This is a genomic window from Thalassospira sp., from assembly GCF_030690045.1.
Classification (GTDB): domain Bacteria; phylum Pseudomonadota; class Alphaproteobacteria; order Rhodospirillales; family Thalassospiraceae; genus Thalassospira.
On the sequence record NZ_JAUYHK010000009.1, the window covers coordinates 170,064 to 219,944 of the forward strand.

The 49,881-nt window shown below is 56.2% G+C and carries 44 protein-coding genes (1 of these 44 cut by a window edge); 18 read left to right on the forward strand and 26 right to left on the reverse strand.

What is annotated here, in order from left to right; genetic code table 11:
• The 12 genes from Q8O73_RS04350 to Q8O73_RS04405 all read right to left on the reverse strand — a co-directional run.
• Positions 1–194: the start of a Na+/H+ antiporter subunit E gene (locus tag Q8O73_RS04350; RefSeq protein WP_305555517.1), read on the reverse strand. Its footprint begins 298 nt before the window's first position; the window shows 194 of its 492 coding nt (coding positions 1–194); its start codon is at positions 192–194; its stop codon lies off the left edge, out of view.
• 23 nt (positions 195–217) lie between these two features.
• Complete coding sequence (locus tag Q8O73_RS04355; protein ID WP_305555520.1) at positions 218–1,822, reverse strand: monovalent cation/H+ antiporter subunit D; 1,605 nt, start codon at positions 1,820–1,822, stop codon at positions 218–220.
• Positions 1,822–2,175 (reverse strand): Na+/H+ antiporter subunit C, encoded by a 354-nt coding sequence (locus Q8O73_RS04360; RefSeq protein ID WP_305555523.1) that lies wholly within the window; start codon positions 2,173–2,175, stop codon positions 1,822–1,824. Before Q8O73_RS04360 ends, Q8O73_RS04355 begins: the two co-directional genes overlap by 1 nt.
• Positions 2,176–2,179: 4 nt before the next feature.
• The gene (locus tag Q8O73_RS04365; protein WP_305555526.1) at positions 2,180–5,038 is read right to left on the reverse strand and encodes a monovalent cation/H+ antiporter subunit A; all 2,859 of its coding nucleotides are present in this window, start codon (positions 5,036–5,038) and stop codon (positions 2,180–2,182) included.
• Positions 5,039–5,207: 169 nt separating this feature from the next.
• Positions 5,208–6,416: an MFS transporter gene (locus tag Q8O73_RS04370; RefSeq protein ID WP_305555529.1), complete on the reverse strand. Its 1,209-nt coding sequence runs from the start codon at positions 6,414–6,416 to the stop codon at positions 5,208–5,210.
• 115 nt (positions 6,417–6,531) lie between these two features.
• Positions 6,532–7,770: a phenylacetate--CoA ligase family protein gene (locus Q8O73_RS04375; protein ID WP_305555532.1), complete on the reverse strand. Its 1,239-nt coding sequence runs from the start codon at positions 7,768–7,770 to the stop codon at positions 6,532–6,534.
• Between the two features lie 41 nt (positions 7,771–7,811).
• Entirely contained in the window at positions 7,812–8,633 is an 822-nt protein-coding gene (locus Q8O73_RS04380) for an ABC transporter ATP-binding protein (protein WP_305555535.1), read from the reverse strand.
• A 116-nt stretch (positions 8,634–8,749) separates the two neighbouring features.
• On the reverse strand, positions 8,750–9,991 hold the full coding sequence (locus tag Q8O73_RS04385; RefSeq protein WP_305555538.1) for an ABC transporter substrate-binding protein: 1,242 nt from the start codon (positions 9,989–9,991) through the stop codon (positions 8,750–8,752).
• Between the two features lie 102 nt (positions 9,992–10,093).
• Positions 10,094–11,167: a branched-chain amino acid ABC transporter permease gene (locus Q8O73_RS04390; protein ID WP_305555541.1), complete on the reverse strand. Its 1,074-nt coding sequence runs from the start codon at positions 11,165–11,167 to the stop codon at positions 10,094–10,096.
• A 21-nt stretch (positions 11,168–11,188) separates the two neighbouring features.
• Positions 11,189–12,082, reverse strand: coding sequence for a branched-chain amino acid ABC transporter permease (locus Q8O73_RS04395; protein ID WP_305555544.1), 894 nt, complete (start codon positions 12,080–12,082; stop codon positions 11,189–11,191).
• Positions 12,083–12,141: 59 nt separating this feature from the next.
• A complete protein-coding gene (locus tag Q8O73_RS04400) occupies positions 12,142–14,091 on the reverse strand; it encodes a long-chain fatty acid--CoA ligase (RefSeq protein ID WP_305555546.1) in 1,950 nt (649 codons plus the stop codon).
• 2 nt (positions 14,092–14,093) lie between these two features.
• A complete protein-coding gene (locus Q8O73_RS04405) occupies positions 14,094–14,906 on the reverse strand; it encodes an ABC transporter ATP-binding protein (protein WP_305555549.1) in 813 nt (270 codons plus the stop codon).
• A gap of 781 nt (positions 14,907–15,687) precedes the next feature.
• Here Q8O73_RS04405 and acnA point away from each other — a divergent pair.
• Together acnA and Q8O73_RS04415 are read left to right on the forward strand one after the other, a co-directional pair.
• The gene (gene acnA, locus Q8O73_RS04410) at positions 15,688–18,375 is read left to right on the forward strand and encodes an aconitate hydratase AcnA (RefSeq protein ID WP_305555552.1); all 2,688 of its coding nucleotides are present in this window, start codon (positions 15,688–15,690) and stop codon (positions 18,373–18,375) included.
• Between the two features lie 267 nt (positions 18,376–18,642).
• Complete coding sequence (locus tag Q8O73_RS04415; protein WP_305555554.1) at positions 18,643–21,213, forward strand: EAL domain-containing protein; 2,571 nt, start codon at positions 18,643–18,645, stop codon at positions 21,211–21,213.
• Between the two features lie 46 nt (positions 21,214–21,259).
• Here the strand turns inward: Q8O73_RS04415 and Q8O73_RS04420 are convergent, their stop codons facing one another.
• Positions 21,260–22,597, reverse strand: coding sequence for a sodium-dependent transporter (locus tag Q8O73_RS04420; RefSeq protein ID WP_305555557.1), 1,338 nt, complete (start codon positions 22,595–22,597; stop codon positions 21,260–21,262).
• Between the two features lie 221 nt (positions 22,598–22,818).
• Here Q8O73_RS04420 and Q8O73_RS04425 point away from each other — a divergent pair, with 221 nt between their 5' ends.
• The 10 genes from Q8O73_RS04425 (at position 22,819) to Q8O73_RS04470 (ending at position 30,592) form a co-directional block, all read left to right on the forward strand.
• Entirely contained in the window at positions 22,819–23,568 is a 750-nt protein-coding gene (locus Q8O73_RS04425; RefSeq protein WP_305555560.1) for a thioredoxin family protein, read from the forward strand.
• A 167-nt stretch (positions 23,569–23,735) separates the two neighbouring features.
• Entirely contained in the window at positions 23,736–24,458 is a 723-nt protein-coding gene (gene ccmA / locus Q8O73_RS04430; protein WP_305555563.1) for a heme ABC exporter ATP-binding protein CcmA, read from the forward strand.
• Positions 24,455–25,120: a heme exporter protein CcmB gene (gene ccmB / locus Q8O73_RS04435; protein ID WP_305555565.1), complete on the forward strand. Its 666-nt coding sequence runs from the start codon at positions 24,455–24,457 to the stop codon at positions 25,118–25,120. The genes ccmA and ccmB overlap by 4 nt, the downstream gene beginning before the upstream one ends.
• A 79-nt stretch (positions 25,121–25,199) precedes the next feature.
• Positions 25,200–25,985, forward strand: coding sequence for a heme ABC transporter permease (locus tag Q8O73_RS04440; RefSeq protein ID WP_305555568.1), 786 nt, complete (start codon positions 25,200–25,202; stop codon positions 25,983–25,985).
• On the forward strand, positions 25,982–26,179 hold the full coding sequence (gene ccmD, locus Q8O73_RS04445; RefSeq protein WP_305555571.1) for a heme exporter protein CcmD: 198 nt from the start codon (positions 25,982–25,984) through the stop codon (positions 26,177–26,179). Before Q8O73_RS04440 ends, ccmD begins: the two co-directional genes overlap by 4 nt.
• Before the next feature lie 15 nt (positions 26,180–26,194).
• Positions 26,195–26,683, forward strand: a complete 489-nt coding sequence (gene ccmE, locus Q8O73_RS04450) for a cytochrome c maturation protein CcmE (RefSeq protein WP_305555574.1) — start codon at positions 26,195–26,197, stop codon at positions 26,681–26,683.
• A 133-nt stretch (positions 26,684–26,816) separates the two neighbouring features.
• The gene (locus Q8O73_RS04455) at positions 26,817–28,868 is read left to right on the forward strand and encodes a heme lyase CcmF/NrfE family subunit (RefSeq protein ID WP_305555577.1); all 2,052 of its coding nucleotides are present in this window, start codon (positions 26,817–26,819) and stop codon (positions 28,866–28,868) included.
• Entirely contained in the window at positions 28,865–29,401 is a 537-nt protein-coding gene (locus Q8O73_RS04460) for a DsbE family thiol:disulfide interchange protein (protein ID WP_305555580.1), read from the forward strand. The genes Q8O73_RS04455 and Q8O73_RS04460 overlap by 4 nt, the downstream gene beginning before the upstream one ends.
• Positions 29,398–29,883, forward strand: coding sequence for a cytochrome c-type biogenesis protein (locus tag Q8O73_RS04465; RefSeq protein WP_305555583.1), 486 nt, complete (start codon positions 29,398–29,400; stop codon positions 29,881–29,883). The genes Q8O73_RS04460 and Q8O73_RS04465 overlap by 4 nt, the downstream gene beginning before the upstream one ends.
• 7 nt (positions 29,884–29,890) lie before the next feature.
• Positions 29,891–30,592 (forward strand): cytochrome C biogenesis protein CcmI, encoded by a 702-nt coding sequence (locus Q8O73_RS04470; protein ID WP_305555653.1) that lies wholly within the window; start codon positions 29,891–29,893, stop codon positions 30,590–30,592.
• 10 nt (positions 30,593–30,602) lie between these two features.
• On the opposite strand, the gene Q8O73_RS04475 is transcribed toward Q8O73_RS04470, so the two are convergent.
• From Q8O73_RS04475 to Q8O73_RS04520, 10 genes are all read right to left on the reverse strand, one after another.
• Positions 30,603–30,866, reverse strand: a complete 264-nt coding sequence (locus Q8O73_RS04475; RefSeq protein ID WP_305555586.1) for a hypothetical protein — start codon at positions 30,864–30,866, stop codon at positions 30,603–30,605.
• Positions 30,866–32,656, reverse strand: a complete 1,791-nt coding sequence (locus Q8O73_RS04480; protein ID WP_305555589.1) for a lytic transglycosylase domain-containing protein — start codon at positions 32,654–32,656, stop codon at positions 30,866–30,868. The genes Q8O73_RS04475 and Q8O73_RS04480 overlap by 1 nt, the downstream gene beginning before the upstream one ends.
• A gap of 290 nt (positions 32,657–32,946) precedes the next feature.
• Complete coding sequence (locus tag Q8O73_RS04485) at positions 32,947–34,221, reverse strand: amidase (RefSeq protein ID WP_305555592.1); 1,275 nt, start codon at positions 34,219–34,221, stop codon at positions 32,947–32,949.
• 45 nt (positions 34,222–34,266) lie between these two features.
• Positions 34,267–34,947 carry a DUF2848 domain-containing protein gene (locus Q8O73_RS04490; RefSeq protein WP_305555595.1) on the reverse strand — a complete coding sequence of 227 codons (681 nt, stop codon included), beginning with the start codon at positions 34,945–34,947 and terminating at the stop codon, positions 34,267–34,269.
• A 123-nt stretch (positions 34,948–35,070) separates the two neighbouring features.
• Entirely contained in the window at positions 35,071–36,351 is a 1,281-nt protein-coding gene (locus Q8O73_RS04495; RefSeq protein ID WP_305555598.1) for a TRAP transporter large permease, read from the reverse strand.
• The gene (locus Q8O73_RS04500; protein ID WP_305555601.1) at positions 36,348–36,896 is read right to left on the reverse strand and encodes a TRAP transporter small permease subunit; all 549 of its coding nucleotides are present in this window, start codon (positions 36,894–36,896) and stop codon (positions 36,348–36,350) included. The genes Q8O73_RS04495 and Q8O73_RS04500 overlap by 4 nt, the downstream gene beginning before the upstream one ends.
• 62 nt (positions 36,897–36,958) lie before the next feature.
• Positions 36,959–38,008, reverse strand: coding sequence for a TRAP transporter substrate-binding protein (locus Q8O73_RS04505; RefSeq protein ID WP_305555603.1), 1,050 nt, complete (start codon positions 38,006–38,008; stop codon positions 36,959–36,961).
• Between the two features lie 35 nt (positions 38,009–38,043).
• On the reverse strand, positions 38,044–38,892 hold the full coding sequence (locus Q8O73_RS04510) for a putative hydro-lyase (RefSeq protein WP_305555605.1): 849 nt from the start codon (positions 38,890–38,892) through the stop codon (positions 38,044–38,046).
• Between the two features lie 90 nt (positions 38,893–38,982).
• Positions 38,983–39,876, reverse strand: coding sequence for a LysR family transcriptional regulator (locus tag Q8O73_RS04515; protein WP_305555608.1), 894 nt, complete (start codon positions 39,874–39,876; stop codon positions 38,983–38,985).
• Between the two features lie 14 nt (positions 39,877–39,890).
• Entirely contained in the window at positions 39,891–40,799 is a 909-nt protein-coding gene (locus Q8O73_RS04520; protein ID WP_305555611.1) for a uracil-DNA glycosylase family protein, read from the reverse strand.
• 238 nt (positions 40,800–41,037) lie between these two features.
• Between Q8O73_RS04520 and Q8O73_RS04525 the strand changes: the two genes are divergently transcribed.
• Positions 41,038–42,675: an electron transfer flavoprotein-ubiquinone oxidoreductase gene (locus tag Q8O73_RS04525; RefSeq protein ID WP_305555614.1), complete on the forward strand. Its 1,638-nt coding sequence runs from the start codon at positions 41,038–41,040 to the stop codon at positions 42,673–42,675.
• A gap of 63 nt (positions 42,676–42,738) precedes the next feature.
• Here the strand turns inward: Q8O73_RS04525 and Q8O73_RS04530 are convergent, their stop codons facing one another.
• Together Q8O73_RS04530 and Q8O73_RS04535 are read right to left on the reverse strand one after the other, a co-directional pair.
• Entirely contained in the window at positions 42,739–44,286 is a 1,548-nt protein-coding gene (locus tag Q8O73_RS04530; RefSeq protein WP_305555618.1) for an aldehyde dehydrogenase family protein, read from the reverse strand.
• Positions 44,283–45,143 carry an NAD(P)-dependent oxidoreductase gene (locus tag Q8O73_RS04535; RefSeq protein WP_305555621.1) on the reverse strand — a complete coding sequence of 287 codons (861 nt, stop codon included), beginning with the start codon at positions 45,141–45,143 and terminating at the stop codon, positions 44,283–44,285. The genes Q8O73_RS04530 and Q8O73_RS04535 overlap by 4 nt, the downstream gene beginning before the upstream one ends.
• On the opposite strand from Q8O73_RS04535, the gene Q8O73_RS04540 reads away from it, so the two are divergent.
• The 5 genes from Q8O73_RS04540 to Q8O73_RS04560 all read left to right on the forward strand — a co-directional run bounded on the left by Q8O73_RS04540 (position 45,136) and on the right by Q8O73_RS04560 (position 49,152).
• The gene (locus tag Q8O73_RS04540) at positions 45,136–45,369 is read left to right on the forward strand and encodes a hypothetical protein (RefSeq protein WP_305555624.1); all 234 of its coding nucleotides are present in this window, start codon (positions 45,136–45,138) and stop codon (positions 45,367–45,369) included. The genes Q8O73_RS04535 and Q8O73_RS04540 overlap by 8 nt on opposite strands.
• Positions 45,366–46,295 (forward strand): LysR family transcriptional regulator, encoded by a 930-nt coding sequence (locus Q8O73_RS04545; protein WP_305555627.1) that lies wholly within the window; start codon positions 45,366–45,368, stop codon positions 46,293–46,295. The genes Q8O73_RS04540 and Q8O73_RS04545 overlap by 4 nt, the downstream gene beginning before the upstream one ends.
• 246 nt (positions 46,296–46,541) lie before the next feature.
• Positions 46,542–47,372, forward strand: a complete 831-nt coding sequence (locus Q8O73_RS04550) for a DUF3100 domain-containing protein (protein WP_305555629.1) — start codon at positions 46,542–46,544, stop codon at positions 47,370–47,372.
• A gap of 2 nt (positions 47,373–47,374) precedes the next feature.
• A complete protein-coding gene (locus Q8O73_RS04555) occupies positions 47,375–47,863 on the forward strand; it encodes a hypothetical protein (protein WP_305555631.1) in 489 nt (162 codons plus the stop codon).
• A gap of 98 nt (positions 47,864–47,961) precedes the next feature.
• Positions 47,962–49,152: a M20 aminoacylase family protein gene (locus Q8O73_RS04560; RefSeq protein WP_305555634.1), complete on the forward strand. Its 1,191-nt coding sequence runs from the start codon at positions 47,962–47,964 to the stop codon at positions 49,150–49,152.
• Between the two features lie 135 nt (positions 49,153–49,287).
• Here the strand turns inward: Q8O73_RS04560 and Q8O73_RS04565 are convergent, their stop codons facing one another.
• Positions 49,288–49,446: a hypothetical protein gene (locus Q8O73_RS04565; protein ID WP_305555637.1), complete on the reverse strand. Its 159-nt coding sequence runs from the start codon at positions 49,444–49,446 to the stop codon at positions 49,288–49,290.
• Positions 49,447–49,881: the final 435 nt, after the last annotated feature.

Below are 49,881 nucleotides of genomic sequence, written 5' to 3' on the forward strand. Positions count from 1 at the left end.
ATATATTCCACAACCCCGCGATAATTGGTGATTTTCGGACGTCCCGGCCAAAAGGCGCTGGTGATGACCGGAATGACAATCCCCAGCAACAACCCGAAAACAAGCGCACCCATCGAAAAACTGTTGATCAGCAGCATCCAGACGGCTGTCAGAACCAGGGTCAGTAACGGGTGAGGAAGATAACGCTTCAACATCTCTATTGTCCTTTCATCTACCCTTATTGCCCGCTACCGGCGGCAGCTTCGCTGGTGTCCGTCTCGGCTTCAACCCCGGTCATTTCCGAAATCGACAAACCATCCGATGCCGTCACCGCATCCGGGCCCAGAACCGCACCGATATAGCCCGATGTGTCAAATATCTGGGCCGCTGTTGCATCGAGATAACCGACAATCGGGGCGGCAAAAACCGTCAGGGCGACCATCGCCGCCACCATGCCGCCTGCGGCAACAATTGGCAAAACTGGCCACTCGGTTTCCCCGGTTTCGATCTGTCCTTCGACCGACGCACTTTTCCAGAACAAAACACTGCCCGCCCGCCCAAATCCGACGATGCACATCAACGAGGTGACAAGGATCACCGACCAGATCCACACCGCCAGATCGCTTTCGCGTGCCGCATCAAGGATCAGCAATTTGCCGACAAAACCGCTCAGCGGCGGCATCCCGGCCATGGCAATGGCGGCACCAAAAAACAGTACCGCCAACAGACCCGATTGATGAAATCCCGGTGCGGTGCGCAAATGATCGCCCTGTTCGCCCCGCCGCGCCATAATCAGATCGCCAATCAAAAACAGCGCCGCCCCGGCAAAGGTAGAATGCAGCAAGTAATAAAGCCCGGCCGACATCGCGTCTGGCGTAAACAGCGAAATCGCAATCAGCAAGGTGCCCATCGAACCGATCACCGCAAAGGCAATCAACCCGTTCAGCCGTTTGGCCGCCAGAACCCCGGTCATGCCAAGCGCCAGCGTCACAAGGGCCGCCGGCATCAGATAAGGCGCCGCCAGCCACGCCATATCGCCCGCCCCCTCGCCAAAGGCCAGCGAATAAACCCGCAAGATCGAATAGGCCCCGACCTTGGTCATAATGGCAAACAGGGCCGCAACCGGGGCCGGCGCATTGGCATAAGTCCCCGGCAACCAGAAATGAATCGGCACCAGGGCCGCCTTGACGGCAAAAACCAGCAACAGGATCAGTGCCCCTGCCCGCAACAAGGCCTGATCGCCTTCGGTGACCAGCGGCACCTTGACCGCCAGATCGGCCATGTTAAGCGTCCCGGTCACCCCGTAAATCAGGCCAACCCCGATCAGAAACAGCGCCGATCCGGTCAGATTGACCACAACATATTGCACACCGGCCTTAAGACGTTCGGCCCCGGCCCCATGCAACATCAGACCATAAGAAGCAATCAGCAGGACTTCAAAAAACACAAACAGGTTGAACACGTCACCAGTCAGAAACGCGCCATTGATCCCCATCAGCTGAAACTGAAACAGGGCATGGAAATGCTTGCCGCGTTTGTCCCACTGACTGGACGCATAAACCACCACGCCAAGGCCCAAAACAGACGTCAGCAGCACCATCATCGCCGACAGACGATCCAGCACCAGCACAATACCAAAGGGGGCAGGCCAGGCACCCAGCGCATACATTTCCGGGCCGTGACCCGATGCATACACCACCAGGGCAACCGCCACCGCCACCATCGCAACCGTGGCGGCAATCGAAAACACCCGCTGCAAAACAATATCATGGCGCACCGCCAGAACGATCAGGGCTGCCATAATGGCCGGCAGCACGATCGGAACGATCATCCAGTGACCCATCAGTTTTTATCTCCGGATTCCGGTGTCCTGTCCGGCAGGCCATCAATATGGTCATTGCCGATTTCAAGATAGGTGCGCAAGGCCAGCACAACGACAAGGGCCGTCATGCCAAATGAAATCACAATCGCGGTCAACACCAGCGCCTGGGGCAACGGATCGGTATAGGCCGTTGCATCGGGCGACAGGATCGGCGGCAAATCAATCGCCAGACGCCCCATTGCCAGCAAAAAAACATTGACCGCATAAGTCAGCAACGCCAACCCGACCACCACCGGAAAAGTACGCCCGCGCAACATCAGATACACACCGCTGGCGCACAGGATTCCGATGCTGCTTGCTACCAGAAATTCCATTGGATCAGGCCTCTTTGCTGGGGGACGGGGCCGCTGCCGACGGATCATGATCCATCGGTTCGACATTGATTTCGACATGTCCGGCCATGCGTTCAACCTGCGACAATTTCGCCAGCGCCAGCATCACCGCGCCAACCACCGTCAGAAACACGCCCAGATCAAAACCCATGGCACTGGCCAGTTCAAAGGTGCCGACAATGGGCCAGGTAACATATCCATAATCGCTGGTCAGGAACGGAAAACCGCCCACAACCGCCGCAAGCCCGGTAATCCCGGCGGCGAGAACGCCCAGCGCGATCATACCATGATAATTGGCCTTCAGCCGATTTTGCGCCCAGCCAAACCCCGACGCCATATATTGCATGATCAGGGCAATCGAAACGACCAGACCGGCGATAAAACCACCGCCCGGTTCCCCGTGACCGCGCAGGAAGATATAGGCTCCGACCATCAGCGCCAGTGGCAACATCACACGGGTCGCCACCACCGTCATCAGGGGATGGCGATCCTTTGACCGGCGTGCCTGCACGACCCAACCGGCCAGACGTTTGGCTGCCTCGCCCTGGGTCACGGTTTCAATCAGGGCAAAAATCGCAAGGGCGGCAATGCCCAGAACGATGATTTCGCCAAATGTATCAAAACCACGGAAATCAACGAGGATCACATTCACCACGTTATTGCCACCCCCCCCGACATAGGATTGCGCCAGATGATAATCCGAAATCGAGGCATAATCGCGGGTCATCACCGCCCATACCGCCCCGCCCATGCCCAGACCGGCAATCGAGGCAATCAGGCCATCGCGGAATTTGCGGCTGGTGGTACTTTCTTTCGGGCTTTCCTTGGGCAGGATATTAAGCGCCAGCAACATCAGGATGACCGTCACCACCTCGACCGAAATCTGGGTCAGGGCAAGATCCGGGGCCGAAAAATACACAAAACCCAGCGACACAATCAGGCCAACCACCCCGGACAACAGCAGACAGTACAACCGGTTATGATGGGTAAAGACAACGGCGATACAACTGACCACCAGCAACACCCAACCGATCAGGGCGGGCAAGGTCACCGGCAAGATGGCACGGGTGCCTGCCAAATGATCGGCCTGGGCATAAAAGCCCGATGCGCCAATCGCCACCGCCGCCACAATCATCACCGACAGATACCGTTGCAACGATCCGTCATGCAGATTATCGGAAATCAGGCGCGACAGGCCGACGATCCGGGCAATCACGATATCAAACATTGCCTTGGCATCGGGCCGTGACATGTTTTCCATCGCCGATGACAGGCCACCATGCCGCCACAACAGCAACAACCCGCCAATAATCGCGGCAATACTCATGCCCAGCGCCGGATTGACCCCGTGCCACAACGCCAGATGATAATCGGGCAAAGCCCCGCCAATCACCGCCGCCGATGTCACCGCCACCAAAGGCCCGGCAACAACCGCCGGAAACAGACCGATCAGAACGACCAGCACCACCAGAAAAGCGGGCGGCGCCCACATGCCAAAGGGTGGATCATGCGGGTGGGCCGGATAATCATCGCGGCGCGGTCCGAAAAACACATGCACCACAAACCGGAAGGAATAGGCCACCGAAAACAGCGCCCCGATGGTCGCCAGCAACGGCACCAGCCAGTTCAGATCGAACCATGTGGTTTCCCATGCTTCCTGCAACATCATTTCCTTGGACAGGAAACCGTTTAACGGGGCGACACCGGCCATCGACAGGGCGGCAACAATCCCGATGGTGGCCGCCACCGGCATCAGATGCATCAACCCGCCCAGACGGCGGATGCTGCGCGTACCGGTTTCATGGTCGATAATGCCTGCGGTCATAAACAATGCGGCCTTGAAAGTCGCATGGTTGATGATGTGAAACACCCCGGCCACCGCCGCCATCGGGGTGCCAAACCCAAACAGCATGGTGACAAGGCCCAGATGACTGACGGTGGAATAGGCCAGCAATCCCTTGAGATCATCCTTGAACAGCGCAATCCATGCGCCCATCACCATCGTAATCAGACCGGCGGTCGCGACGATATAAAACCATTCCGGCGTACCCGACAAAACCGGCCACATCCGTGCCATCAGGAAAATACCCGCCTTGACCATGGTTGCCGAATGCAGATAGGCGGAAACCGGCGTCGGGGCGGCCATTGCATGCGGCAACCAGAAATGAAACGGGAATTGCGCCGACTTGGTAAAACAGCCCAACAAGATCAAAATCAGGGCCGGAACATACAGCGGCGAGGCCTGGATCAGATCGGTGTTTTGCAAGATCACGCTCAGATCATAAGACCCGACGATATTGCCCAGAATCAGCATCCCGGCAATCATCGCAAGCCCGCCTGCCCCGGTCACGGTCAGCGCCATGCGCGCGCCCTGTCGGCCTTCGGGCAGGTGTTTCCAGTATCCGATCAGCAGGAACGAACTCAAACTGGTCAGTTCCCAGAAAATCAGCAGCAACAGAATGTTGTCCGACAGCACGATTCCCACCATCGCGCCCTGAAACAACAGCAAAAACACATAAAACCGCCCCATCGGATCGTCTTTCGACAGATAGAACCGGGCGTAAATAATGATCAGAAGACCAATGCCAAGGATCAGGCTCGCAAACAGAAAACCCAGACCATCCAGAAAGAAGGTGACATTCAGGCCCAACCCGGTCAGCCAGTCATAGCGGACGGAAATCACCTCGCCGCTGAAAACCGCCGGGGCCTGAACGGCCAGCAAAATCAGGGCCAGCAGCGTGACAGAACCGGTCGCAGTGGCGCATGCATTGCGCCCCGCCCTGATCATAATCGCGGGCAAAACCGCGCCAATGAAGGGAAGCAAGACAATGAGGGTGAGACTCATGAAAGGCCCTTATGGTTGGATGTGCGGCACGCCCCGACGTGTCACAGCAAGAAAATTCTGGCAAAACCTAATATCTGCTTTGAAATTGGTCAAGAAAACCCGACATGTGCACGATTATTGCCACTCAGAGTCAAGTGATCCATATCACCCCTTGGCCGGTATGGCACGATTATCGCCGCCCTCCGGCCAGTTTGACTGCCTCGGGCATGGCGCGCAAACGCATCATCGCCCATACTCCCAGAAACGGCCCAACCGACAACATCGCAAACGCCGCCCACCACCCCAGATGACCGGCCATTACCGGCACCAGATGGATTGATGCCAGCGAAATGATAAACCCAATGGCATTTTGCAGTGTCAGGGCCGTACCGACCTGATGGGGTTCGGCCAGTTCAATCACGCAGGATGAAAATTGCGCGGAATCCGCCACCACCGAAATCCCCCAGATCAGGCACAGGATGATCAACATCCAAAGCGGTGCCGCCGTCATCGCCCCGATGATCAGGGCGCACAGCCCGCTGATTGTCATGGCGGCAATGGTGACTGTGGTGCGCCCGAACCGGTCGGCCCATAATCCGCCGATCAAACTGCCGACCGCCCCAATCCCGACAATGGCAAAGGTGCCAAGGGCCGCCCACATGCCCGGATTATCCATGCCTTGCCCGTCAAAGGCCTGAAACAGAAACAGCCCGGCCCAGCCCCACATGGCATACAATTCCCACATATGGCCGAAATAGCCATAACAGGCATGGCGCAAGGGCCGGTTGGCGATGATATGCCCCAATGCCCGTGGATCAAATCGCGGCGACCGCCCCGGTGTGCCGCCCAGTGCCACGAACAAAATCACCCCGGCAGCAAGCCACGCCGACAGGCTGGTCGCGACAATCACCCAGCGCCAGTCGAATGGCACCGCCACCACGAACAGATGCGGCAGGGCCGACCCCAATGTCAGCGCCCCGACCAGCAAACCAACCAGAAAACCCGTATCGCCGCGCGACCATGTTGCCACCATCTTCATGCCCACCGGATAAATCCCGGCCATGCAAATCCCGGTGATCAGACGCAAAACAATCACAATCGCGCCATCCATCGGCACCGTCAGGATCAGGATATTGGCGATCCCGGCCAATACTGCCGATCCGGCAAAAAATCGCCTTGGATCGATCCGGTCCGCCAGCCCGAAAATCGCACTGGTTACCGTCCCGATGACAAACCCCAAAACAACCGAACTGGTAAATAACGAGGATTGCACCGCGCCAAGGCCAAATTCCGACCGCAATTGCGGCAGCACCGCCGTTGCCGAAAACCATAGCGCCAGCGCCAGAAGCTGGCACAGCGTCATGGTCGTTACGGCACGTATTTTCCCCGGAATATGCATAGAGATTTCTATCTCATGGTTTTAGGATCTGGCCCAGTTCTAAAAAAGCACCGCCCGGTCAAACCGTGCGGCGCAAGTCTCCCGAGCGGGAATCAGGGACGTTCATCAGAAAGGATCAGCTATAATCACGCCGGTCATCAATCACCTTGCCATCATTGGGCAGGCTACCAGGGGCCAGAATTTCAACGATGCCGCGCAGCTTGCACACCGCTTGTAACGTCTGACCAATAACTGCCACATCACAGGCTGCATCCGGGCTTTCGCAGGCCAGTGTCATCACATCAATATCCTTGTCGCGGGTGACCGTCAGGCGGGCCTTGAGGATCGCGTCATGACGGCGGACCACCTCGGCGATCTGATGGGGATGCACAAACATGCCCTTGATCTTGGTGGTTTGATCGGCCCGCCCCATCCAGCCCTTGATACGGCGGTTGGTGCGCCCGCACGGGCTTGACCCCGGCAGGAATGCCGACAAATCCCCCGTGGCAAACCGGATCAGCGGATAATCCATATTCAGGGTGGTCACCACGACCTCGCCCACCTCGCCCTCATCCACCGGGTCGCCGGTGCCGGGTCGCACGATTTCAAGGATGATATCCTCGGCCACAACCATGCCGCTGCGCGCGTTGCTTTCATACGCAATCAGGCCCAGATCGGCACTGGCATAACATTGCAGCATGGCAATATGACGATCAGCAAACCAGTCGCGCAAGGATTCCGGCAAGGCTTCGCCCGATACCAGTGCACGGGTGATTGATGATGTATCAATGCCCGCCTCGTCCGCCTTTTCCAAAAGGATCTTTAAAAAGGACGGTGTGCCGGCATAGCCGGTCGGGCGGATATCGGCAATCGCGGCCAGTTGTGCCTCGGTCTGGGCGGTCCCCGCCGGGACCACGACACAGCCACAGGCCCGCGCTCCGCTGTCAAACATAAAACCGCCCGGTGTCAGATGATAGGACAGGCAATTATGAATGATATCGCCGGGCCGGAACCCGGCCGCAAAAAAGGCCCGCCCCATCCGCCACCAGTCATCCCCCTTGCCTTCGGGATCATAAATCGGGCCGGGGCTTTGATAAATGCGGCCCAATGCGCCCAACGGCGTAGCATTCAGCCCGGCAAAGGGTGGCTGGGCGGGTTGCAATGTGACCAGATCGGATTTGCGCGTGACCGGCAGGGTCGCAAGGGCGGCCCGGCTGGTGATCGCGCCCGGATTGATCCCGGCCAGAATGTGACCAAAACCCGACGCATGGGTTTGCGCATGATGGATCACCCGCGGCAAGGCCGTCAGCAATCCGGTTTCGCGATCCTTGGGATTGCGGGTTTCTTTTTCATCGAAACGGGTTTGCAGGGGCATGATCAGGTCCGTGGGTTATGCGGTTTGCAGAAAAAGTGGTCCTAAAGCCAGCGTTTGCGGCGTTTGTAGGATTTGATGTTCTTGAAGCTTTTGCGTTCTTCCGAACCACCGCCCAGATAGAATTCCTTGACGTCTTCGTTATTCAAAAGCTCGTCGCGGGTGCCGTCAAGCACCACCTTGCCGCTTTCCATAATATATCCGTAATCGGCGACCTTAAGGGCGAAATTGGCGTTTTGTTCGACAATCAGCATGGTGATGCCCTGATCGCGGTTGATCTTTTCAATGATCCCGAACACCTCGCGCACCAGCAAGGGCGACAGGCCCATCGACGGTTCATCAAGCAAAATCATTTTCGGACGCGCCATCAAAGACCGGCCAATCGCCAGCATTTGTTGTTCACCCCCGGACAGATACCCGGCAAGGCCAGTGCGTTCTTTCAGGCGCGGGAAATACTCAAACACCATATCGATATCGTCTTTGACACCCTTGTCCTTGCGGGTATAGGCCCCCAGACGCAAATTTTCGATACAGGTCATATCTTCGATAATGCGGCGGCCTTCCATCACCTGAAAAATGCCGGACCGCACGATATCTTCGGGGAATTTGTTGGAAATCGGTTGCCCCATAAAGGTGACTTCGCCACGGGTCACCTCGCCGTCCTCGGTTTTCAAAAGACCGGAAATCGCCTTGAGCGTCGTTGATTTCCCGGCCCCGTTCGGGCCAAGCAAGGTCACGATCTTGCCTTCGGGCACATCCAGAGACACCCCGCGCAGGACAAGAATCACATCGTCATAAACGACTTCAATATTGTTGACCGACAATAACGGCGGGGCCGTTTCGATTTTGCGGGCGGGTTCTGCCATGCGTCACCTTTATTGAATGGGCCGTATCTTGATGGAGATATTCGCCGCAATGCCGAAACCGGGGGAAGACGATTGAACCGGTTCCGGCACCAGGCGGGAGACATCAGCCGGATCGATTAATAACCGAGCCAGTCATCACGGCGCGGCAGCGTTACGGTATTGGCCTTGGTCACGGTAGGCACACCGTTTTTGGCCGATCCGATATAAACGCTGACCGTGTTGATGCCGCGATGGTCTTCTGCCGTCCATGACGCGGGCAGGCAAACCCCGTCCAGACCTTCGGGCACCCAGTCGGTGCGGGCATACATGCCCTGTTTGATGTTGGCACCGGTAATGCCGCCATTATCCTTGGCCCATTCCATGGCTTCTTTCATGTAATAGACCGAACAAATGCCGCGAATATAATGATGGGTGCGGAACTGTTCGCCCGACGGGTCGGATACCTTGGAAATTTCGCGTACCAGATCCATGCCCGGAACGCCTTCGTCGGTCCAGAAACTGGTCATGGCCGGAAAGACGTAATTTTCAACATCGCCAATGGTTTTCAGGGTCTCGTAATCCCCGGCCCAGATATTGGCGAGCCATTTCAGTTCGGTGCCGACCGTGCCACAGGATTTGACCAGCGACACCACCGACGGGCCCAGATTGCCAAGATAGCCGTAATTGGTGCCGGATTCTTTCAGGGTCAGGCATTGTGCCTTGAAATCGCCCGGTGCCATCGACACCGTCACCGCCGGGGTCACGCGAAAGCCAAGTTCGGTCGCATATTCCGCGCAGGCTTCTTTCGGGGCATTGGGATAGGGATGGTTGTCGCCGATATGGGTAAAGACCGGTTCGCCTTCCCCACCCGATGCTTTCCAGTCTTCTGCCGCCCACTGTGCCAAGGCACGGCAGGCATCGGAATAAGACGCCCCATAGAAGAAATTATAGGGGGCCGGTTTGGCGGTTTTCGGGTTTTTGCCGGTCGGGTCGGTCAGATGGCCGGAATAGGACGCTGAATAAACCGGTACTTGATCCTGGGCAACGAAGGAAATCAGGGCTTCGGTATCGCCCGTACCCCACCCCTGCATGGCAATCATATTGTTGCGCGACCGCCATTTTTTATAGTTCGCAATCGCTTGCGGCACCTTATAGGCATAATCAACCGATTCAAAATCCATGGTGGTTCCCTGGATCCCGCCATGGGTGTTGACATAAGACAACGCATCACGCACCCCGTCGGCATAAAACTTGCCGATAAAGCCGGTCGCACCGGTAATATCCATCAGATGGCCGACAAACACAGTTTCATCAGCCTTCGCCGTTGCCATCGACAAACCGGTGGCAACAATTGCAGTCGCAGCAATTAGCTTCTTCATCACGACGTCTCCCGTTGGACGTTTCATTGAACACATAGCCTCCCGGTCTGCCCCCTTTTGCTGTCGTTGCCGTTTATCTGGCAAAGACCGGGGGTCTTTTGGTCAGTACGAGAAGGGATAAAGCTTCCAGTACGCCCTGATTTGCTGCCAGCGGTGCGCAAGCCCGTCCGGTTCAAAAATCAGGAACAGGATGATGGCCAGACCGATCGCCATCTCCTTGATATAAGCCAGCCCGTCGGTAACGGCGGTGGTCCGCGCCCAGTCAAATACGCTCATGACACTGACCCCGGCTTCCATTACCTCGGGCAGAAGAACCATGAAAACAGTCCCCATCAATGTGCCTTTGACCGATCCAAGGCCGCCAATAATGATCATGCCCAGAAACTGGATCGACAGCAGGATGGTAAACCCTTCGGCCGACACAAAACCCAGATAATGCCCGTACAGCGCCCCGCCAATCCCGGCATAAAAGGATGAAATTGCAAAGCTCATCAGCCGGTATTTGGTCAGATTGATGCCCATGATTTCAGCCGACAGATAATGATCACGCACCGCCACAAAGGCCCGGCCATCGCGTGACCGCATCAGATTGGCACCCAGCACATACATCACCACCAGAAAGAACAGACAGACATAAAAGAAACTGAAATCATCATAGATTTCATAACCAAAGACATTGACCGGATTGGCTGCCGCCCCCGACGATCCACCGGTAAACCAGTTGGCCCGGGAAAAGAAATCCTCAAGAATAAACTGGGCGGCCAGTGTCGCAATCGCCAGATACAATCCTTTGATCCGCGCCGCAGGCACGCCAAACAGCAACCCGACCGCCGCCGTCATCAAACCGGCCAGCGGAATCGACAGCAAAACCGGAATACCGGTGGTATTGTTGATCCAGGCCGATGCAAACGCCCCAAATCCGAAAAAGGCGGCATGGCCCAGCGAAATCTGCCCGGTAAAACCAACCAGAATATTCAGACCAAGGGCGGCAATCGCAAAATAGGAAATCTGGATGAACAGATTGACATAATAACCATCCAAAACAAACGGGATCAGCGCGGTGGCAACAATCCCCAAAAGGGCGGCATTGCGCACAAAAACCGTATCGAAAATCCGCGTATCCTGACGATAGGTGGTGCGAAAATCACCGCAGGGACGCATTGAAAATCCAGCCATTTTTCTTTCTCCGCCCCGTCCCTAAATACGTTCGATGTTTTTGGTGCCAAACAGGCCGTATGGCTTGATGAACAGGATGATGATCAACACATAAAACGGCGCTATCGAATACAGATTGCCCCAATGCAGATACTGCCCATCGACAAATTCGGCGGTATTTTCCAAAAGGCCGATAATCACACCGCCGACAATCGCGCCGATGATCGAATCAAGCCCCCCCAGAATGACCGCCGGAAACACCTTGATGCCAATGATCGACAAGGCCGACGACACGCCATTGACCATGCCAATTACAATCCCGGCCACGCCCGATACCAGGGCGGAAATCGCCCACGACATGGCAAAAACGGTTTTAACGGAAATGCCAAGGCTTTGCGCGACCTGCTGATCAAACGCGGTGGCGCGCATTGCAAGGCCCAGCTTGGAATATTTGAAGAACCAGTAAAACGCCGCCATGATCACCAGCGAGATCACGAAACTCATGACATAGGCGGTTTCGATCATCATCCCGCCGATACGGATCGACTGGGTTTCAAAAACCCTCGGATAACTTGCGGTGGTCGCCCCAAAAATCCATTTGGTCGCCGCCTGAAAAAAGATCGACAGGCCAATCGTCACCATAATCACCGAAATGACCGGTTCGCCGATCATCGGACGCAACACAACCAGTTGCAAAAGGACACCAAACGCCATCATGAACAGCAAGGTAAAGATAAAGCCCATCCAGAACGGCATCTGCATTTCGACCAGAAAGGCGTAACAGACCCACGCCCCGATCAACAGAAACTCCCCCTGGGCGAAATTGATCACCTGGGTCGATTTGTAAATCAGCACAAAACACATGGCGACCACGCCATACAACGTGCCGACAATCAGACCATTCAGCAAAAGCTGGAACAAAAGTTCAAAATTCATGGTGCCATCCCTGTCATGGCGGGAATGCGATGATTCCCGGTACCGTTCTTTGCGCCGATTTATTCTGCGGCTTTGGGCGTCGTCCGGGCGACGGGATGATCGTCAAGATCAACCACGCGCACGCTGGTTTGAATGCGGGTTTTGGTACCGTCCTGAAAGGTGATCATGGTGTCGATATCAACCTTGTCGGTGCCGGAATAAACCGCATCAATAATGTCGGCATATTTTTCGGCCACCACCCCGCGCCGGACCTTGCGGGTGCGGGTCAGTTCGCCATCATCGGCATCCAGTTCCTTGTACAGCAACAGGAAACGCCGGATGCGCTGGGCCTCGGGCAGGGTTTTGTTGACCTGCCGGACCTCGTTGCAAATCATGTCATAGACATCGGGCTGTGCCGACAGATTGGTATAGTTGGTAAAGGAAATGCCGCGCTGTTCCGCCCATTTTGCCATGATCGAATATCGGATGCAGATCATGGTGGAAAGAAACGGCAATTCCTTGCCCAGAATCACTGCCTCGGCGATAAAGGGCGAGAATTTAAGTTTGTTTTCAATAAACTGCGGTGAATAGCGCACACCGGTAGATGTTTCCGCCAGATCCTTCATACGGTCAATCACCACCAGATGATTGTTTTCCTGTTTGAAATACCCGGCATCGCCGGTATGCATCCAGCCATCGTGCACATCATCGTCATAGGCCGACTGGTTTTTATAATAACCGGTGAACATCCCCGATGTGCGGGCAACAATTTCGCCAACCCCGTTTTCATCGGCATTGATGATTTTGATGTCGGAATTGTCAAAGGCAACCCCGACCGTATCAAAATCAATGTCACCGGGTTGATGGATGGTATAGGCACCGCATAACTCGGTTTGACCATAAAGCTGGCGCAGGGGCACACCCATCGCATGGAAAAACCGGAAAGTATCGGGGCCAATCGCCGCCCCGCCGGTTGCCGCAGACCGCAAATTGGAAAAACCCAGCCGGTCTTTCAGCGCCGATGTCAGAACCAGACGGGCCAGCCCCGATGTTTCCCCACGATCCAGCGCGTCATGCGCCAGTTTCATGCCGAAATCATACATTTTCTGTTTGAATGGCGTTGAATCCATCATCCGGGCACGAACATCGGCCGAAATCGCCTCCCAGACACGTGGGGCCAACAACACGAAATTCGGGCCGATCTCGCGCAGATCGGCCATCATGGTTTCCTGTTCCTCGACAAAATTGACGATCTGGCGGCTGATCAGGGACTGTCCGACGACATAAACCTGTTCCATGATCCACGGCAGCGGCAGGACCGACACATAATTATCGCCCGGAAATTTCGGATCGGCACGCAGATAGGCCGCACAATGATCCAGAAAATCTCCGGCATTGAGCATCGCCATTTTCGGTTTGGAGGTGGTACCCGATGTGGTGCACAAAATCGCGCATTCATCGCCGCGTGTGTCAGCAATCAGGCGGTCATAGGCCGACGGGTCGGCAGCATCGATCTTGCGGCCATAGTCGTAAATCTTTTCAACATCGACCAAGCGATTGTCATCATATTTGCGCATGCCACGCGGGTCGCAATAAACGATGTGTTTAACCGTCGGGATGCTGTCGCCCAGTTCCAGCAATTTGTCGCATTGCTCCTCGTCCTCGGCGATCAGGACCTTGGCCTCGGAATAGGTGATCAGATAGGCGACTTCTTCGCCCAGACTGTCCTGATACAGGCCAACCGACCGCGCCCGCAGCGCATGGGCGGCAATTTCGCCCCACACCCACTCCGGGCGGTTTTCACCAATCAGGCCGACAACATCGCCCGCGCCAACGCCCAGTTCTCGCAGGCCCAGCGCCAGCCATTTCACCCGGTCATTGTAATCCTTCCAGGTGAATTCCTGCCAAATGCCGAATTCCTTTTCGCGCATCGCAATTTCTTGCGGAAAATTACGCGCATTATGGGCCAGCAGCCTAGGAAACGTATTGTGCAGCTTGACGTCGGCGTAATCGGGGATCGTGCTGCTCATACTCAGGCTACCTTCTCGTCTGTATCATCTGCGCCGTCGCTGTCTTCACCCAGATAGGCCTTGCGGACATGGGCATTCGCCATCACCTGGTCGGGTGTCCCTTCGGCAATTTTCCGGCCAAAATCCAAAACCATGACCCGGTTGGAAATATCCATCACCACCCCCATGTCATGTTCGATCATCACCACCGTCATCCCCCATTCTTCATTGAGATCGATGATGAAGCGCGCCATGTCTTCCTTTTCTTCAAGGTTCATGCCCGCCATCGGTTCATCCAGCAGGATCAGGTCGGGTCGCAAGGCAACGGCACGCGCCAGTTCCACCCGTTTACGCAAACCATAGGACAGGGTGCCTGCGGTCGCCTTGCGGATATGGGAAATTTCCAGAAAATCGATCACATCCTCGCAAAAGCGGCGATGTTCCAGTTCCTCTTTCTGCGCGCCAGAAAACCAATAGAGCGCGCCGGTCAGGAAATTGTTTTTCAACAGGTGATGGCGTCCGACCATAATATTATCGAGCACACTCATATGCCCAAACAGCGCCAGATTTTGAAAGGTGCGGCCAATACCCAGTTCGGCGCGGTCATTGGGTTTGAGGCCCGTCACATCCTGCCCCTTGAAATGCACCGACCCCGATGTCGGGTGATACCGGCCCGAAATGCAGTTCAACATCGATGTCTTGCCCGCACCATTCGGCCCGATGATCGAAAACAGTTCACCGGGATGCACGGCAAAATTAACCTCGGTCAGGGCGCGCACGCCACCAAACACAAGCGATACATCGCTGATCTGCAAAATAGGGTCGTGTGACGTCATCGCGTCGATATCCTCCCTGACCTGGGCCGCTTTGGATGCCTCACCCGTCCTCAGACGGGGTGGTTCACCCAACGAACCGCTTTCAGCATTCCCTGTATCTGTGTCTTTTTGTTTCGCACCGGCAATTGCCGAAATACGCCCGACACCATTAATAAGTATTTGAGTACCAAATTCACGGAATAGCGTCAACGTGTTGCACAGCAACGCATTGATCCTTTTTCAAAATTCGCAGCGCACCATTTTTTTGACGGCAAAACCCCGTCGTGATCAGCCGTTCATTCCGTAGCGTCGGATGTTGGAAATTGACAAATTCTACAAACAGGGATGTTGCGTTGCAAAAACATAAACCAACGCCCGTAAAAATAAACAAGCCGGTTTTGGGGCCTGAATTGAAAGAATGTTTCGCAATTTTACAGGACCGATTCGCGATCCTCGCCCCCTGTACCTGTCAATATTCCGGACGGCTACGAACAGACTCGAAGCCCCATTCGGCATCGCCGTATACATTTGTGTACCTTTTTTCGGCCCTTCTGTCCTTTTCAGTTCAGAGTGACTTTCATTCGCTTCAAAACCGGGCCCGCAGCCCTTTGTTTTCGCCGGTTATGCGATAATATCCACGTTGCGGGTCTGGACTTTATATGGAAATTGTGGTGTAACCTCGAAGCACTGATATGTGTATTCGTGACTTCGGTTACGGGTAACAGATAGCCCATCGCTCGGCGCTCCGACGGTCGGGGTGTCTTGTCACGACAAGCCCTTTAACCACCTTGAGGAGGGTCTGATGTCCATTTGTGGCAAAGACAACCTGAATACGCGCCGCACGCTGAAAGTCGGGGACAAATCTTACGACTATTTCAGCCTTAAAGCTGCGTCCGAAAAAATTGGCGACGTTTCAAAGCTGCCCTTTACGCTGAAAGTCGTTCTTGAGAACCTTCTGCGGTACGAAGACGATTTCACCGTCAAAACCCCCGACGTCAAAGCGGTTGTGGAATGGCTCAAAACCCGCAAGAGCACCCACGAAATCGCCTATCGTCCGGCGCGCGTCCTGATGCAGGATTTCACCGGCGTTCCCGCCGTTGTCGATCTTGCCGCCATGCGCGATGCCGTTGTCAAAATGGGTGGCGACGCCCAGAAGGTGAACCCGCTGTCACCGGTTGATCTGGTCATCGACCATTCGGTCATGATCGACTTCTTTGGCACCGACGACGCCCTTGAAAAGAATATCGAGGTCGAATTCGAGCGCAATGGCGAACGTTATGCGTTCCTGCGCTGGGGCCAGCATGCCTTCAACAATTTCCGTATTGTCCCGCCGGGGGCCGGTATTTGCCATCAGGTCAATGTCGAACATCTTGCCAAGGTCGTTTGGACCGGCACCGATGATAACGGCAAAACCGTTGCCTATCCCGATACGCTGGTCGGCACCGATTCCCACACCACCATGGTCAACGGCCTTGCCGTTCTGGGCTGGGGCGTGGGTGGTCTCGAGGCCGAAGCCGCCATGCTGGGCCAGCCGATTTCGATGCTGATCCCCGAAGTCGTCGGTTTCAAACTGACCGGTTCAATGAAAGAAGGCATCACGGCAACCGACCTTGTGTTGCGTGTCGTTCAGATGCTGCGTGCCAAGGGCGTGGTTGGCAAATTCGTCGAATTCTATGGTGATGCACTGGCGCATATGAGCCTGCCGGACCGCGCCACCATCGGCAATATGGCACCGGAATATGGCGCGACCTGTGGTTTCTTCCCGATTGATGATGAAACCCTGAACTATATGCGCGGTACCGGTCGTTCCGAAGACCAGATCGCACTGGTCGAAGCCTATGCCAAGGAACAGGGCATGTGGGCCGATCCGTCCCACGAAGCGGTTTATACCGATACCCTTGAACTTGACATTTCGACCGTCGAACCTGCCCTGTCGGGTCCGAAACGCCCGCAGGACCGCGTGCTGTTGAAGGATGCGGTATCAAGCTTTACCAAAACCTTTGCCGACATGGCGCCGGGCATCGACGCCAACCGCGAAATTGCGGTCAAGGGCGAAGACTTTGCGATGAAAGACGGTAACGTCGTGATCGCCGCCATTACATCCTGCACCAACACCTCGAATCCGAGTGTGCTGATCGGTGCCGGTCTTTTGGCGAAAAAGGCCGTCGAACTGGGCCTGACCAGCAAACCTTGGGTGAAAACCTCGCTGGCACCGGGATCGCTGGTGGTTGCCGACTATCTCGAAAAGGCTGGTTTGCAGACCTATCTTGATCAGCTTGGCTTTAACGTTGCCGGGTTTGGCTGCACCACCTGTATCGGGAATTCCGGCCCGTTGGCCGCCCCGATTGCCGGTGCAATCGAAGAAAAGGACATGCTGGTCACAGCCGTTCTGTCGGGCAACCGTAACTTTGAAGGCCGCATCAGCCCGCATGTGAAGGCAAACTATCTTGCCTCGCCGCCGCTGGTGGTTGCCTATGCCCTTGCCGGGAACCTGAAAGTTGACCTGAACACCCAGCCGCTGGGTCAGGACAAAAACGGCAAGGATGTCTATCTGAAAGACATCTGGCCGACCAACAAGGAAATCGCCGATACCATGGCGGCGTCGATTTCGGCCCAAATGTACAAAGATCGTTACGACAACATCTTTGCGGGTCCGAAACCGTGGCAGGAAATCAAGGTCACGGAAGGCGAAACCTATCAATGGGATGGTAAATCCACCTATGTTCAAAACCCGCCCTATTTTGTCGATATGGCGGCTGAACCAGGCGATTTTTCAGACGTTCATGGCGCACGTCCGCTGCTGATCCTTGCAGACTCGATCACCACCGACCACATTTCTCCGGCCGGTTCGATCAAGGAAGAAAGCCCGGCAGGCGAATATCTCAAGGCACATGGCGTTGCGGTTCGCGACTTCAACTCCTACGGCGCACGCCGTGGCAATCATGAAGTCATGATGCGCGGCACCTTTGCCAATATCCGCATCCGCAACGAAATGGCACCGGGCACCGAAGGCGGTGTATCGGTTCATTATCCGTCTGGTGAACAGGGCTGGGTCTATGACGTTGCCATGCGCTATCAGAAGGAAGGGACCCCGCTGGTGATTGTCGCCGGGCAGGAATATGGTTCCGGTTCGTCACGCGACTGGGCGGCCAAAGGGGCCAATCTTCTGGGCGTCAAGGTCGTCATCGCCGAAAGTTTCGAGCGTATCCACCGTACCAACCTTGTCTGCATGGGCGTTCTGCCGTTGCAGTTCAAGAACGGTCAGAGCCGCAAGACTCTGAAACTGGATGGCACGGAAGTTTTTGACGTGACGGGAATTGCCGATGGCATTTCACCGGCTCAGGATGTTCAGGTTCGCATCACCCGCAAGGACGGCAGCGTTGAAAACGTCACCGCCCTCTGCCGCATCGATACCGAGAACGAAGTTCTGTACTTCCAGCATGGCGGTATTTTGCAATTCGTTCTGCGCAATATGATCAAGAACGCCTGATCCCCTTGTGATCAGGTCGGTTTTCCGATCTATCCGAACACCCCGCCGTTTTTTCCGGCGGGGTGTTTTTTTTTGCAATAATTTGATCCATCTTCCAGTTTTTTGGAAAGCCAGACCCTAGGTAAAGAATTGTGCTGGTTCCAATCAAACAACGCAGATATCGGGTCTCATCCTTTGCAAGAAATATGATATGGTCTTTGCAACTATCCATTGCCGGGCGGTGATCCGGTGACTCGACCACAAAAAAGGCATGCGCAACACCTGATCATGAGCAAACAGGCGTATAATTCGGATATCGCACAGCAAATGACGGTCGGTAACCTGACGCGGGGCAATGTGCTGACCTGCGATCCGGACATGAAACTGGAGCATGCGATTGGCCTGATGCACGGGCAACGCCGCAGTTCGATTGTCGTCATCCGCGACAATCGCCCGGTGGGCATGTGGACCGAACATGATTGCATCCGCCTGGACGCCAGAGATACCCGCGCCTTGCAAGGGCCTGTTTCCGATGCCATGTCATCGCCGGTTCGCACCATTTCGGCCCATGCCACGGCCGAAACCGCCACCCTGCATATGCGCAAACACAAAATGCGCCATCTGGTTGTTGTCGATGATCAGGGCAAACTGTTTGGCATTGTCAGTCAAAGTGACCTTGTCCGCCTGCCGGTATCCCTTGCCCCTTTGCGCGAACGCAACATTGCCTCGATCCTGCGCAAAACCATTGCGGTGGCTGCCGATTTGCCGGTCGACGAATTGCAACATATCATGGCCGAAAGCACCAGTGACTGCGCCATCATTGTCGGCAATCGGGCAATTGATCTGGCCAACGCCCTTGTTACCGGCGAAAATGGCGAAACCGGTTCGGCGATTGTCACCGAACGCGATATTCTGGCCCATCTTGCCGGACATCGCCCCGGCAAAACCGCATGGGATATTTCAAGCCATCCGGTGCGCCGGGTCCATGAAAACACCAGCTTGCAGGATGCCCGGCAAATCATGATTGAAAGCGGCATCCGCCATCTGGTGGTTGAAGATGCGCAGCACGTCATGACCGGTGTGTTATCCTTTGCAGACCTTCTGGAAACCATCGAAACCGATTACCTCCATCACATGCATCATGTCATGGAAGGCCGCGACACCGCACTGGCACGGGCGCAAAAATCCCTTTATCTGGCACAGAAAATTATCGAATCCTCGCCCGATGGCATCATGATTGTCGATGACAAAGGCCGGATCGAGGATGTCAATCCGGCCTTTGTCCGCGTTACCGGCTATGACCGCAAGGAAGCCATCGGCCAGACACCCGGCCTGTTGCAATCAGGACGGCACGGGCCGGATTTCTACAAGGAAATGTGGCAAAGCCTGTCACGCACCGGACGCTGGCAAGGGGAAATCTGGAACCGACGCAAATCCGGGGAAATTTACCCCGAATGGCTATCAATCATCGCCATCCGTGACGATATGGGGCAGGTGATCCAGTATGCCGGGACCTTTACCGATATCAGCGAACGCAAACAGACTGCCGAACATATCAAACGCCTGTCGCATCATGATGAACTGACCGGCCTGCCCAACCGGCGGCAATTTCTGGACGCCACCGGCCGCGCCAGCGCGCAATCGCGCCGCACCAATGGCCGCATGGCCGTGATTTTGCTGGATATCGATAATTTCCAGCGGGTCAATAACAGTCTGGGCCATGCCACCGGCGATGATATTCTGGTCGAGATCGCCATTCGTCTGCAAAGGGCCCTGCCGGAAAATTCGGTTTTTGCCCGTATGGGCGGCGATGGTTTTGCCGTGTTGCTGCCGGTTATTCTGGATGGCGATGATGCCCGTGCGGTAGCCGGAAGCATGCAACAGGCCCTGACCTTGCCTTATCTTGCCGCCGACGGCACCGAAGTTGTGGTGACGGCCAGCATCGGCATATCGGTTTTTCCCAATGATGGTCGCAGCACGGCCATGTTGCTGAGCAATGCCGATGCCGCCATGTACCGTTCCAAAACGCAAGGCGGCAACCAGATCAGCTATTACAGCAATTCCCTGTCGGTATCCGACACTGAAAAACTGTCGCTGGAAAGTGCCTTGCGACACGCAGTTGAACGTGGCGAATTGTTTTTACAGTATCAGCCGCAATGGGATGCGCAGAACGGACATCTGGTCGGGGTGGAGGCGCTGGTGCGCTGGCGTCATCCGGGACGCGGCGTTTTATCACCGGGTTCTTTCATTACGCTGGCCGAGGAAATCGGCTGTATCGATGAAATCGGTCAATGGGTACTGCGTACCGCTTGCGCGCAGGGTGTTGTCTGGCGCGAACGCGGCATTCACAACATCACGATTTCGGTCAATGTGTCGGTCCGACAATTCAACAGCCCGGTGGACCTTGGCGATCTGGTTGCGCAGGTTCTGGGCGAAACCGGATTTGCCGGGCATCGTCTGGACCTGGAAATCACCGAAAGCCTGTTTATGGAAGACATCGAACGGGTCGATGCCAAGTTACGTCATTTGCGGCAATTGGGAGTTCAGGTGTCGCTGGATGATTTTGGCACCGGTTTTTCCAGCCTAAGTTATTTGCGGCAATTGCCGTTTGATACCGTCAAGATCGACCGCAGTTTCGTCAATGATATTGGCCGGGGCGATGACGACGGCGGCAATGCAATTGTGCAAACCATCATCAATATGGCGCACAATCTGGGCAAAAAATGTGTCGCCGAAGGCATCGAAACCGAAGAACAACGCCAGTTCCTGCAACGAAACAACTGCAATATCCTGCAAGGATATCTGTTGGGCCGTCCGATGGACCCCGATCAGATCGAAACACTGGCCCGCTTGCCCTAAAGACCGAAACGGGGACGCATTGGCATCCCCGTTTCCCTGTTCGTCCTCAGAACACGCCAAGACCTTTCAGCAGGATAAAGGCAATCGCCGCCGGAGCGACGAATTTGACAATCACGCCCCAACCATCGACCCAGAACGGCATAACGCCATTCGCACCAGCCACATCCTGTTTGGCCGCAGGCCAGATGACCCAGCCGACAAACAGCGAAATAAACAGCCCGCCAACCGGCAACAGCAGTTTCGATGAAATCGCATCCATCAGGTCAAAGAATCCCAGACCAAACAGCGTGAATTCACCCCAGATTCCCATCGACAGCGACGACGGAATCCCCAAAAGGAAAATAATCACGCCCACCGCAATTGATGCGGTTTTGCGATGGATGCGTCGATCATCGACAAAATAGGCCACCACGACTTCAAGGATCGACACCGCCGAGGTCAGGGCCGCAATCGCCAGCAACAGGAAAAACAAAAAGGCAAAGAATGAGCCAAACGGCATTTGGGCAAACACCGCAGGCAGGGTGATAAAAGTCAGGCCTGGCCCCGCCGCCGGATCAAAGCCAAAGGCAAACACCGCAGGCAGGATCAACAGACCGGCCATCACCGCAACCGATGTATCAAGCAAGGTCACCCAGCCCGCCGACCCGGCGATATTATCCTTTTTGCCAAGATAAGAGCCATAAGTGATCATCGCGCCCATACCGAGCGACAGCGAAAAGAACGCCTGCGACAAGGCTTCGGACACCGTATTCCACGTGACTTTGGAAAAATCCGGCTGCAACAAAAAGGCGACACCCTCGGCTGCACCGGGCAGGGTCACCGCCCGAATGATCAGAATCACCAGCAAACCAAACAATGCAGGCATCAGGATTTTGGAGGCACGTTCAATCCCCGCACCCACCCCCGACAACACGACAAAGACCGTCAGCGCCATGAACAGTGCATGGTAAAATATCGGCGATACCGGATTGGCAATAAAATCGCCAAACATTCCGCCCAGTGCCCCCGAATCGGCAAGGGCGAGTTCCCCGGCAACCGATTTGACCATATAGGCCACGGTCCATCCGGCAACCACACTGTAGAATGACAGGATGATAAAGGCTGCCGCAACACCACACAGCCCGACCAGCGGCCATGCCCCACCTTTCAGTTTGGCAAAGGCCCCGATGGCGTTCTTTCTCGACATGCGGCCAATCACCATTTCGGCCAGCATCACCGACAGGCCAATAGTAAAGACCATTGCCAGATAAATCAGCAAAAACGCCCCGCCACCATTGGCCCCGGCCACATAGGGGAATTTCCAGATATTGCCCAGCCCCACCGCCGACCCGGCCGCCGCCAGAATAAATCCAAGGCGCGAGCCCCAATATTCGCGTTGTATCATGTCGCTGCAAACCTCCATTCGGACCGGCAATCTGTTTTCATCCCAAACAGGTCTCCGATTGGTTCATCCTTTTTCCATCATGGGTGATGTTGCATCCTCCACCATCCGTCAAGGGGCGGATTTACCTTAACAAAGCCAAAATCACCTGTTTGGGCCCGTCACATACCGCCTTCAACCGCTTGTGATTGGCGATTGATGGTCAATATGGGCATGATCTGCACATGAAAAATATCACGCCATTTTCCAGACTATTTCTGGGCTTCGCAATTTTTGCCGCCGCACCCGTCGCCGTCCATGCCAACAGCATGACACCTCGCGCCGTTGTTGAACTTTATACATCGCAGGGCTGCAATTCCTGCCCGCCCGCGGATCAGGCACTGGCCGACATTGCCCAAAGCCGTGACGACATTCTGGTCTTGTCCTTTCATGTCGATTACTGGAATTATCTTGGCTGGGAAGACCCGTTTTCCGACCCGGCCAATACAAAACGCCAGAAGGATTACGCATCCGGCCTGCAGGCGCGTTATGTTTTTACGCCCCAGGTGATCATCAACGGCACAGATGTTGTCCGCGCGCCCGACAGCAGCCACATCGCAAATGCCGTGGACCGTCATATCGCCCTGCCCGTTCTGGCACGGCTTGACCTTACGCCCCCCCCCAATAGCGAAACCTTGCCTTCGGGCACATTGACCCTTGAGGCCAGCGCGGATGTTAATGCCGATTCCAGGATGCATTTGTGGCTGGTCGGGTTTGACCGGCAACGCAGCAGCAATGTCGCCACCGGCGAAAATGCCGGACGGACATTAAAACATGTCAATGTCGTGCGCGAACTGATCGATCTTGGCCCGTGGCAGGGCGACTCCCGCACAATCCCGATACAATTGGCCAAAAAATGTGACGGCGGCATCGCCGTTCTGGTCCAGAACGGCCCTGGCGGCCCGATTCACAGTGCGGTCATGGCCCGATTTTAGAACAAAACTCATTTAAAATGCCGCCTTCCCCCGGAATGGTACCGTCCCCGTCCGAATAATTGATTTGGGGCAAAGAGTGACAGACCAATGTCGGATAAAGCATGATTCAAATGGCGCATCGCGCTATAGGAATGCAGTGATATCTTCAAGGGACACCGCATCGTTACATGACTGTTTTTACCGGTTCTGATCTGACATGCCGCCGGGGTGAGCGGATGGTGTTTGCCCGTCTGGCATTTACGGCCGGGCCGGGGGATGCCATTATGCTGCGCGGTCGCAATGGAGCGGGGAAATCCAGCCTGTTGCGTGTCATGGCCGGGTTACTGGCCCCACTGCACGGGCAGATTTTCTGGCAGGGCGAAGACATTGCCGACGACATGGCTGCCCATCGCGCCCGGTTGCAATATCTGGGGCATCAGGATGCCGTCAAACCGGTTTTGACGGTGTGGGACAATTTGCGCCTGTGGGCGGAATTGCGCGGTATCCGTGATGTCGATAGCGAAATCGACCGGGCACTGGATGCGCTGGGTATTTTGCATCTTGCCAATACCACCGGACGGTTCTTATCCAGCGGCCAGAAACGCCGCACCGCGCTGGCGCGTATCCTGATCGGCCCGGCGCAATTATGGCTTCTGGATGAACCGACCGTCGGGCTGGACCGCGAATCCAGTGCCGGGCTGGCGGGACTGATTGAAAAGTTTCGGGGGGATGGTGGCACGGTGATCTATTCCACCCATATTGACCTCGACATTACCGGACCCAAATTGCTTGATCTTGATGAATTTGCCATCCCGATGATGGAATGGCTGGCGGGCGCGCCCGATGATGTCGTGCCGGAAGAAGGCCCCCAAGCCATTGAAACACCGGATAAAGAAGGGGTTTCGGCATGAATGCCTTCATGGCGATCCTGCGGCGTGACATGCGACTTGCGCTGCGTCAAGGCGCAGATTCGGTGATGGTAGTAGCGTTCTTTATCGTAACAACGACGCTGTTTCCCTTTGGCGTCGGGCCGGAAGCCAATATTCTGGCGCGGATTGCATCGGGGGTGATCTGGGTTTCGGCCCTTCTGGCTGCCATGCTGTCGCTGGAACGGGTGTTTCAGACCGATTACGAGGATGGCACGCTGGAATTGCTGACCTTATCCCCGGTGCCGCTCGAACTGGTGGTGCTGGGCAAGGTGGCGACACACTGGTTGACGACGGGTTTACCATTGATTGTGGCTGCCCCGCTGATGGCGGTGATGCTGAATATGAGCACAGACGGATTTGGCGTTTTGATCGTTGCCATGTTAATTGGCACCCCGACGCTGAGCCTGATTGGTGCGATTGGCGCGGCCCTGATTTTGGGCGCGCGGCGCGGCGGGGTTCTGGTGTCGTTACTGGTGCTGCCGCTTTATATACCGGTGCTGATTTTCGGGGCCGGGGCGGTCGAGGCGGCCTTGCTCGGCATGCCGGTACAGGCCCATTTACAGATTATGGGGGCGATTTTGCTGCTGTCACTTGCACTTGCCCCGTTTGCCGCCGCCCATGCCGTCCGGCAGGCGGTGGAATAAGATGATAAAATTTGATTACCGACTGAACCGCGCCGGATCGGACCCGATATCCCGCCCCGGATCGAACGGATAGAGAGAGATGCATCGTTTCGCCAAACCAAGCGTATTTCTGAAACTGGCAGATACCCTGATGCCGTGGATGATTGCCATCACCGTCATAACCGGTGGGACCGGGCTGTATCTTGGCCTGTTCTGGTCGCCTGCCGATTATCAGCAGGGCGATACCGTCCGCATCATGTATATCCATGTCCCGACGGCATGGATGGGCCTGTTTTGTTATGTCGGCATGGCAATCTGCGGCGCGATGAGCCTGATCTGGAAACATCCGCTGGCCGATATTGCGGCCCGCGCCACCGCACCGGTCGGTGCGATGTTTACCGCCCTTTGCCTGATCACCGGGTCGCTGTGGGGCGAACCGATGTGGGGAACATGGTGGGTCTGGGATGCGCGCCTGACCTCGATGCTGATTTTGCTGTTTTTGTATCTGGGCTATATGGCGCTGGTGAATGCCTTTGACGATCCGGAACGCGGATCAAAGGCTGGTTCTGCACTGGCACTGGTCGGTGTCGTCAATGTGCCGATTGTCAAATTTTCGGTTGATTGGTGGAACACCCTGCATCAACCGGCTTCGGTCGCGCGAATGGATGGCCCGTCGATTGACCCCAGTATGTTGTGGCCGCTGATGCTGATGGCGGTTGCATTTACCGGCTATTATTTCATCATCCTGGCCATTCGGGTGCGGTCCGAACTCAATGAACGGCGCATTCGTGCCCTGCAACTCAGCGGCCTGTTTGAACAGGGTGACGGGACCACAAGCGGTTCCGCCCTGTATGATCAAGGTCATAACGCCGGAGCCGGAAAATGAGCGATTATTTCATGATGGAAGGCTATGGCCTTTATATCTGGAGCAGCTACGCCATTACGGCAGTTGCGATGGTTTTCCTGCTTGTCACCAGCCTGCGGGGTCTTGGTCAAAGCCGCATTGAACTGGATCAGTTGGAAACCCTGTTAAAATCCCGACGGCCGCGGCGATCCAAATCCCGCGATGCCCGGCCCTGAACGGAGAATACCGACGTGTCCTTATCCCGCGCCAAATCCCGCAAACGTCAACGCCTGTATCTTGCCGGTGCCGCCCTGTTGGCGATTGCCGGTGCCGCAGCACTGGCCCTGACCGCGTTTGAGGAATCTGTTGTTTTCTTTTTCAGCCCGACCGAAATCGCCGCCCAGTCACCGATTGACGAAGCCCGCCGGTTGCGCGTTGGCGGATTGGTGGAAGAAGGCAGCATTACCAAGGTCGGATCGGGAGAAACCACGCTTTTTGTTGTCACCGACATGGCCAACAGCATCACCGTTTCCTATACCGGCATCCTGCCCGATCTGTTCCGCGAAGGTCAGGGCGTGGTCGCCGAAGGCAGCATGAACAGCAACGGGCAATTTGTCGCCCGCGAGGTTCTGGCCAAGCATGATGAGAATTACATGCCGCGCGAAGTGGCCGATGCCCTGAAAGAAAGCGGATACTGGCAGGAACTTGAAGCAAAAAATGCCGAAAACATGCTCAATTAAGCCACATTCTGTAAGGATAACGCGCTGTTGCGGCCTGCCTGTTGCGACTGTGTGTTAATTTTTATGGCAAACTGGTTTATATCAGACGCAGGTTGGTTTCCCCGCTTCTGACAGGATAAAGCATTTACCCGGCATGATCGCAGAACTCGGACATTTTGCCCTTATTCTTCTTCTTGCCCTTGGCTGTGCTCAGGCTGTGCTTTTTTGCCCGGTACGCATGGCCTTTTTCCGTCCGATAAAACTGGCCTCCGAACATGGCGAGATTTTAGCGCAATTGTCGCCAGAAAAGGGCAATGCCGGTTTTGAAGCCGACAAAGGCCAAACCGCCCGCCTGCTATGGCCTTTGCCCGTGATGATCTGCCTGCTGGCATTCATGGCGCAGGGGGCGCTGATCTACAGCTTTATCATCAGCGATTTTTCGCTGCCGCTGGTTGCCGATTACAGTCATTCATCCACCCCTTTATTTTATCGTATCAGTGCTGCCATCACACCAGAAAATTGCGCCATCCTGTTATGGATCAGCCTGACGGCACTGGCATCGGTTTTTTTCTGGGTACAAAGCCACCTGTCACAGCGCATTCAAAATACCGACACGACCCTTGCTGTGCTGGGGCTGATCATGGCCCTACTGGCCGCCAGTGCAATTATTGATGGCAACCCGTTTTTGCGCGATCCGGCCCCGCCACTGGACGGCATGGGGTTTGATCCACTGAGGCAGGATGTCCTGACCCTGATCCATGCCCCATTGCTCTATGCCGGGCTGGCAGCGTTATCGGTGATTTTTGCCACAACCTTTGCCGCCCTGCCCCGGGCACAGCTTGACCGTGTCTGGGCTCGGCAGATGGGGCCGTGGGCCGTATCGGCATGGCTGTTTCTGGGCGCAGCCATCCTGACCGGCACATACCGGTCCTATATTGAACAGGGATGGGGACAATGGTGGTATTGGGATGTTGTCGAAAATGCCGTGTTATTGCCCTGGATACTGGCGACCGCGCTGTTACATTGCCTGACCGCCCTTGAAAAAACCGAGGCCTTGAAGCCCTGGACGGCGTTGCTTGCCTTATCGGCCTTTGGCGCGGGATGGTTCGGCATGTTTCTGGTGCGGTCCGACTGGCTGGGTCCGTTGCCCGCCGCCCTGATTGCCACCGGTGAACATGCCACCTTGCTGATCGGGTTTTGCATTGTGATGGGCGGTGCGTATTTTCTGTTTTCACGCACTGCTGGACAATTGCGCGAAGCGGCTGATTTTTCCTTTCTGTCGCGCGAAAGCGGGTTGTTTATCAACAGTGTGCTGTTTGCAGTTGCCGCAGCGATCATTCTGACCGGCACTGTCTATCCCTTGATTGTGCGCTGGATCGGCGACAGTATTGTGACGGTTGGACCACCGTTTTTTGTGCAGGCGCTGTTGCCGGTTGTTGTGCCGATATTACTTGTGATGGGACTGGCCCCCTCCTTGCGCTGGCGGCAGGACCGGGCATTTTCGCTGGCGGGGCGGTTGAAACTGCCACTGATCATGTCGGCCGTGATTACGTTGTTTGTCTGGATGCGGCATATCAATGCTTCTCCCTTGCCGTTATTGGGGATCGGTCTTGCCGCATGGATCGTCACCGCCTCGATTGCCGATCTGTGGGAACGGTTACGCCGCAACCGCGATCAAAGCGGCACCAAATACCGCAATATTGCGCGGTTGGGGCCGCATTATACGGGTATGACACTGGCGCATATCGGCATGGGGTTACTGGTGGCAGGGGCATCCGCAAGCACCCTGTGGCAGGAAGAAATCGTTCTGTCGGCGCGAAGCGGCCAAAGTATCGAAATCGGCCCGTATAATTTGCAATATGAAGGCGTGGCTTTGCTGCCCGGTGAAAATTATGCAACCAGAAAAGCCACATTCATTCTGTATCAGAATGCCCAGCCTTTGGGCCAGTTATCGCCCGAAGTCCGGTATTATCCGGTGCGCGGGGTTGAAACCATTGAAGCCGATGTCTGGCACAGCCGGGATGGCGATCTTCATGTCACTGTCGGCGAACGCGCCGAAGACGGTGGACGCATCGTCAATATTCGGTTTTTTCCCATGATGTCATGGGTTTGGGCCGGAATGATCATCATCTTGATCGGGGGAATTATGTCTGTTTTCATGCGTGCCTTGCTATTTTTCAAAAAGAATGAAGGACCGACCCAATGAGGTTCTGGATCGCTGTCATTCCCCTTGTGCTTTTTGTCGCCCTTGCCGGGGCCTTTCTGGTCAATCTGGGCAAGGATACATCGGTTGTCCCTTCGGCTCTGATTGACAAACCGGTGCCTGATTTCTCGCTGCCGCCTCTGCCGGGCCGCGACAAGGGCCTTGCCCGCAGTGATCTGGCAAATGGTCAGGTATCGGTTCTGAATATTTTTGCCTCGTGGTGTGTGCCCTGCCGGGCCGAACATCCGCTGATCCAGCGGCTGGCAAAGGAATCCGGTGTTGCGGTCTATGGCCTGAATTACAAGGAAAAAGACCCGCAAGACGGGGTAATCTGGTTGAATGAACTGGGCGACCCCTATACGGCGGTCGGCATGGATATTTCCGGGCGGACCGGCATTGATTTTGGGGTTTACGGCGTTCCGGAAACTTTCATCATCGATGGCAATGGCCGTATTCGTTACAAACATGTCGGCCCGGTCAGCCCCGACATCCTGCAAAATGTCTTGCTGCCGAAAATTCAGGAGTTACAGGGATGATCCGCCCCGCCAGACATTTTTTGTGGCTGTTTGCCGCCCTGCTTGTCACAACGCAACCAGCCCTGGCCGTTCTCCCGGATGAAATGCTGGCCAATCCGGTGCTGGAACAACGCGCCCGCGAGATCAGCAAGGAATTGCGCTGTCTGGTCTGTCAGAATCAGTCGATTGATGATTCGGATGCCGATCTGGCGCGGGATTTACGCGTTCTGGTGCGCGAACGTCTGGTGGCCGGGGACAGCGATCAGCAGACCCTTGATTATATTGTTGATCGATATGGCGATTATGTTTTGCTGAACCCGCCGCTGAAACCCGAAACCTATATTTTGTGGGGCAGCCCGTTTTTCCTGCTGATCTTTGCCGGGGTCGGGGTTTTTGCCTTTTATCGGCGCAAGAAAAACGACGCCGTGACCAACAGCCCGCAGGCGCTTTCCGATGCGGAACGGCGACGTCTTGATGACCTTTTGCGTCCGTCGCAGGACTGAGGATGTGATGATCTGGGTGGGGATCGGCATTGTTGCGTTATTGGCGGTTCTGGCAGTCTGGCTGGCCTGTCCGCGCCCGGTTGGTTATCATCGCCTGCCGATGATACTGGCCTTTATGCCCGTTCTGGCTGCAGGCGGGCTGTATATCTGGCTTGGCACACCGCATCTGCCTGCCAGCCCCTATGTCGAACGCGAAGAAGAACGCAACCTTGCCGTTGCCTCCGCCACAGACGGTACCACCATCGATACCAACAGCCAGACCGATTTGCAAATTCGCCGCCTTTTGTCGCAGATTGTCCTGACACTGGAAGTCAATCCGCGCAATCTGCAAGGCTGGATCGTTCTGGCTCGCGGATCATTACGGCTGGGTGATATTGACCGCGCCATGGCGGCCTATGGTCGGGCTTATGAATTATCAGGCCATAACCCCTCTCTGGCGATTGAATATGCCGATACCCGCATCACCGCCGCAGATGGCAAAATTGATGCGGCATCGCGTGATCTGGTGTTACATGCGCTGGGCCAGATGCCCAATCATTATCTGAGCCGTTATTATTACGGCATGATGCTGGAGCAACAGGGCGATTCTGCGATTGCCTTGCGGGTATGGCAGGATTTGTTGCGCGATATTCCTGCAAATGACCCTCTGGGTGCCGCCACCGAGGCCCAAATTACCGCCCTTCAAGCCCGCATGGGCGCAGACGAATAACACGCAAATCTTATCGGGAAATCAGATAAAACACGCCCAGCAAAACCCCGACGATCAAAACCAGTGTTCCGGCCACCGCGACACATCGCATTACGGGCGACAGCGCCGACAGTTCCGATTGGGGGATGTCCTGACCGTGTGATGCCTGAAACCGCCGCAGGGCTTCTTCGCCACTCATTGGCGGCATGAAGATACGATCAAGAATCGTACCCTGTACCCGTGGATCGTGATTTTGACGTAAGGTGTTATCCGAACGGTCCTGTTTTCCCGACATTACCGGGCCGCCGCAGCCAGACCTTCTTTTCCGGCTTCCTGCGCATCATAGGTCGGCCATTTACCGGCGGCCAGACTGTCGCGCGACGGGGTATCCTGCCCCAGACGCCCGCGATACATCCACAAATTCGCCATGACTTTTTCAATAAACATCCGGGTTTCACGCGACGGGATGCTTTCGATGAAATAAAGCGGGTCTTCGTTATCCTTCAACGCCTTCTGCCAGCGCCCCAGATTGCCGATGCCACCATTATAGGCCGCCATCAACTGCAAAAATCCGTTATCAATGCCGTTCTGATCCAGAAGATGCCCGACGTATTTCTGACCAAGGCTGAGATTGACTTCGGGCTGATACAGTTCGGCGCGTTTTTCCCCCTGATAACGGGTATTGCCGATATAGCTGGCGGTGGCGGGCATCAATTGCATCAGGCCCCGTGCCCCGGCATGGCTGCGCGCCTCGGTATTGAAGCCCGATTCCTGCCGCATCAGGGCATAAATCAGCGCCCGGTCCACCTCAAATCCGCCTTCGGGTTCCCAATGGGGTACCGGATAAAGCGCATTGACAATCACTTCACCGGTTTTCTGGGCAATATGACTGCCCAATCGTAAGGTCAGCGGCGCAAAGGATGCGGCATCAGCCAGTGACAGCACCGCCCGCTGCAAGCGTGGATCATCGGTGATCGCGGCCTTGCGCAATTCGCGTTCGGCGTCGTCATTCTGATTGATTTGCAACAGGGCAAGGGCGCGCCGGGTGGAGGGTTCCAGCCGCAACTTGTTGATACGGTCATCGGTCAGCACCAGACTGTCCCAATCGAACATATCATCGCGACCCAGTGCGCGCACCGCCAGAAGCCCGTAAAAAGTACGCGGGTCTTCGGCGGCCCGTTTCAGGAAATGGTCCGCCTGATCAAACTTGCCGGTGGCAAGATCAATTCGGGCGGCCCAGAAGGCCCCCGCCGAACGGGTCCAACTTGAGGCATATTTGTTTTCAGACAGGGCGGAAAAATGGCCATGCGCCCGATCCATGTCGCCCAGACGCCACGCGGTCAAACCGGCCATCCAATGGGCATCGGGCAAATATTTACCCGAACGTTTCGCCGCCTGCCCCGCATGTTTCAATGCCAGATCGGGCTTGCCAAAATAATAATACCCCGCCGCAATCGACGCACGTGCGGCATCCTGTTCATAAGCATCAAACAGGCGTTGCGCATCGTCGCCATCCAGAATTTCAAGCGCACCGGTCGGCCAGCCGGACCCGATCCGCGATTTGATGATATTTTTCAGGGAGGCAACACGCCCGCGTTCGCTTTGCAAAAGCTGTTTGGTTGATTTGTGACGATAGGGCAGAACATTTTCATAATCATAACCGCCACCATTCAAATAACCGCCCACCGGTTTTTTCGGGGCGCTGGCATTGCCACGGCGCGTCAGGGCCAGTTTATAAATGGTCGGAGCCTGCGGATGATCGGCATAAATCGCCAGCCAGTCGCGCAATTCGGAATAGCGCGAACGATAGGCCGTCGGATGCAAATAACGTTGCGCCTGAACATGCCCGATTAGCAAATTATCTGACAGGCGCGCAATCAGGCGGTCCGCATCATCCCAGCGGCCCTGTTCCTGAACGGCAAAAATCTGTTGGTAAAGTTCGGCATCGCGGGTGGAAAGCGGCTGGGGAATGGTATTGGTGACGGCGTTAAACGTACCGGGTTCGTCAAGGGCGGCCTGTTCCTGCTGTGCGGCATGGGGCATCGGCGCAAAACCGGCAATCCCAAAGGCAACCACGCAGGTCATAAGGCCGCAACGAACACCCGTCACGAAACGCGACGACGCAAATTTTAACGCTTCGATCAAAACCAGTCTTTCCCCAAAACAGAACCCGCGAGTTTCATGGGTTCTAGCCCGAAGCAGTTTGACGTCGCAACCAGTTATTTGACGATTTTCATCCGCCTTGTTGCCAGCATATATACATTAAAACCACGATCCACGAAACGTTTTATCCAATATCAGATACTTAAGTTCTACTGCCCTGTGCGTGCAGAGCAGCAAAAAATTCAAATTATATTTGGAACGTTTCTGTATTGCTACAGAAGCCCTGCAATTCTTTGGGCCGCTGCCAGCAGGGTTTGATCCCCGCCATGCGGGGCCGCCAGCATAATCGCACCGGGGTTCCCCCCCGAAAGTCCGACCGGCAATGAAATGGCACAGGCATCGGCAAGATTTAAAAGCGACGTATTGCGCAACATGGCGGCATTCAGCCGGTCAAAATCGGCCTCGGTATCGGCAATGGTCGGGGCCATCATTTGCAAGGTCGGAGCCAGCAAAATATCGGCATGGCTCATTTGCGCATTAAACTGTGCGATCACCTGATCACGCAGGCCATAGGCGTCGGCGATATCACCATCTGACAGGGTTTCACAAAACCGGATGCGGTTCAGGACACGCGCATCGCCGCAGCTTTCCAGCTTTTTGATATCCTTGCCATAAATCTTGTGCGCCTCGACCGACACAATGATTTTATTGACCGAAATCGCCTGTTGCAAAAAGCCGAAATCCAGACTGACCAAAGAATGCCCGGCTTTTCTCAAGACCTTGCAAAACTTGTCCCATGCCGCCTGCACCGTGTCATCCAGATCGGTGACAAAGGCATTTTCCGGAATGGCAAAGGTCAGCGGCAAGGTATCGAATTCGGTGATCATCGGGGTTTTCTGCCCGGACATCACATCAAAGGCGGCAATCGCAGTGGCAAGATCCCGCGCCAACGGCCCCGGTGTGTCAAAGGTCGGGGCCAGCGGATGAATGCCGTCGCCCGACACAGCCTGACGGCTGGGCTTGAACCCGACCAGACCATTAATGGCGGACGGAATACGCACCGACCCGCCAGTATCGGTTCCCAGCGCAATATCGGCAAGGCCCAGCGCCACCGTCAAGGCACCACCCGATGTCGATCCGCCGGAAATACGGGTTTCGTCAAACACATTGCCCGGCGTTCCGTAATGCGGGTTCAACCCGACACCGGAATAGGCAAATTCGCTCATATTCGTGCGGCTAAACGGCACCGCCCCGGCTTCCTTGATGCGGGTAATCAGCGGGGCGTCTTTGCTTGCCGGGGGTTGATCCTGCAACAGGCGCGACCCGGCCGTCGTCACGATACCGGCTTCGTCATACAAATCCTTGACCGATACCAGCATCCCGGCCAGCGGCAGGGGCCGGTCGCTGGTCGCGACCCGTTGTTCGGCACGCCCGGCATCGGCAAGGATTCGTTCCGGGTCAAATTCGGTAAACAGGGTTTGCGCCCGTTCGCCCAACTGGTCCACCCGTGTAATCGCGGCGCGGGCCTTGTCCACAATCCATCCCATAAAACTGATCCTTGCAATGCGTGGCAGAAAACTATCGGAAAATAATCAGGAAATAACCGGCAGTTCGATAATGTCATATTCATGCGCAATAACACGGTTTAACACCGGGTCACGCAATTCCATTTTAAAGGCCCGCGCCGGACGCACTCCGCCCGATACCACCCCCAACGTGCCGCACAACATCCCGGCGGCCTTGCCATCGGTCGCGGCGGCAACAAATTTTGATCCGTCGATCAGATCGGATAACGGTCGTATCGCCGCGACCAGACCATCCTGATAAAGAACCCACTCGTCGCTGTTACCTTCGCGAATCCATGACCGCATTTCAAGCTGGTCCAGATGACCGGCCACCTCGTCAAACCGCCACAGGGTAGCCGCGACCGGCTTCAGGCATGCCTGTTTGGACAAGGCAACCGAATGGGCTTCAAGGTCGCGGTCGGTGTGATCGGATGCCAGACCGATATACATCGTACCGTCATGGGCCACCAGAAACGGTTCGATTTCGCCCGAAGTCCCCGGCCCAACCACTTCGATGCGGTTTTCCCCGGTCAAAATCCCCGACGCCACCCGGTAATAAAGTGGCACGGACGACGGCGGGGTAACACCGATTGCCGCAAGTTCATCAATGTGATGCTGGATCGCCGCCTTGTTGCGGCCGGTCCAGCCCGCCACCGTGCAATGGGAAAATTTAAGGGTCAGAGCGGTGCCATCAACAGTAAATTGCATGATATTCTGGTCCTGATTGTCAAAGATGCCCTGTGCCCGCAAGGATGGGGCAGCATCGGCAACATGTTCTGTGTTGAAAACAGGGGCGGTCGCCCGCGATGACAGCAGACGACCGCGCCTTTTTTAAAAGTTATCGGGCAGGAAAAGGGCAACAGACGGCACCGCCACCAGCAGGGCGACCATCGCCAGCATCACCAGCACAAAGGGTATCGCCCCGACCATGACCTGTGACAAACGGCCCGATTTTCGCGCGCCCTGTACCACATACAGATTCAGCCCCACAGGCGGAGTGATCAGCGCCATTTCGATCAAAACGATCAGAAGGATGCCAAACCACACCTTGTCAAAACCCATACCGACCATGATCGGCACAATGATCGGAATGGTCGCCACCATCAACGACAGGGTTTCAATGAAAAAGCCCAGCACGATATACAGCAGAATGACGATCATCAGGGTCCCAAACGGGCTGAGATCAAGCCCCGTCAGCATATCCTGCAATTCGCGTCCCATACCGGCCGATGTCAGGGTGAAATTCAGGAAATAGGCCCCGATAATCACCAGCATGATCATGGAGGTAATCCGCACCGTGCCATGCAGGCTTTGGCTGATCATTTCCCGCGACACGCCACCATTGGCCAGTGCGATCAGAAACGCCATCGCCACCCCAAGGGCCGCTGATTCAGTTGGCGTTGCCCACCCGGCATAGATCGATCCGATCACGACTGCAAACAGAACAATGATCGGGCCAAGCTGTTTCAGGCTGGCGAAACGTTCTGACCAGCTAAAAGACCGGCTTTCACCGCCCAGTGATGGTTTGATTTTGCACAGGATCGCCGTCACCGCCATAAAGGCCACCGCCATCAGCAACCCCGGAATCAACCCGGCCAGAAACAGGCGCGGGATTGATGTTTCGGTCAAGAACCCGTACACGATCAGATTGATCGACGGCGGAATCATGATGCCCAGCGTTCCGCCTGCGGCAATCGCCCCGGAAAACAGCCGTGGATCATATCCCAGTTTTTCCGCCTGCGGCATTGCCACCGTTGCCACCGTCGCGGCTGTTGCCACCGATGACCCGGATGTTGCCGAAAACATGGTGGCGGTGCCGATATTGGCGTGGATCAACCCACCCGGCAGCCACGAAAACCATTTATCAAGCGCGGCATAGGTCCGTTCGGCAATGCCACCCCGCACCAGAATTTCGCCCAACAGAACAAAAAACGGAATAGCGATCAGGGTCGATGAATTGGAGGCAGACCAGACGACTTGCCCCAACGCACGCGACAGGGGAAAAGCCGAAAAAAACTGATCAATCCCGAAACCCAGCAAAAACAAAACAATACCAACCGGTATCGACAGCGCCAAAAGACCCAGAAGGCCCGCAGTTACGGAAAAAATCATTGTTCCAACTCCAGTTCGGAGCGTGCGCCAACAAGGGCATCAGCCTGTTTGAGGTCGCGCTGCCACAGCAAAACCAAAGTCAGAAGCACCAGCAAACTGGCGCATGTTGCAAACCAGACCCAGCCCGAAAGCCAGAAAACCTGCGGAATCCATAACGGTGTTTCAAGCGGCGTATTGGCACGCGATCCACGTTCCAGCGTCTTGGACAAAACCGGCCAGCCTTGCACGGCAATGACAATGGTGGTTCCGGCAAGGGCGGTAATCGCAAACAGATCCATCAGGGCCTGCGCCATCGAACGCAAACGCAACCGGATCAGATCAATCCGGACATGGGCCAGTTCGGTCAGGGCATAGGCCATGCCCCAGCTTGCCGTGCCCGCCATGACATAACCCGATATTTCATCGGACCCGCCAAACGAAACGCCAAATTCACGGAAAACAATATCGGCAAGGATCAAAAATACGCAGGAAATCAGGACAAACCCGACCAACAGCGCAATCGTGCGGTTGATGCGGCGAATGGCCGCAATGATTGAAGTGGTCATAAACGGCCCTCCACCAAGCAGGAATCGGGACCTGATCCTGTCAGGCCCCGATCCGGATTTGATCAGCTAAGTGGTACAGTAACGCCAACTGTTTTACCAACAGTGTCGTTCCAGCGAGCGGCCCAATCCTTACCGGCGCGTTCGGCCCATTCCGGCAGAACGGTGGTGGTCAGGATTTCCTTTGCCTTGGCAAGATCGGCATCGGTGGTTTCCACCAGGGTCATGTTGGCGGCTTCGCCAGCCGGGCAGGTGCCGCCGGTCAGGCAGGCGATGTCGGTATCAATCGACGCCGCAGCAGCAGCCCATGCCGCATCTTCAAATTTGGTTTTGATTTCGGTGGTGATCAGGTTCTGGGTGTCCGCCGACAGGCTTTCCCATTTTTCCATATTCATTGCGGTCACAACCGAATCCCAACCGCCCAGCGGAATCGGCAGCAGATGGTCGGAAACTTCCCACCAGCCGGCACTGTATCCCGAACCGGCACCGGTTACGGCACAATCAATCACGCCACGTTCCAGTGCGCCCGGCACTTCGGAAAACGCCACATTGACGCCAACCGCGCCCAAGGCTTCGAGGAATTTGGTGGTCATACGGCCCGATCCCCGGACCTTTTTGCCCTGAAGATCGGCAAGCGAGGTCACTGCGCCCTTGCAAAAAACGATCTGCGGCGGATAGGGCGCCACGGCCAGAACCTTGGCGTTAAAGCGGTCCTTGAAAATGTCTTCCACCATCGGACGGGCGGCTTCGACCATCGCCTTGGCTTCGGCGGCGGTATTGGCGACCAGCGGTACGTCAAGGCCTTCAAGTTCAGGGGCATCGCCCACGGCATAATCGGCAACGGTCATTGCAACGTCAAACACGCCATCATTGAGAATACGGAAAACGTCGCCACCGCCAATGCCCATCTGGTCATGGGTGGTCATCTGAACGGAAATAGAGCCGCCCGACGCAGCCGGAAGCTGTTCGGTCCAGAACGGGGCTTCAAACTGTTTGTGCAGCGGCAGGTTGCTCCAGCTTCCGACGACCGAAAGGTCTTCGGCCTGCGCCGGGGCCGCAACGACACCGGCACTCAGTGCCGAAGCCGCAAGAAGGGTAAAGAGTGTTTTTTTCATCGGTTCCAGTCCTCTGATATAGAAAGTTGTTGTTATTATGCAGTACCGACCGACATGAATTCAGCAGATTCAGCCGGAAGATCGGTCACCAGCATCAGCCCGGGTTCATGTGTGATCGCCAGATCCGGCAACACGTTGCGGATCGCCATTTGCGGTGTTACGCCGCAAGCCCAGAAAACCGGGATGTCGCCTTTGTCCATGACGGGCGCATCACCAAAATCCGGTTTCATGAGATCCTTGATGCCAATACCCGCCGGATCGCCCATATGAACAGGCGCGCCGTGGGCAAGGCGGTATCGGTCAGAATACAAAATGGCCTTGATGGCATCGGACGGCGTAAAGGACCGCATCGACACCACCAGCGGGCCGTGGAACGGCCCGGCCGGTGCAGTAGCAATGTTGGTGACATACATCGGCACATTGCGACCTGCCACGATATGGCGGACAGGCACGCCGCCGCGCGTTATCGCGTCTTCAAACGAAAAGGAACAGCCCAGAACAAACGTCACCAGATCATCACGCCACACGGATGTCAGATCGGTCACGGTTTGATAATCGGTGGTGCCGCGAAAAACCCGATAACCGGGCAAATCGGTGCGGATATCAAGATCACGGCCCAGGGCCGGAATATGCGGCGAACCCGGTTCGGACATGCCGATCAACGGGCTAGCCTTGGGATTTTTCATGCAGAATTGCAAAAACGCATCGGCATGATCGCGGGGCAGGATCGCCAGATTTCCCTGAAGAAAACCCGATGCATATCCGGTGGTCGTGCCGCGGTGTTTGCCCGCCCGAATGGCGTGACGCAAGGCAAGCGGCGACATAGCGGCAGCCGATATCATATCCGTTTTTGAAAGAAGGGCCGTCTGGTCGGTCGCGTTCATTCGTTCGATCCTGTTTCTTAGCCTCATTCTCAGCTTGGGAAACCAGACCGATCTTGTCAAGTAATCATTTTATCACTTTATTGATCGTTTTTATAGATCATTGTGATCAAAAAGCCGTGCCGCCTGCGAAACCGCTTCGCCGATTTCGCGATTTCTTTCGGGAAAATAGCTGATGACGAAATGCAATTCGCTGAGCCGGGCTTCATCCCGCACCGGAATCGACTTGATATGTTCATCCCAGGATGTGCTTTCGGCCATCAAAACCGGCAGAACGCCAATGCCAAAACCGCCACTGACCAGATGTTTGACCGTCGATAGCGACGCCGACCCATGCAAGGCAGGCGGCGAGATATCGGGGGCGGAAAAAATGCTTTCAACCTCGCGAAATGGCAATGTTCCCTTGGGAAAGGTTACAATCGCGTGTTTCGCCAATTCACCCAGCGACAATGGATGATCGGGTAAATCCATCGATTCGGTGCAATACCAACCCAGTTGCACAGGACGCAGCGGCACGGCAACGGCCCCTTGCGGCACCGAATCGCGCAACAAAATCGCCACATCCAAAACATCATCGGCCAACAACGTTGCCAACTGACTGGAGGTATCGACCGACAATTCAAACCGCACCTTGGCGTAATCGTTTTTCAGTTTGTTCAGCATCCCGGTCAGGATCGTATGAACAATGGTTTCCGCCACCCCGATCCGCACGGTGCCACTGAGTTCGCCGGGATGGGTCAGCTCCTGCCAGATGCGGTCACGCGCACGCAGCAGCCTTTGTGCTTCTTCCAAAAACCGCAATCCGGCGGCGGTCAGGCGGACCTGACGGTTGCTGCGGTCAAACAACAAAATGCCCAGCTTTTTTTCCAAGGCCGAAACCCGCGATGAAATCGCCGATTGCGACAGATCGTATTTCTGTGCTGCGGCCCGAAACCCGCCTGCCTTGACAATATCCTGGAGGATTTCAATGTCTTTGAATTCAAACACGCGATCACCCGGTTTCAAGAATGTGGCTGGGCCAGTTTTTGCGCCACCGCCCGCAAGTCGCGCCATGCCAGCCGTTTTTGTTCCGGAGTACGCAGCAGATAGGCCGGATGGAACATGGCAGTGATCTGTGCATTTTTTCCGTCCTCGAATGGCATGTCTTTCCACACACCGCGCAGACGGGTAATGCCGCGATCCTCATCCATCAGGGTTTTGGCCGAACTGCCACCCAGACACACCACCACACGCGGCGCAATCAGCGCCAGATGACGACGGACAAACGGTTCGCAAACCGCGATTTCCGCCGTCGTCGGCGGGCGGTTTCCCGGCGGTCGCCACGGCAGGACATTGGTAATATAAACATCCTCGCGCGCCAGCCCGATCGACCGTAACATCGCGTCCAGCAACTTGCCGCTCGGTCCGACAAAAGGCAGGCCCTGCCGGTCTTCCTCTGCCCCCGGTGCCTCGCCTACCAATACCAGTCTGGCCTCCGGATTGCCGGTGCCAAAAACCGTATTACTGGCGGATTTTTTTAATGCGCATCCCTCGAACGCCAGCAAGGCATTGCGCAATTCATCCAGATTTTTGGCAGATGCCGCCGCATCGCGTGCCGATTGCCGGGCTTCTTGCGGGGTATCGGACAATAAAAATCCACCCGCACCACCCCCGGCATTATGGTTTGGTGCCGGTGCCGGGCGATAAGCAGGTGTTGCAGCATTACCAAAGGCCGGACGCATTCCGGCCCCGGCCCCCGGCGCGGCACCGGGCCCGCCCTGTGCCGCCTGACGGCTGAGGCTTTCGGATGCGCGGAAACGGTCCAGCGGCTCGTCGGCAATCGCCTCGTCTGCGCCCATCTCGAATTGCCAGATCAGCGCCTGCAACGGGTCGAGGTTTTTCACATCAAAATCTGTAATTGGTTTGCTCATCTACACAGTCGGAGTGTATGTTGCGGTGCGGTAGTTATGGTGTCGTGTTGCGGACTTTAACGGTTTTACATCACTTGCACCATATACAAAGCCGGGTTAAATCGGTACATCTATACCGATTAAGATACTCAGAATGAGAAATCAGGGCTTGGGCGAGACCCTGATCATTGGTTATACGCCAGCATACGACACGGACGGAAACAGTCCGGTCCAATTGCTGGCAAAGGAGAGAGACCAGATGGAACGGGAATCCATGGAATTCGACGTGGTTGTCGTCGGTGCCGGTGTATCCGGCCTGTCCGCAGCCATCCGCCTGATGCAACTCGCCCGGGAACAGCAAAAGGAAATCACGGTTTGCGTGGTGGAAAAGGGCTCCGAAGTCGGGGCACACACGCTTTCCGGTGCGGTTTTTGAACCGCGTTCGCTGAATGAATTGTTCCCTGACTGGCAGGAACGGGGTGCGCCCCTGAATGTGCCTGCCACAAAGGACCAGTTCATGATGCTGGGCGAAACATCGGCCATCAAAATGCCGACCCCGCCGCAAATGCATAACAAGGGCAATTATATCATCAGCCTTGGCAATCTGTGCCGCTGGCTGGGCGAACAGGCCGAAAGCATGGGGATAGAAGTCTATCCTGGTTTCGCTGCCGCCGAGGTGCTGTTTGACGAAGCCGGATCGGTGCGTGGCATTGCCACCGGCGATATGGGCATACAGCGGGATGGTACGCCTGGCCCCCATCATCAGCCGGGCATGGAACTGCACGCCAAATATACCTTTTTTGCCGAAGGATGCCGTGGGTCGCTGTCTGAACAGCTGATCAAGAAATTCGATCTGCGCAAAAATTCCGATCCGCAAACATATGGCATCGGTATCAAGGAATTGTGGGAAGTCGATCCCGAAGTCCACCAGGAAGGCCTGATCCGTCATACGGTGGGCTGGCCGCTGGACAGCAAGACCTATGGCGGGTCGTTTCTGTATCATCTTGACAATCATCAGGTGGTGGTCGGTTTTGTCATCGGGCTGGATTACGAAAACCCGCATCTCAGCCCGTTTGAAGAATTTCAGCGTTTCAAAACCCATCCGTCGGTGCGTCCGTTATTTGAAAAGGGCCGCCGCATTTCGTATGGCGCACGCGCCCTTAATGAAGGCGGGTTTCAATCCCTGCCCGATCTGGTTTTTCCGGGCGGTTGCCTGATTGGCTGTTCGGCCGGTTTCATGAATGTGCCCAAGATCAAGGGATCGCATACCGCCATGAAAACCGGTATGCTGGCCGCCGAGGCCGCCTTTGAACAACTGACATCGGATGCCCCGGCCCCGGTGATGGAATCCTATCCGGAAAAACTCAAAAACAGTTGGGTCTATCCGGAACTGCACAAGGTCCGCAATATCCGGCCCAGCTTCGCCAAATGGGGATTTTGGGGCGGGATGGCCTATAGCGCGGTGGATACTTATCTGTTCGCGGGCAAGGCCCCCTGGACCTTTAAAAACCATGCCGATCATGACTGCCTGAAACCGGCAGCCGACATGCCGAAAATCGATTACCCCAAACCCGATGGCAAGGTCAGTTTTGACAAATTGTCGTCGGTGTTTTTATCGAACACCAATCATGAAGAAGACCAGCCGATCCACCTGACATTGAAAGATGCCAGCGTGCCGGTGGCGACCAATCTTGCAATTTATGACGGGCCGGAGGCGCGGTATTGCCCCGCCGGGGTCTATGAATTTGTCGAGGATGAAGTCGCCGGGGGCAAACGGTTGCAGATCAATGCCCAGAATTGCGTGCATTGCAAAACCTGCGACATCAAGGACCCGACCCAGAATATTGTCTGGGTGGTACCCGAAGGTGGCGGCGGCCCCAATTATCCCAATATGTGATGCCGACAAAAACGGGCCGCCCGGCAAGGCGGCCCGTTTTCATTGATCGTCTGATTATTGAAGTCAAACATCCGGGGCATAGCCGAACCCGACCGGCGGGTTGGCCGCCGTTTCGGTCCAGATGCTTTTGGGTTGCATATATTCCATCAGGCCTTCGCGGCCACTGGACCGGCCATAACCGCTGGCGCCAAAGCCGCCAAACGGCGACATCACGCTGATGGTTTTGTAACTGTTGATCCAGAATGTTCCGGCGCGTACCCGGCTGGCGACCCGGTGCGCACGATCCACCGCCCCGGTCCAGACCGCCCCGGCCAGCCCGAATTTATTGTCATTGGCAATGGCAATTGCTTCGTCTTCATCGTCAAAGGCGATGACCGAGACCACCGGACCAAAGATTTCCTCGCGTGCGATCTGCATATCGTTACGGACCTGTCCCAAAACGGTGGGGCGCAGAAAATACCCGTCCTGACAGGCGGCATCGCCAGGACGCACACCACCCGCCAGCAATTGCGCACCTTCAGCCTGCCCGGCAGCGATCATATTTTGCACGGTTTGATATTGTGCGGCATTGTTGATCGGCCCGATCTGGGTTGCGGCATTCAACGGATCCCCCACCGGGATATGATCGGCCCCGGCCACCACCAGATCGACAAACCGGTCCAGCACCGACCGTTGCACCAGCAACCGCGACCCGGCCACACAACTTTGCCCCGCGCCGGAGAAAATGGCGGCCTGCGCACCAAGGGCGGTCCGTTTCAGATCGGCATCGTCAAACACGATATTGGCCGATTTCCCGCCCAGTTCCAGAACGCAGGGCACAACATTGCGCGCCGCCTGCGCGGCGATCATCGCCCCGGTGCGGGGTGATCCGACAAATACCACCTTGCGGGTGATATCATGGGTGGTCGCCGCCTGCCCGGTGGTTGCCCCAAGCCCGGTCAGAACCGTCATCACCCCGTCGGGCAACCCGGCCTTTTGCGCCAGAACCGCCAGTGCCAACGAGGTCAGGGGTGTCATTTCCGATGGCTTCAACACCGCGGCATTGCCCGCGCACAGGGCCGGGGCAACCTGCCAGCCTGCGGTAAAGACCGGTGCATTCCACGGCGTGATTTGCGTCACCACACCATAAGGTTCCGGGCGGGTATAATTCAGATGGCTGGTCGGAACCGGAATGACATCACCATGCAGTTTGTCGGCCCAACCGGCATAATATTCAAACATCTCGGCGACTTTTAAAACCTCGACCCGTGTATCGCGGATCGGCTTGCCCGCGCCAACGGTTTCCAAAAGCGCCAGATCTTCCTGGGCGGCGCGGACCTGTTGGCCGATCTGCCACAAAATACGCCCGCGATCCGACGGGGTTTTGCTCCACCAGATTTTCTGGGCGGCCGCGGCGGCGCTCATCGCCACATCGACCAATTCCGCCCCGGCATCGCGCAGGGTCAGAAACGGTTTTGCCGTCGCCGGATCAATCAGGTCAAATTCGGCCCCGGTGCCCGGCACCATTTTGCCATTGATCCAGCTGCCAATCGGCATATCGCCAAAAAACACCGCCATCACCCGGGTATAATCACGCGGGGCAAGGGAGGATACAGATGTCGAAGCGGTCATGATTTTTCTCCTGCACGGGGGGCAGTATCGGGGGTGGGGTCACATGTGACGATCCGGTTGAAATCGGCCGTGTCATCAAGGGTTTCGATGCTGGCACCCCAGATATCGCCAACCAGACGAGCAACGGGCAATTCCGCCCCCTTGTCATCGGCCAGTGCCATCGCCAGACGCACATCCTTGCGCATCAGCCCCATGGTAAAACCGCTGTCAAAGGCACCATTCATGATCCATTTCGGGTAGTTGACCTCGCTGATTGCGCTGCGCCCCGATCCGGCATTCAGGGCGGCGATCAGACGTTCAGCCGATACATCGGCGGCCTCTGCCAGACGGACGGCCTCGCTCATGGTCAGAAGATGGGCGGCGCACAACATGTTATTGACCAGTTTGACGACATGCCCGGCCCCGGTCGGGCCGACATGGGTAATTTTCCCGGCCAGGGCCTGCAATACCGGCATGGCGGTGGCGACATCGGCATTCGCTCCGCCGACCATCATCGTCAACTGGCCGCTATTGGCCCCGGCGGGGCCGCCACTGACCGGCGCGTCAATCAGGATATGCCCCTGATGGCGCAGCAAGACATCCAGTTCACGGGTGACATCGGGTTCGGATGTGGTGGTGTCGATCACCAGACGCGGCGAGGTGCCCAGCGACAGCAAACCGTGGCTTCCGGCCAGTGTGCCACGCACATGCTGCGCGGTTGGCAAGGACAGGATGACGGTTTCGGCATCATGGAAAAGCTGATCGATATCCGCCGCGATCATCGCACCCGCAGCGGCGGCTTCGGCCATGCGGGCCGCATTCAGGTCAAACCCGACCACCTCGAAGCGTTCGCGCAACAGGGTGCGGACCATGCCCATCCCCATATTTCCCAAACCGATAACACCGATTTTTGATATTTTCACGATGACTTGCCTCTCTTTTGTGACGGCTGTTTTTGGTTCTGCTTCTTTCAGCTTTCGGGGGAAAGCGGACTGCTATCAAGATCAATCGGCGAAACATCATGTTGCCGAAACAGCAACAGGTATGATCTATGATCACGATGCGTCTTTTGTTTTTCTGACAATCCCGGTGATGCCGCCATGAGAATAGATGACAAGCCGTTGCGTTATTTTCTGGCCGTTTATGAGGCCGGATCAATCCGCACCGCCGCCGAACATTTGCGGATTGCCCCGTCTGCCATCAGCCGACAGATCGCCGCCCTGGAAGATCATTTGCAAACGCTTTTGATGGAGCGGACCAAACGCGGTATCGTTTTTACCGGATCGGGCCATATGGTTGCCGCCCATGCCCGGCGGCGCATTGAACTGGATGAAAGTTTCGGGGTGGAACTTGCCGCCGCCAGCGGTGCGGTCGCCGGGACAGTGCGCATTGCCACCGGCGAAGGATTTGTGGTCGATCTGGTCAATCATGCGGTCAAGCCGTTGCGCACCGAATTTCCCGATATCCGCCTGACGATTGCCGTGGCCGGAACGGAAAAAATGACGGCGGGCATCCTGCATGATGATTATGATATCGGCTTGGTTTTCAATCCGCCGCGCAATCCCGATCTGGAATTGCTGGCCGAGGATCACGCGCCGTTATGTGCATTGGTGCCGCCGCATTTTGATCTGGCCCGCAAAAGCAGTTGCTGCCTTGCCGATACCCTGCCCTATCCCGGTGCCATTCTGAACCCGCATTTTGGTGTCAGCAAACTGCTGGCCAAGGTCGATCACGGCAACCGGCTGTGCCGCGATGCGTTTCTGACCGCCGATTCGATCAATGTTGCCGTGCATTTTGTCCTGAGCGGTTGCGGCATTACCTATTTGCCGGCCTTTGCCGTATCGCGGCAATTGCGCCGGGGCGAGGTTGTGGCTGTACCCCTGACCGACCCGTTTCTGGCCGATGTGCCGTCGCATTTGCTGGTGCGCAAGGGGCGCCCGAAAACAGCCGCCGTGCGGGCCGTTACCGCGATGATCCGGGACAGGATGGAGGCCTTTGGGTCGGCGCAATATCCCGACACGCTGTCCTGATCCCGGTCTGCCCCCCGGCAAGCTGTTGCCGCAACGGCAACAAAAGCATCCCAAAATGGCACTTGCACCACCGGGGGCGAGTTTTCATTGTCAGTCAAAATACCCGGCATACAAGTGAACGTCCTGTGAATTTGGTCGTCGCCGGGAAGCAGGGGCAACCGCCCCAAAGGGATGATGCGCAATATTGGGTCATGATGGCCCAAAACACTTGCGCTGGCTTGCGCGACTGACAAGGAGACAGGGAATATGAATGCGATGCGGGGGCAAATGGAGCTATGGCGGCTTCATCTTGCAGTTATTGTTGTCGGCGTCATCGCCGAATTGATTGGCATCCGGAAAATTCCGTTCGGGATCGGGGCGATCCTGTTATTGCCGCTGCTCTATGCGTTTGTCATGGCAGCGTTGATGAATCCCAATGTGATGCCGAAATTCGCCAAATTCATTGGCAAAAAAGAAGTCGCGGCAGCATCGCCGCTGATCGTTATTGCGATCATGCCGTTTATTGCCAAATTCGGCACCACCATCGGCCCGGCGATTGAGACCATTATTGCAGCGGGTCCGGCCCTGTTGCTTCAGGAACTCGGTAATCTTGGCACCATCGTTCTGGCGTTTCCGCTGGCAGTCTGGGGCCTGAAAATGGGCCGTGAAGCCATCGGCGCGACATTTTCAATCGCCCGCGAACCCAATCTGGCCATCATTGCCGACCGTTACACCCTCAAAAGCCCCGAAGGGGCCGGAGTGATGGGCGTTTATGTGATCGGCACCCTGTTTGGCACCTTTATTTTTGCCATTCTGGCATCGGTTTTTGCCAGCATGGAATATTTTGATCCGCGCGCATTGGCGATGGCATGCGGTATCGGCAGCGGTTCGATGATGGCCGCCTGCACCGGGGCCCTGACATCGGCCATCCCCGATATGAAGGATGAAATTCTGGCACTGGCCGGGGCCAGCAATCTTTTGACCTATGCCACCGGGCTGTATGTCGGGCTGTTCATTGCCCTGCCGGTTGTTGAAAAAATCTATGAAGCGACGGCAGGCAAGAACGATGCCGCCAACGCCGCCCACAAGGAGGCCTGATCATGTCGGAAAGCATTGCAATCGAGTCCTCCAAACGCCCGAAAATCGATATCGTCGATCATGCCGTAACACTGGTGATTGTCTGTCTGGTCGGGTTGATCATGAATACCACCGGGCCGGGCACCGCCATTTCCGACGGTTTTGTCGGCATGGTTGTGATTTACCTGATTTCGATGGCGGGCCTGTTACTGACCCGGTTTGCGCCGTTTTATCTGCCCAGTGTCGCGTGGATTTCACTGGTCGGTATTCTGGTCACCCTGCCGTGGACACCGGGATCGGAATGGGTTGTTGCCCAGGCCAAATCGGTTGATTTCCTTGCCCTTGCCACACCGGCCCTTGCCTATGCCGGTTTTGCGATTGCCCGCAAGGAAATCGAAATTGCCAAACATTCCGGCTGGAAACTGGCACTTGTTGCCTGTTTTGTCTTTCTGGGGACCTATGCCGGGTCGGTTCTGATTGCCGAACTGATCCTTAATCTTCAGGGGATCTGACCCAGACCGGAACTTGATGTTACAGGGGCTCCGTTCAATATGAAGGGGCCCCTGTTTCGTGAAACTGCCCCATCTGTTTTATCAAAAAGGCCCGCCCGATGACCGTCATCCCGCCCCATATTGCCTGTCACCCCCGCGCCCTTGAACTTGCCGGTGAATTGACGGAATGGCGGCATCATCTTCATGCCCATCCCGAAACCGCCTTTGAAGAACATCAGACCAGCGCCTTTATTGCCGAAAAACTGACGTCTTTTGGCCTTCAGGTTCATACCGGACTTGCCGGGACCGGGGTGGTCGCGACCCTGACCGGCAATCGCGGGCCGGGACGGCGGATTGGATTGCGGGCGGATATGGACGCGCTGGATATCCATGAAACCACCAATTTACCCTATGCGTCGCGCCATCCGGGCAAGATGCATGCCTGCGGCCATGACGGCCATATGACGATGTTGCTCGGCGCGGCGCGCATTCTGGCCGAAAATCCCGATTTTGCCGGGACGGTGGATTTCATTTTCCAGCCCGCCGAGGAAAATGAGGGCGGCGGTCGGGTGATGGTCGAACAGGGCCTGTTTGACGCATTTCCGGTCGATGCGGTTTATGGGTTGCATAACTGGCCGGGGATTCCGGTGGGCGATATGGCGATGCAAGCCGGGCCGATGATGGCCAGTTACGACGTGTTCGAGATTGTGGTGGAGGGCAAGGGGTGCCACGCCGCCATGCCGCATCTGGGCCGCGATCCGATTACCGCCGCCGGGCAAATCCTGACCGGTTTGCAGACCATCCCGGCGCGCAATGTCAATCCGTTGCAAAGTGCGGTGATTTCGCCCACCTGGATTTTCGGGGGCGATACATGGAATGTCATTCCGTCCACCGCGACAATCCGCGGCACGGTGCGCACCTTTGCCGCCCATGTGCAGGATGCGGTCGAACAACGGTTGAAAGACATGGCAACCCACACCGCCCGCGCCTTTGACTGCACGGCCACCATCACCTATCAGCGCCGTTATCCCGCCACCATCAATGATGCCGGTGCCACCGCAACCGCCCTTGATGCCGCACAAAAAATTGTCGGTGCCGATCATATCGATACCGCCCCCGAACCGTCGATGGCGAGCGAGGATTTCGCCTTTATGCTGGAAAAGGTGCCGGGCAGTTATGTGTGGATGGGGAACGGGCCGACCGATGGCGATTGCCTGTTGCACAATGCCGCCTATGATTTCAATGACGATGCCCTGCCGGTCGGGGTCAGTTACTGGATTGCGCTTGTCCAAGGGGCAGCGGCGGCCTGATTTCAGGCGATGCGCCCCATAAAACCCCTTGTTTTCCGCCATTTTTGATCAGACAACAGCACACATCCAAAGTTTTTTCAGATTTCTTGAAAAAAGTTCTTGATTTGTTCTTTTCGCTGTGACATAACAGAAAAGTCAACGGGACAATTCCGCCCGGACCGAAACCCGCAAGGCCTTGTGCCTTGCGGGTTTTTGCGTTTGGGCCAGAGGAAAGAGACGATCATGCAGCGATACATAAACAGACAGGGCGGCGGGCGACCCCGCAAGATTATGACCGGCGGGTGGAAAAGCCATTACGGAGGTCCTGCGCGGGTCCGCTAACCCGGCCATTTGTCAAGACGCCCGAGTTGCGTCTTGTCGGTGGTACGCCCTGCCCGGATCGGGGCGGGAGCCATCCGGCATTGCCGAGGTGGCAGGAGCGGGTCGTGGGTCCGTTGCCGGGCGTTTGGCGTGGCGGGCGGAGGCACGAGGTTTGTCCGGGCTTATCCGGTTCCCGTGATTGCGGGACAGGCGGGTTTTGGCCGGGCCATCTTGCGACGGGTTCGGTTAACGTGGGGCGGAAGCCCGGCGGTGGAAGGAAGACCCAAGCCTGCAGTTTCGGATGCGGCTTGTGAGGCAGACGGGGGTATGGGCGCCATATCAAGTACCCCTGATGGAGCCTCGCCAAAGTCCCACGGGGGTAGTCCGTCTTGTGTGCATCGGTTCTGCCCGGTTGACGATTCGGGGGCT

Coding starts and splice junctions, on each gene's coding strand:
- acnA (WP_305555552.1), top strand. CDS start 15,688: ATGTCCATTTGTGGCAAAGACAACCTGAATACGCGCCGCACGCTGAAA.
- Q8O73_RS04425 (WP_305555560.1), top strand. CDS start 22,819: ATGAAAAATATCACGCCATTTTCCAGACTATTTCTGGGCTTCGCAATT.
- Q8O73_RS04525 (WP_305555614.1), top strand. CDS start 41,038: ATGGAACGGGAATCCATGGAATTCGACGTGGTTGTCGTCGGTGCCGGT.
- Q8O73_RS04420 (WP_305555557.1), bottom strand. CDS start 22,597: ATGATACAACGCGAATATTGGGGCTCGCGCCTTGGATTTATTCTGGCG.
- Q8O73_RS04505 (WP_305555603.1), bottom strand. CDS start 38,008: ATGAAAAAAACACTCTTTACCCTTCTTGCGGCTTCGGCACTGAGTGCC.
- Q8O73_RS04470 (WP_305555653.1), top strand. CDS start 29,891: ATGATCTGGGTGGGGATCGGCATTGTTGCGTTATTGGCGGTTCTGGCA.
- Q8O73_RS04400 (WP_305555546.1), bottom strand. CDS start 14,091: ATGAGCAGCACGATCCCCGATTACGCCGACGTCAAGCTGCACAATACG.
- Q8O73_RS04465 (WP_305555583.1), top strand. CDS start 29,398: ATGATCCGCCCCGCCAGACATTTTTTGTGGCTGTTTGCCGCCCTGCTT.
- Q8O73_RS04560 (WP_305555634.1), top strand. CDS start 47,962: ATGACCGTCATCCCGCCCCATATTGCCTGTCACCCCCGCGCCCTTGAA.
- ccmA (WP_305555563.1), top strand. CDS start 23,736: ATGACTGTTTTTACCGGTTCTGATCTGACATGCCGCCGGGGTGAGCGG.
- Q8O73_RS04440 (WP_305555568.1), top strand. CDS start 25,200: ATGCATCGTTTCGCCAAACCAAGCGTATTTCTGAAACTGGCAGATACC.
- Q8O73_RS04550 (WP_305555629.1), top strand. CDS start 46,542: ATGAATGCGATGCGGGGGCAAATGGAGCTATGGCGGCTTCATCTTGCA.
- Q8O73_RS04390 (WP_305555541.1), bottom strand. CDS start 11,167: ATGGCTGGATTTTCAATGCGTCCCTGCGGTGATTTTCGCACCACCTAT.
- Q8O73_RS04405 (WP_305555549.1), bottom strand. CDS start 14,906: ATGACGTCACACGACCCTATTTTGCAGATCAGCGATGTATCGCTTGTG.
- Q8O73_RS04490 (WP_305555595.1), bottom strand. CDS start 34,947: ATGCAATTTACTGTTGATGGCACCGCTCTGACCCTTAAATTTTCCCAT.
- Q8O73_RS04415 (WP_305555554.1), top strand. CDS start 18,643: ATGAGCAAACAGGCGTATAATTCGGATATCGCACAGCAAATGACGGTC.
- Q8O73_RS04360 (WP_305555523.1), bottom strand. CDS start 2,175: ATGGAATTTCTGGTAGCAAGCAGCATCGGAATCCTGTGCGCCAGCGGT.
- Q8O73_RS04365 (WP_305555526.1), bottom strand. CDS start 5,038: ATGAGTCTCACCCTCATTGTCTTGCTTCCCTTCATTGGCGCGGTTTTG.
- Q8O73_RS04500 (WP_305555601.1), bottom strand. CDS start 36,896: ATGACCACTTCAATCATTGCGGCCATTCGCCGCATCAACCGCACGATT.
- Q8O73_RS04475 (WP_305555586.1), bottom strand. CDS start 30,866: ATGTCGGGAAAACAGGACCGTTCGGATAACACCTTACGTCAAAATCAC.
- Q8O73_RS04545 (WP_305555627.1), top strand. CDS start 45,366: ATGAGAATAGATGACAAGCCGTTGCGTTATTTTCTGGCCGTTTATGAG.
- Q8O73_RS04495 (WP_305555598.1), bottom strand. CDS start 36,351: ATGATTTTTTCCGTAACTGCGGGCCTTCTGGGTCTTTTGGCGCTGTCG.
- Q8O73_RS04530 (WP_305555618.1), bottom strand. CDS start 44,286: ATGACCGCTTCGACATCTGTATCCTCCCTTGCCCCGCGTGATTATACC.
- Q8O73_RS04370 (WP_305555529.1), bottom strand. CDS start 6,416: ATGCATATTCCGGGGAAAATACGTGCCGTAACGACCATGACGCTGTGC.
- Q8O73_RS04375 (WP_305555532.1), bottom strand. CDS start 7,770: ATGCCCCTGCAAACCCGTTTCGATGAAAAAGAAACCCGCAATCCCAAG.
- Q8O73_RS04540 (WP_305555624.1), top strand. CDS start 45,136: ATGCCCATCCCCATATTTCCCAAACCGATAACACCGATTTTTGATATT.
- Q8O73_RS04395 (WP_305555544.1), bottom strand. CDS start 12,082: ATGAATTTTGAACTTTTGTTCCAGCTTTTGCTGAATGGTCTGATTGTC.
- Q8O73_RS04385 (WP_305555538.1), bottom strand. CDS start 9,991: ATGAAGAAGCTAATTGCTGCGACTGCAATTGTTGCCACCGGTTTGTCG.
- Q8O73_RS04460 (WP_305555580.1), top strand. CDS start 28,865: ATGAGGTTCTGGATCGCTGTCATTCCCCTTGTGCTTTTTGTCGCCCTT.
- ccmB (WP_305555565.1), top strand. CDS start 24,455: ATGAATGCCTTCATGGCGATCCTGCGGCGTGACATGCGACTTGCGCTG.
- Q8O73_RS04555 (WP_305555631.1), top strand. CDS start 47,375: ATGTCGGAAAGCATTGCAATCGAGTCCTCCAAACGCCCGAAAATCGAT.
- Q8O73_RS04480 (WP_305555589.1), bottom strand. CDS start 32,656: ATGACCTGCGTGGTTGCCTTTGGGATTGCCGGTTTTGCGCCGATGCCC.
- Q8O73_RS04355 (WP_305555520.1), bottom strand. CDS start 1,822: ATGGGTCACTGGATGATCGTTCCGATCGTGCTGCCGGCCATTATGGCA.
- Q8O73_RS04520 (WP_305555611.1), bottom strand. CDS start 40,799: ATGAGCAAACCAATTACAGATTTTGATGTGAAAAACCTCGACCCGTTG.
- Q8O73_RS04535 (WP_305555621.1), bottom strand. CDS start 45,143: ATGGGCATGGTCCGCACCCTGTTGCGCGAACGCTTCGAGGTGGTCGGG.
- Q8O73_RS04485 (WP_305555592.1), bottom strand. CDS start 34,221: ATGGGATGGATTGTGGACAAGGCCCGCGCCGCGATTACACGGGTGGAC.
- Q8O73_RS04565 (WP_305555637.1), bottom strand. CDS start 49,446: ATGGCTTTTCCACCCGCCGGTCATAATCTTGCGGGGTCGCCCGCCGCC.
- Q8O73_RS04455 (WP_305555577.1), top strand. CDS start 26,817: ATGATCGCAGAACTCGGACATTTTGCCCTTATTCTTCTTCTTGCCCTT.
- Q8O73_RS04380 (WP_305555535.1), bottom strand. CDS start 8,633: ATGGCAGAACCCGCCCGCAAAATCGAAACGGCCCCGCCGTTATTGTCG.
- ccmD (WP_305555571.1), top strand. CDS start 25,982: ATGAGCGATTATTTCATGATGGAAGGCTATGGCCTTTATATCTGGAGC.
- Q8O73_RS04510 (WP_305555605.1), bottom strand. CDS start 38,892: ATGAACGCGACCGACCAGACGGCCCTTCTTTCAAAAACGGATATGATA.